Source organism: Streptomyces sp. NPDC012888 (genome assembly GCF_042900645.1).
Classification (GTDB): Bacteria; Actinomycetota; Actinomycetes; order Streptomycetales; family Streptomycetaceae; genus Streptomyces.
The window spans coordinates 219849-277301 of the sequence record NZ_JBIBBM010000005.1; the positions used below are offsets into that span (position 1 = coordinate 219849).

43 protein-coding genes (1 of these 43 cut by a window edge) are annotated in these 57453 nt (G+C 75.1%); 14 read left to right on the forward strand and 29 right to left on the reverse strand.

Going from position 1 to position 57453, the window contains the following annotated elements; genetic code table 11:
- The 10 genes from ACFY61_RS11060 to ACFY61_RS11105 form a co-directional block, all read right to left on the reverse strand.
- On the reverse strand, window positions 1-519 hold the 5' end (the start) of the coding sequence (locus ACFY61_RS11060) for a TOMM precursor leader peptide-binding protein (protein WP_389469882.1). 1443 nt of this gene lie to the left of the window's left edge; only the first 519 of its 1962 coding nucleotides appear in the window; the start codon lies at window positions 517-519; its stop codon lies beyond the left edge, outside the window.
- On the reverse strand, window positions 516-1271 hold the full coding sequence (locus ACFY61_RS11065) for an ABC transporter permease (protein WP_389469883.1): 756 nt from the start codon (window positions 1269-1271) through the stop codon (window positions 516-518). The genes ACFY61_RS11060 and ACFY61_RS11065 overlap by 4 nt, the downstream gene beginning before the upstream one ends.
- Entirely contained in the window at window positions 1268-2239 is a 972-nt protein-coding gene (locus tag ACFY61_RS11070; protein ID WP_389469884.1) for an ABC transporter ATP-binding protein, read from the reverse strand. The genes ACFY61_RS11065 and ACFY61_RS11070 overlap by 4 nt, the downstream gene beginning before the upstream one ends.
- 103 nt (window positions 2240-2342) lie before the next feature.
- A complete protein-coding gene (locus ACFY61_RS11075) occupies window positions 2343-3443 on the reverse strand; it encodes a peptidase M50 (protein WP_389469886.1) in 1101 nt (366 codons plus the stop codon).
- On the reverse strand, window positions 3440-4537 hold the full coding sequence (locus ACFY61_RS11080; protein ID WP_389469888.1) for a lantibiotic dehydratase C-terminal domain-containing protein: 1098 nt from the start codon (window positions 4535-4537) through the stop codon (window positions 3440-3442). The genes ACFY61_RS11075 and ACFY61_RS11080 overlap by 4 nt, the downstream gene beginning before the upstream one ends.
- Entirely contained in the window at window positions 4525-7344 is a 2820-nt protein-coding gene (locus tag ACFY61_RS11085) for a lantibiotic dehydratase (RefSeq protein WP_389469890.1), read from the reverse strand. The genes ACFY61_RS11080 and ACFY61_RS11085 overlap by 13 nt, the downstream gene beginning before the upstream one ends.
- A 17-nt stretch (window positions 7345-7361) precedes the next feature.
- Entirely contained in the window at window positions 7362-8963 is a 1602-nt protein-coding gene (locus tag ACFY61_RS11090) for a SagB family peptide dehydrogenase (RefSeq protein ID WP_389469893.1), read from the reverse strand.
- A 47-nt stretch (window positions 8964-9010) separates the two neighbouring features.
- On the reverse strand, window positions 9011-10999 hold the full coding sequence (locus ACFY61_RS11095; RefSeq protein WP_389469894.1) for a TOMM precursor leader peptide-binding protein: 1989 nt from the start codon (window positions 10997-10999) through the stop codon (window positions 9011-9013).
- On the reverse strand, window positions 10989-13235 hold the full coding sequence (locus ACFY61_RS11100; RefSeq protein ID WP_389469895.1) for a TOMM precursor leader peptide-binding protein: 2247 nt from the start codon (window positions 13233-13235) through the stop codon (window positions 10989-10991). The genes ACFY61_RS11095 and ACFY61_RS11100 overlap by 11 nt, the downstream gene beginning before the upstream one ends.
- A 99-nt stretch (window positions 13236-13334) precedes the next feature.
- Window positions 13335-15245: a BTAD domain-containing putative transcriptional regulator gene (locus ACFY61_RS11105; RefSeq protein ID WP_389469897.1), complete on the reverse strand. Its 1911-nt coding sequence runs from the start codon at window positions 15243-15245 to the stop codon at window positions 13335-13337.
- Window positions 15246-15654: 409 nt separating this feature from the next.
- Between ACFY61_RS11105 and ACFY61_RS11110 the strand changes: the two genes are divergently transcribed.
- A complete protein-coding gene (locus tag ACFY61_RS11110; protein ID WP_389469898.1) occupies window positions 15655-16626 on the forward strand; it encodes a TAXI family TRAP transporter solute-binding subunit in 972 nt (323 codons plus the stop codon).
- 6 nt (window positions 16627-16632) lie between these two features.
- On the opposite strand, the gene ACFY61_RS11115 is transcribed toward ACFY61_RS11110, so the two are convergent.
- The 3 genes from ACFY61_RS11115 to ACFY61_RS11125 form a co-directional block, all read right to left on the reverse strand.
- On the reverse strand, window positions 16633-18030 hold the full coding sequence (locus ACFY61_RS11115) for an ATP-binding protein (protein ID WP_389469900.1): 1398 nt from the start codon (window positions 18028-18030) through the stop codon (window positions 16633-16635).
- The gene (locus ACFY61_RS11120; RefSeq protein WP_389469901.1) at window positions 18027-18731 is read right to left on the reverse strand and encodes a response regulator transcription factor; all 705 of its coding nucleotides are present in this window, start codon (window positions 18729-18731) and stop codon (window positions 18027-18029) included. Before ACFY61_RS11120 ends, ACFY61_RS11115 begins: the two co-directional genes overlap by 4 nt.
- Window positions 18732-19519: 788 nt before the next feature.
- Complete coding sequence (locus ACFY61_RS11125; protein ID WP_389469902.1) at window positions 19520-20914, reverse strand: MFS transporter; 1395 nt, start codon at window positions 20912-20914, stop codon at window positions 19520-19522.
- 281 nt (window positions 20915-21195) lie between these two features.
- On the opposite strand from ACFY61_RS11125, the gene ACFY61_RS11130 reads away from it, so the two are divergent.
- From ACFY61_RS11130 to ACFY61_RS11145, 4 genes are all read left to right on the forward strand, one after another.
- Entirely contained in the window at window positions 21196-22404 is a 1209-nt protein-coding gene (locus ACFY61_RS11130; RefSeq protein WP_389469904.1) for a caspase family protein, read from the forward strand.
- Window positions 22401-23696: a hypothetical protein gene (locus ACFY61_RS11135; protein ID WP_389469907.1), complete on the forward strand. Its 1296-nt coding sequence runs from the start codon at window positions 22401-22403 to the stop codon at window positions 23694-23696. The genes ACFY61_RS11130 and ACFY61_RS11135 overlap by 4 nt, the downstream gene beginning before the upstream one ends.
- Window positions 23693-24742, forward strand: coding sequence for a ComEC/Rec2 family competence protein (locus ACFY61_RS11140; protein WP_389469910.1), 1050 nt, complete (start codon window positions 23693-23695; stop codon window positions 24740-24742). The genes ACFY61_RS11135 and ACFY61_RS11140 overlap by 4 nt, the downstream gene beginning before the upstream one ends.
- Before the next feature lie 131 nt (window positions 24743-24873).
- Window positions 24874-25314, forward strand: coding sequence for a DUF4383 domain-containing protein (locus ACFY61_RS11145; RefSeq protein WP_389469911.1), 441 nt, complete (start codon window positions 24874-24876; stop codon window positions 25312-25314).
- A 374-nt stretch (window positions 25315-25688) separates the two neighbouring features.
- Here the strand turns inward: ACFY61_RS11145 and ACFY61_RS11150 are convergent, their stop codons facing one another.
- On the reverse strand, window positions 25689-26108 hold the full coding sequence (locus ACFY61_RS11150) for a Fur family transcriptional regulator (RefSeq protein WP_389469912.1): 420 nt from the start codon (window positions 26106-26108) through the stop codon (window positions 25689-25691).
- Between the two features lie 238 nt (window positions 26109-26346).
- Here ACFY61_RS11150 and katG point away from each other — a divergent pair, with 238 nt between their 5' ends.
- Entirely contained in the window at window positions 26347-28572 is a 2226-nt protein-coding gene (katG, locus tag ACFY61_RS11155; RefSeq protein ID WP_389469915.1) for a catalase/peroxidase HPI, read from the forward strand.
- A 57-nt stretch (window positions 28573-28629) separates the two neighbouring features.
- Here katG and ACFY61_RS11160 read toward each other — a convergent pair whose 3' ends face one another.
- Window positions 28630-29253, reverse strand: a complete 624-nt coding sequence (locus ACFY61_RS11160) for a pyridoxamine 5'-phosphate oxidase family protein (protein WP_389469917.1) — start codon at window positions 29251-29253, stop codon at window positions 28630-28632.
- Between the two features lie 34 nt (window positions 29254-29287).
- Window positions 29288-30466 (reverse strand): globin domain-containing protein, encoded by a 1179-nt coding sequence (locus ACFY61_RS11165; RefSeq protein WP_389469919.1) that lies wholly within the window; start codon window positions 30464-30466, stop codon window positions 29288-29290.
- 478 nt (window positions 30467-30944) lie between these two features.
- On the opposite strand from ACFY61_RS11165, the gene ACFY61_RS11170 reads away from it, so the two are divergent.
- The 4 genes from ACFY61_RS11170 (at window position 30945) to ACFY61_RS11185 (ending at window position 35220) form a co-directional block, all read left to right on the forward strand.
- Window positions 30945-31934: a GlxA family transcriptional regulator gene (locus ACFY61_RS11170; protein WP_389469922.1), complete on the forward strand. Its 990-nt coding sequence runs from the start codon at window positions 30945-30947 to the stop codon at window positions 31932-31934.
- Window positions 31935-32061: 127 nt separating this feature from the next.
- Window positions 32062-32691: an isochorismatase family protein gene (locus ACFY61_RS11175; protein WP_389469924.1), complete on the forward strand. Its 630-nt coding sequence runs from the start codon at window positions 32062-32064 to the stop codon at window positions 32689-32691.
- Between the two features lie 64 nt (window positions 32692-32755).
- Window positions 32756-34747, forward strand: a complete 1992-nt coding sequence (recQ, locus tag ACFY61_RS11180) for a DNA helicase RecQ (RefSeq protein WP_389469926.1) — start codon at window positions 32756-32758, stop codon at window positions 34745-34747.
- A gap of 65 nt (window positions 34748-34812) precedes the next feature.
- The gene (locus ACFY61_RS11185; RefSeq protein WP_389469928.1) at window positions 34813-35220 is read left to right on the forward strand and encodes a VOC family protein; all 408 of its coding nucleotides are present in this window, start codon (window positions 34813-34815) and stop codon (window positions 35218-35220) included.
- 28 nt (window positions 35221-35248) lie between these two features.
- Here ACFY61_RS11185 and ACFY61_RS11190 read toward each other — a convergent pair whose 3' ends face one another.
- Together ACFY61_RS11190 and ACFY61_RS11195 are read right to left on the reverse strand one after the other, a co-directional pair.
- Window positions 35249-35500, reverse strand: a complete 252-nt coding sequence (locus ACFY61_RS11190; RefSeq protein WP_389469931.1) for an EF-hand domain-containing protein — start codon at window positions 35498-35500, stop codon at window positions 35249-35251.
- A gap of 170 nt (window positions 35501-35670) precedes the next feature.
- The gene (locus ACFY61_RS11195; RefSeq protein ID WP_389469934.1) at window positions 35671-37140 is read right to left on the reverse strand and encodes an amino acid permease; all 1470 of its coding nucleotides are present in this window, start codon (window positions 37138-37140) and stop codon (window positions 35671-35673) included.
- A gap of 446 nt (window positions 37141-37586) precedes the next feature.
- Here ACFY61_RS11195 and ACFY61_RS11200 point away from each other — a divergent pair, with 446 nt between their 5' ends.
- Both ACFY61_RS11200 and ACFY61_RS11205 read left to right on the forward strand, forming a co-directional pair.
- Window positions 37587-38153 (forward strand): PadR family transcriptional regulator, encoded by a 567-nt coding sequence (locus ACFY61_RS11200; protein ID WP_389469937.1) that lies wholly within the window; start codon window positions 37587-37589, stop codon window positions 38151-38153.
- A 79-nt stretch (window positions 38154-38232) separates the two neighbouring features.
- Window positions 38233-39957, forward strand: coding sequence for an acyl-CoA dehydrogenase family protein (locus tag ACFY61_RS11205; RefSeq protein ID WP_389469940.1), 1725 nt, complete (start codon window positions 38233-38235; stop codon window positions 39955-39957).
- A 46-nt stretch (window positions 39958-40003) separates the two neighbouring features.
- On the opposite strand, the gene ACFY61_RS11210 is transcribed toward ACFY61_RS11205, so the two are convergent.
- The 11 genes from ACFY61_RS11210 to ACFY61_RS11260 form a co-directional block, all read right to left on the reverse strand.
- Window positions 40004-40795, reverse strand: a complete 792-nt coding sequence (locus tag ACFY61_RS11210; protein WP_389469942.1) for a CAP domain-containing protein — start codon at window positions 40793-40795, stop codon at window positions 40004-40006.
- A gap of 410 nt (window positions 40796-41205) precedes the next feature.
- Window positions 41206-41772 carry a toxin gene (locus ACFY61_RS11215; protein ID WP_389469946.1) on the reverse strand — a complete coding sequence of 189 codons (567 nt, stop codon included), beginning with the start codon at window positions 41770-41772 and terminating at the stop codon, window positions 41206-41208.
- Window positions 41769-42224 (reverse strand): helix-turn-helix domain-containing protein, encoded by a 456-nt coding sequence (locus tag ACFY61_RS11220; protein ID WP_389469948.1) that lies wholly within the window; start codon window positions 42222-42224, stop codon window positions 41769-41771. The genes ACFY61_RS11215 and ACFY61_RS11220 overlap by 4 nt, the downstream gene beginning before the upstream one ends.
- Window positions 42225-42544: 320 nt before the next feature.
- Window positions 42545-43693 (reverse strand): MAB_1171c family putative transporter, encoded by a 1149-nt coding sequence (locus ACFY61_RS11225; RefSeq protein WP_389469949.1) that lies wholly within the window; start codon window positions 43691-43693, stop codon window positions 42545-42547.
- 165 nt (window positions 43694-43858) lie between these two features.
- Entirely contained in the window at window positions 43859-45058 is a 1200-nt protein-coding gene (locus ACFY61_RS11230; RefSeq protein ID WP_389469951.1) for a hypothetical protein, read from the reverse strand.
- Between the two features lie 226 nt (window positions 45059-45284).
- The gene (locus ACFY61_RS11235) at window positions 45285-46367 is read right to left on the reverse strand and encodes a PI-PLC domain-containing protein (protein ID WP_389469954.1); all 1083 of its coding nucleotides are present in this window, start codon (window positions 46365-46367) and stop codon (window positions 45285-45287) included.
- A gap of 71 nt (window positions 46368-46438) precedes the next feature.
- Window positions 46439-47599 (reverse strand): substrate-binding domain-containing protein, encoded by a 1161-nt coding sequence (locus ACFY61_RS11240; RefSeq protein ID WP_389469956.1) that lies wholly within the window; start codon window positions 47597-47599, stop codon window positions 46439-46441.
- Window positions 47600-47617: 18 nt separating this feature from the next.
- Entirely contained in the window at window positions 47618-48610 is a 993-nt protein-coding gene (locus ACFY61_RS11245; protein ID WP_389469959.1) for an ABC transporter permease, read from the reverse strand.
- The gene (locus tag ACFY61_RS11250; RefSeq protein WP_389470423.1) at window positions 48607-50091 is read right to left on the reverse strand and encodes a sugar ABC transporter ATP-binding protein; all 1485 of its coding nucleotides are present in this window, start codon (window positions 50089-50091) and stop codon (window positions 48607-48609) included. The genes ACFY61_RS11245 and ACFY61_RS11250 overlap by 4 nt, the downstream gene beginning before the upstream one ends.
- A gap of 128 nt (window positions 50092-50219) precedes the next feature.
- Window positions 50220-53015 (reverse strand): SpoIIE family protein phosphatase, encoded by a 2796-nt coding sequence (locus ACFY61_RS11255; RefSeq protein WP_389469961.1) that lies wholly within the window; start codon window positions 53013-53015, stop codon window positions 50220-50222.
- Between the two features lie 123 nt (window positions 53016-53138).
- A complete protein-coding gene (locus ACFY61_RS11260; protein WP_389469964.1) occupies window positions 53139-54074 on the reverse strand; it encodes a cyclase family protein in 936 nt (311 codons plus the stop codon).
- 143 nt (window positions 54075-54217) lie between these two features.
- Here ACFY61_RS11260 and ACFY61_RS11265 point away from each other — a divergent pair, with 143 nt between their 5' ends.
- Window positions 54218-55390 (forward strand): PP2C family protein-serine/threonine phosphatase, encoded by a 1173-nt coding sequence (locus tag ACFY61_RS11265; protein WP_389469967.1) that lies wholly within the window; start codon window positions 54218-54220, stop codon window positions 55388-55390.
- Between the two features lie 368 nt (window positions 55391-55758).
- Window positions 55759-57444, forward strand: coding sequence for a N,N-dimethylformamidase beta subunit family domain-containing protein (locus ACFY61_RS11270; RefSeq protein ID WP_389469969.1), 1686 nt, complete (start codon window positions 55759-55761; stop codon window positions 57442-57444).
- Window positions 57445-57453 lie beyond the last annotated feature (9 nt).

A 57453-nucleotide genomic window follows, 5' to 3' on the forward strand; every position in this document is an offset into this window, starting at 1 on the left:
GCGCACCCGGAGCGTCCTCAGGTCCAGGCGGCTCACCTGCGGCAGGGCCCGGTCCGCGGCGGTGTCCCCGGGCGGGCGCACGGCACCGGCGGTGACCGCGTCGTACAGGCCGCGGACGGCGTCCACCACGTGTGCGGGCAGCCGGGGCCAGTCCGCGGCGACCGGGGTCAGCGGCCCGGTGCCGGTCTCCAGCGCGTCGCGTTCGGAGCGGCTGCGCAGCCGCTGCCAGCGCATGGCCAGGCAGCGGCCGCAGGCCGGGGCGGTTCCGTCGCCGCCCCACGGGCCGACGAGGACGGCCTGCGCGGTCAGGTGGACCCGGGCGCCGGCCCGGACCCCGGCGTGGGGGTCGCCGGCCTGCGCGCGGAGGGCGTCGTGCACGCCGACGGTGACCACCGCCGGGCCGGTGCCGGCGGCCCGGCCGGCGGCGAGGGCGGCGGCCAGGCCGGCCCGGGCCGCCTCCATCGGGACGGTGGGCAGCGGGCGCCCGGCGGGGGGCGCGGCGGGGGCGGCGGTCGTCATGTCCGGTTGCTCCAGCGGAAGGTCCTGAGCCCGATCAGGCCGAAGACCACGGCGAACCCGGCCAGGGCCGCGCAGCCGGCCCAGATGGTGCCGGGCGATCCGGTCCCGGTCAGCGAGCCGGCCGCCGCGTCGTTGAGGTAGCGCAGCGGCAGCACCCGGGACACCTGCCGCAGCCAGTCCGGCATCATGTCCAGCGGCAGGAACGAACCGGACAGGAACGCCATCGGCACCATCAGGCAGTTGGCGATCGCCGCCACCGCCTCCGGGGTGTTCGCGTACGTCCCGACGATAACCCCGATCGCCATGAACGCGGTGATGCCCAGCACCAGCGCCGGGAGCACCAGCGGCCAGCGGCCGTCGAGTTCGAGGCCGAAGCCCGGCAGCATCGCCACCGCCACGAACACCGCCGACTGCACCACGCCGATCACCAGCGCCAGCACGTACCGGGAGGCCAGCACGGTGGTCAGCGGGGTCGGGCTGAGCCGGATCAGCCGCAGCAGGTCGTCGCGGCGCCACTGCATCAGCGTGAACGCGATGCCGAACACGGCCGCGTTGGCCACGCCCCAGGACATCACGCCCGGCGCGATGTAGGAGATGTACGGCCGGCCCGACTCCTCCACGTCCTGCCCGCTGAAGATCAGCCCGAACACGACGAGGAACAGCAGCGGGAAGGCGAAGGTGAAGAACAGGGTGGCCTTGTCCCGGACCTGTGCCCGGTAGCCGGCGGCCGTCAGGGCCGTGTACGCGCTCATGCCTGGAACTCCATCGGGGTGTCGGTCGGGTCGGCGGCCCGTTCGCGGGCCGCGCCGGTGAGTTCGAGGTAGACGTCCTCCAGGCTCGCGGTGCGGGTCAGCACCCCGTCCAGGCCCACGAGTTCGTCCACCGCCGCCAGGACCCGCCCGGGCACGGCCGTCTCCAGCACGAGCGATCCGCCCTGCTCCTCGGCCCGGTCCACCCCGGGCAGGGCCGCTGCCCGCGCGAGCTCGATCCGGCCGGCCGGCACGAACAGCCGGCAGGGAGCCCCGGCCGCACGTACCAGCTCGTCGGGGGCGTCGAGCGCGGTGATCCGGCCGTCCACCATGATCGCGACCCGGTCGCAGAGCGCCTCCGCCTCGTCGAGGTGGTGGGTGGTGTAGACGATGGTCCGGCCCTCGCGCTTGAGGCCCCGGAGCACCTCCCACAGGTCCCGGCGGGCCTGCGGGTCGAGGGCGGCGGTCGGCTCGTCCAGGAAGATCAACTCGGGGCCGTGGACCAGCGCCGAGGCGATGGCCAGCCGCTGCCGCTGGCCGCCGGAGAGGTTCTCCACCAGGACGTCCCGCTGACCGGTCAGCCCGACCGAGGCGAGCGTGGCGTCGGCGGCGGACCGGTCCGCACGGTACAGCCCGGCGACGGTCACCAGGTGCTCGCGGGCGGTCTGCCGGACGAAGAACGCCGAGCTCTGGGTCTGCACGCCCATCCGGGGCAGCAGGGAGGTGTCCCTCGGCCAGGGGCTGCGGCCCAGCACCGTCACGGTGCCGGAGTCGGCCCGCCGCAGCCCCTCCATGATCTCCACGAGGGTGGTCTTGCCGGCGCCGTTGGGGCCGAGCAGCCCGAAGAACTCGCCGGGACGGACGTCCAGGGACACCCCGGCGACGGCCGCGCGGTCGCCGTAGCGTTTGTGGACGTCCCGTACGGAGAGGGCGGGCGCGGCCTCGGGCGGCCGGGTGCTGTCAGTGGTCATGGGCGGTGCGTCCTCGGTGTGGTGGCGGGCGGGGGAGAGGGAGGGGACAAGGAGGGGGAGGGTCGGGTGGGGCTGCGGGCGGAAAGGGGCCGGCCGGGCCCGCTCAGCGGGTCACGGCGTACCACCCCGCCCAGGCCAGCCCGGCGACCAGCAGCAGGACGGCCGCGGCCGAGCCCAGCGTGTAGCCGAGGTAGATCCGGCGGGCCCGCGCCGGGTAGCCGGCGGCCGCGGCCGGATCCCGCAGCCGCAGCCGGACGTACGCGGCGCCGGCCGGGGCCAGCCGGGTCACCCGCAGCACGTGGCAGAGCAGCGCGTACCCGTCCAGCGGCGGCACCGGAACCAGGTTCACCAGGGCCTGCGCGCTGCCGAGGAGCAGCAGCGCGGACAGCGCCCGGGACGTGCCCCCGCCGGCCGGCAGCAGCAGCCAGGCCGCCCAGAAGGGCAGCAGGAACAGCAGGTTGGCGAAGGCGCCCGCCGCGGCCACGGCCGCCTGGTCGCGGCGGCGGGGCAGGTGGCGGTAGTTGTCCACCCGGCAGTACATGATCGCCACGGGCAGCCGCCAGCGCAGCCCGATCTCACCGACCGTGCCGCCCGCGTGCCGGGCGGCGATCCCGTGCGCGAACTCGTGCAGCGCGGTGCTCAGCCACAGCAGCGTGGCCACGGCGAGCACCGCCGCCGGCTCGCGCAGCACCCGGCCCAGGTCGTCGGCGAGCCGCCCGAACCGCGCGGCCAGCAGCACCTCCATCACCGCGCAGACGGCCATCAGCAGCACCACCGGCGCGGGCCGGAGCAGCGGCCGCAGCACCCGGTGCAGCCGGGCCGTCGCCGCGTCGGCGTCCGCGACCAGCCGGACGCTGCCCCGCAGCCAGGACCCCTGCCAGGGCTTCGCCGGACGTTCCGCCGGGGTGGGCGGCGGCCCGCCCGCGAGCAGCCGCCGCGCACCGAGCAGACCGAGCAGCTGCTGCCAGTTGCGCTCGTCCAGCCGCCGCCCGAAGGCCCGCCCGTACGCCTCGCCGATCTCCGCGAGGCTGCGGGAGCCGTCCAGCCGGGACACCAGGAAGTGTTCCCTCGGGCCGATCTCGAACGCCGCGCCCGACACCGGGTCCTTGACCAGGTGCACCGTCGCCGGTCCGTTGAGCAGCGGCGGTGACAGCAGCACCTCCGGGCGCAGCGCCGGCCGGTGGTCCAGCGCCGGGCCGGTCACGGCGCCACCGCCCCGGCCGCGGCGGACTCCCCGGCCGCGGTGGACGCCTCCGCCCCCGGCCGCTCGCGCAGCACCCGTCCCAGCAGGTGCGCCAGGTAGGCCTCGTCGCGGATCGTCACGTGCAGCCGGTTGTTGGTCATGTGCAGGTACGGGGACAGCAGCCGGGGCAGGGCCTCCGCCGGGTCGGTCACCCGCTCGTCCCGGGTGCCGTCCCAGGACCGGAACACCAGCTCCCCGGCCACGGCAAGGGCCTCCGCCCGGTCCCGCAGCTCCCGGCAGTGCGCGGCCCAGCCGGCCAGGAACGCCGGCAGCCGGCCGGTCTCCCCGGACGCCAGCGCCGACCGGACCGCCTCGAACCGGCGGTACAGCCCCGGGGCGGTCCCGGCGTAGTCGCGGTCGTACTCGTCCGACCCGATGAACCCGGTGCCCGGGAACGCCCGGTGCCAGAAGGCGTAGTACGAGTCCAGGTAGTCCGCCAGCTCCTCGCGGCCGGGCAGGAACACCCCGGCCATCACCATCATCAGCTGGGCGGAGGTCCCCAGCAGGACGGTCCGCAGGTGCAGGTTCATCCGGCCCAGCGCGTCCGTCACCAGGTCGCTGGAGTGCGCGAAGTGCCACTCGGCCAGCTCCACCCCGGCCGGGCCGCCGTACTTGCCGTACTCCGGCTCGTAGGGCACCCAGGAGAACGAGTTGTTGGGGCGCAGGTTCATCCGCCCGTCCGGGCCCGCGAACGCCGCCCGGTCCCCGTCCGGGAACTCGATGTCGAACAGCGTGTTGTAGAACTCGTTGAGGAAGCCGGAGTCCACCTGGTACAGCGCCGGCCGCGCCCTGAGGAAGGCCCCGACCGCCTCCTCGGTACGCCGCCGCACCTCCTCCTCCGCCTCCGGCGAGGAAGGCCGCAGCCGCAGGCGGACGTGCGGGCCCTCCAGCCAGTAGTTGATGAAGAAGTGCCCCGCGATCAGCCCTTCCCCGGTCAGCTCCGCGACCAGCGGGCGGACGCAGTCCAGCAGCAGTGGCCGCGGGTTGGCCGCGTAGAAGACGTGCACGGCCTGCCAGTCGCCGCGCCGCGGCACGGGGGTGGTCAGCTCGGACATCGGACGTCGCCCTCCTGTTCCGGAATGCTCGTGGGGGTGGTCGCGGAGCCGGTCCCGGCGACCGGGCCGGTGAAGGTCTCCACGGCGAGTTCGGCCACGTGCCCGCCGCGCCCGGACCGCACGTGGGGCCCGGCCGGGTCGGGCAGCGGCTCGCGGAAGACGACCCGGTCGGTGCCGTCCCGCAGCAGGGCCTCGAACGCGCCCAGGGACAGCAGGCTCCCGAAGTCGACGTACTGCGGCTTCGCACCGCCCCCCGCGCCCGCGCCCACGGCGGACACGGTGGCGAAGGCCCTCTCGGGCAGGCCGTGTTCACGCCGCCACCGCTGCCAGTCCAGGAAGTCCTGCGCGTCGCGGGCACCGCGCGCCGGCAGCGCGTCCGCGGTCGTCGTCCAGCTGCGGCGGCTGAGCACCAGGTCGCCGTGGACCACCCGGGGGCGGCTGGTGACCCGCCCCCGCGGGGCGCCCTCGGGGACGCCCGCCCACACGTCCAGCGGGGACATCGAGGAGGGGGACAGCAGCAGCAGGGTGCGGGGCACGGCGGGCAGCGCCAGCGGGACCAGGTAGCCCAGGTAGACGGGCACCACCTCGCGGCCCAGGCGCCGCGACCGGAGCAGCACCCGGCCGGAGCCCGGATCGTGCTCCGCGTACAGGTCGTCCAGGTGCAGCTGCCGGTCCGGCGGCAGGGTCCCGGTCTCGCCGGGGCAGACGATCTCGTAGTCGGTGAGCCGGCCGTGCAGGTTGAGGTTGGTGGTGACGGGACCGCCGGTGACCTCGGCCAGCACCGCGCCGCGGGGAGCCGCGGCGCCGTTCGCCGCCCGCAGCCGCGGGGACAGCGCCCCGGGCCCCCCGGGCTCGTCGTACACATGGGTGAACCGGCTGAACGGGAACGACAGACCGCCGTAGGCGCGGTTGAGCACGGTGCGCGGCTCCCCGCTCACCGGGTCGGTGCCGAACTGGAGGTGGTGGCAGCGGGGTGCGAAACCGGCGGGCAGCGGCGCGAGTTCCGCCGCGACCGCCTCGATGTCCGCCTCCGTCAACCGCAGTTCGGACTCCCGCTCCTCGTCCGCGTAGCCGGCCCAGGCCTCCCGCACCCGCGCGGTGAACACCCGCCGGGCCGCGTCCAGCGCGCGGATCCCGTCCAGGCCCAGCCAGTTCTCCTCCGGCACGTACTCCCCGCGCTCGTCGTAGGGGCGGCGCCGGGCCGTGAAGGACAGGTACTGGTCGAAGAAGTCCTCGTGGAAATCGTGCACCAGACCGAGGAGGTCCTCGCAGCGTCCGCCCCGCCCGTACCGCGCCGTGAAGAACCCCTCGAAGGTGATCCGCTGGGCCAGCGTCAGGTCGAAGGCCGGCAGGATCCGCTCCACCGCGCGCAGCGCCCCGAGACCCGGCACCGGGACCGGCAGGTCCCGGCCGGCGCTGACGTCCTCGTACACCAGGGTCTGCGGCACCCCGGACCGGTCGGCGCCGAGCTCCTCCCAGACCGTGCCCAGCGCCGCCCGCAGGGCGGCGAGGAGCCCGCGCCGCTCGTCCCGGCCGGCCGCCGGGTAGCGGTCGAGCAGCCCGGCGGGTTCCTCCAGCAGCCCGGCCAGCCGGTCGGCCCACGGGACGCCGAGCCCGGACAGCGCCTCGTGGAAGGAGCGCAGCGGGTCCGGGCTGTGCACCTCGGTGTCCAGGCAGGGCACCCGCACCAGCTCCAGCCGGCGCAGCGCCTCGACGTACGCCTCGCACTCGGCGGGCTCCGCCCCGTGCTCGGCGGCCAGCCAGTCGGCCAGCTCGTGGTGGCGCAGCTCGCCGCGCTCCGCGAACAGGGCCAGCAGCCGGTCCAGGGTGCCGCTGCGGCGCAGGAAGAACAGCCGGTCCGTGGCCGCGTCGAAGGTCACCGCGGCCGAGTCGTCGCCGGCGGTCACCGAACGGCGCACGTAGCGGACCCGGTCGCCGGCCGGCACCCACCCGGAGGCCGGCCGCAGCGGCAGGTCGCGGCGCCGCACCGGATCGGCCGCGATCAGCTCGGCGATCCGGGCGAGCACCACCACGTTCAGCCGGACGTGACCGGTCCAGGCGTCGGCCACCCGCACCTCCGGCGGACCGCCCCCCTCCGCCGGCCCGGTGAACCGGCCGGTGGCCAGCGCCGTGAACGTGCTGAACGGGCTTGTCTTGCAGGCCGTGCGGTACACGTACGACAGCACCGCCCGCTCCGCCTTCCGGGCCCGGCCGCGCGGTTCGGCGCCCTCCGCGGCGGCCCGCACCAGCGGACCCAGGCGGCTCTCCAGCACCGGGGAGGCCAGCAGCAGCCCCAGCCGCAGCCGGTCGTCCTCCAGGAGCCCCGCCAGAGCCCTCCGCCCCGCGGCGAGGTCGGCGGCGAGCAGGGGCCCGCCCTCCGCGAGGAGCCCGCACAGCTCACGGTGGCGCTCCAGCCAGTCCGCCAGTGCGGCCGCGCCGTCCGGGTCGGTGGCGGCGAGGGCGGCCAGGGCCTCGTCCGCCCGGTCCGGCGGCCGGTTGTTGTGGATCCGGCGGCGCAGGGCCAGCAGCGCCCGGCGGGCGGCGGCACCGGGTCCGTCGGGCGCCGGGTCGGTGGCGGCCACCGCCCGGTGCAGCGCGTCGCCGAGCGGACCGGCGTCCGCCCGCAGCCCGGCCTCCGCGGCGAGCACCCGGGCGGCCCAGTCGGCGGCGCCGGGGCAGCGCAGTGCGCCGACCGCGTCGGCCGGCAGCCCGGCCACCCGGAGCACCAGGTGCTCGCCGAGCCGCCAGCCGGTGCCTGCGGGGCCGGCCGCGTCCCCCGTCAGGGGTGTGGTCCTGGTCGTGGTCATCGTCCGGTGCCCTCTCCTCAGGCGATCTCGTGCCGGAAGTCGGCGGGCCGGGGCCGCTCGTGGCCCAGCAGCATGATCAGCAGCGGTGCCTCGTCCGTGCCGTCCGTCCCCAGGTGCTCGGTGTACGCGACGTTGTCGAAGCCCAGCGCCACGCCGGCGCCGAGGCCGAGCGCGGCGGCGGTGGTGTAGAAGGTCTGCGCGACCGCGCCGGCGGTGCCGCCGACCAGGCGGTAGCCGCGGTCGCCGACCGCGTCGAGGACCGCCGTCGTCCGGACGGCCGGCACCAGCACCGCCCCCGCCTGCTCCAGGTTGTAGTTGGAGAGGAAGTAGTTCCGCTGCAGGAACGGCCCCGGCGGCCCGTCCACCACGAGGCGCAGCGCGTGCGCGTCGGGGTCGTAGGCGTAGCTGCCGGGGGCGATCCCCGTGACGTGGTTGACGAAGGCGTACAGGGACACCAGCCGCGGGCCGTCGGGCCGTTCGGCCTCGGAGCCCAGGGAGGTGGCCGCGCAGTCCGCCAGTGCCGCCGCCAGCTCCTCAGCGGCGACCGGACGGCTGGCGTCGAACCGGCCGAAGCTGCTCCGCCGGGCCCGCAGGGCGGCCGCGGTGCCCAGCCGCCGGGCGCTCGGGGCGGGCAGCGGCACGGGCTCCCCGCCCCGTACCGGGGCCGCGGCGGCGGCGTCCAGGGCGCCGGGGGCGGGCCGGTCGGCGGCCCGGCCCAGGGTGGCGCGGTGGACGCGGCGCAGGGTCTCGAACTCCAGCACCCGGCGGGAGCGTTCCACGTCCCGGTGCCGGACCCGCGGCTCCTCGGCGCGGGCGTCCGCGCCGCCGCCGTCCGCCGGGGCGGGTACGGGCGCCCCGGGCGCGGGGGCGGTGGCACCGGGGCCCAGCGACACGACCGCGAACACCCCCTCTTCCCGATCAGGGGTGCCCAGCAGCCGGGCCAGCCGCTCCTCGTCGAACCAGAGCAGCGGGGACAGGCCCAGGCCCCGCTCGGCCGCCCAGAGCCGCCACGTCTGCACCAGCGTGCCCACGTCCATGCTCACCGCGTGGAAGGAGAAGCTGTTGTACTTGAACGCGTTCTGCCAGTACTTGACGCCCAGCAGCAGGTACCCGGCGTCCGGGCCGCCCGGCGCGGCGGGGCCGCCGAGCGCCGCCCGCACCTCGCCCGTCACGTCGCCGGCCAGGAGCCGGCGCAGGGCGTGGTGGTGCGGGGCGTAGTGGTACAGCCCCGGGGTGACCGGGGCGCCGGCGCCCGCCGCCCAGTACACGCTCACCGGGTACAGGCCGCCGCCGGAGGCGGTGCCCCGGGACCAGTTCGCGTGCGTGTAGTGCGGCAGCGCGGCCAGGTCGGTGTTGGCCTGCACACCGAGCCGCCGCCCGGTCAGCCCGTAGCTGTCCTGGAGCAGCCCGCCCAGCACCGGCAGGCCGAACCCGGCGGCGGCGGAACCGGCCGGGGTGCCGTCCGGCGGGGTCGCCGGGGGCAGCGGGAGCAGCTCGGTGCCCGGGTAGTACTTGGCCTTGCGCGGACGGTCGGCCCAGTCGGGGACGAAGTCGACGGGCTCCATCGGTATCCGGCCGCGGTGCATGATGTCGTGCGCGTAGGTATGGGCGTAGCCCACGGGTCCTCCTGCGGGGGGTCGTCGGTACGGCGTGCGGAGCCGGCCGGTCACGGGAAGGGGTGCGGAGCCGGGTTGAACCCGCGCGGATCCAGGTCGTGTTCCCGCAGCCCGGCCGCGCGCAGCGCGGTCCGCAGCCGGGGCATGCCGAGCGCCCGCTGCCGGGAGTGGCCGAAGTCGATCGGCAGCAGACCGGGCACCAGCACGCTGACCGTGTGCAGGCCCAGCCGCCGCTGTTCGGGCATGGTCTGGTCGACGAGGACCACGTCGAAGCCGTGGCCGGCCACCGCCGCGACGCACCGCTGAAGGTCCTCGCGCACGTCATCGGAGACCGGCCGGCCCCGTTCGTCCGGCCAGGCCAGCTCGGAGACCGCCCGCATCCGGCCCTGCGGGGCCCGCAGCAGGAAGTCGGCCCACCGGCCCATCTCCGGCACCCCGTACACCAGCGGATGGTCGTGCAGGGCGGTCACCAGGCCGAAGTCCTCGGCCATGGCCCGCAGTCGCGGTTCGTCCCGCACGGTGCGGCCGGTGAGGTTGACCGCGTCGGTGGCGATCTCGCACAGCGCCGAGTCCAGGGCCGACTCGGGGTCCAGGCCGGCGCCGGCACCGAAGCACATCCGCCCCGGCCCCCCGTCGAACCGCTCGGCTACCGCCGTCACCACCGGTACCGGGAAGGTGATCCGGGTGTCGAAGAACCGCGCCCGGTAACCGTAGAGGGCGAGCCGGTCCACCATGGCCCGGGTGGCCGGGCGGCCGCTCGTGGACACGTCGATCTCGGGCAGCGGCTGCCGCCCGTACCAGGTGAGCAGGAAGGCGTCCCGCTCCACGGCCTCCATCAGCCCGAAGTACGCCGCCTCCGCCAGACTGCCGCCCGAGGCGCAGCCGTTGGAGCTCTCCTGCACGAACCGGTTCTCCAGGCCGGGCGCGTGGTAGTACGTCAGCACCTCGGGCACCAGGCGCGGCGCCCCGTCCCGCAGCGACCAGCCCCACACCCAGGGGATGACCCGGTCCGGTGCGAACGGGCGCACCCGCGGGTTCGCCGCGTGGAACTCCGCGCTGTACAGCCCGACTTCGCGGGGATCGACGGCGGTGCCCGGTTCCCGCGCCTGCAGCGAGTCCAGCGAGGCGCGCACGGCGACGGTCCGGGACCGGGCCCGCATGCCGGCGTACCGCTCCAGCCCCTCCAGCACGCCCACCCGGGCACTGCGGTCGAAGGAGTCGGTGTGCCCGCCCCAGAACGTCTCGCGCAGGTACTCCCCGGAGCGCATGGAGAAGCAGCCGATGGTCGCGGAGGTGGAGGTGGAGGACACGTCCTGCACAAGGGACGGGCCGAGCGCCCCGCACAGCGGGTTGGCGAAGGCCGCCACGTCGATCCCGTACGACTCCAGCGGCCGGGTGCGGAACACGCCGGGCCGGTACTTGGGGGCGGGCGGCAGCTCGGGGGCGGCCGGCGCGTCGACCACGGGTTCCGCGCAGCGCGGGCACTCGGGGTCAGGCACCAGCGGGTACCGGCGGACGGTGCAGGCGGCCAGGTCGAGCAGCAGCACCTCCGGGAACGGCGCGGGACCGGCCGGGGCGGGCCTCCGCCCGGCCTCGGCCGTGACCAGCGCGGCCAGCAGCTCCGCGGTGAACGGCAGGGCGTAGGGCCACTCCCCGGCCGGGCGGGTGCCGCCGCCCAGCTCCAGCGCGTCCCGCAGGGCCACCGACCGGACGGCCTGCCAGCGCCGCTCCAGGCAGCACGGGCATGTGCCGGCCCCGCCGACCACGGCGTGCCGGCCGTACAGCCACACCGGCACGGGCGGCCGTCCGGCTCCGGGGCCGCCTGGGGGTTCCGGGGCGGGGGCGGGGTCCGGTCCGGCCGCGGCGGTGAACGCGTCGCGGACCCCGAGGGCGCTGACGGCGGCCGGGGGGCCGTCCAGGGCGCGGAGCGCGACCGCCAGCAGGCCGGCGAAGCGGGCGGCCGCGACCGGGCCCAGGGCGGCCGCCGGGTCGGTACCGGGGCCGGCCGCCGGGGCGGTCGCGGGGGCCTCAGGAGCCATCACGGGACTCCCGCGCCGGGCGCGCCGGGGTGAGCAGCACCCGCACCGTGTGGATCCCGGCGGACGCGAGGTCGGCCGTGCCCGTGCGGACCGCGTACGCGTCCCGCCCGGCGGCGCGCAGCCGCTCCAGGACCTCCGGCCAGCCGACCGCGCCCTCGCCGTCCTCGGCGCCGGGCGCCGTGCCGCTCGCCCGCAGGGCGCGCGGGTCGAGATCGCGCAGCAGCGGGTCGCCGGTGTCGGCCGCCGTCCCGCCCGCCGCGGGGTCCCGCTCGTACTGCACCGCGCCGAGCAGGTCCCGCAGCGCGGCCGAGGCCGCCGTCCGGCGGTCGGGGTCGCTGCCCACCGCCCACCGGGCTCCCGACCGGGCGAGCAGGACGTGCACCCCGCTGTGTCCGGCCTCGCCGAGGTCCAGCAGCTCCACCGGGAGCTCCAGCCGGTCCGCGGAGCGCAGCAGGAAGGTCAGTTCCGGGTCGCCGCCCCCGGTGAGCGGGACGCGTGCCGCGGCGGTGCCGCGCAGCGTGCGCAGCAGCGCGTCGTAGGCCAGCGCCGAGAGCAGGCCGGCGGCCGCCGCGTCCGCCGTGGCCGGGCCCGCGCCGGCCCCGGCCGAGGTGCGCTCGAACAGCCGGGCCGCGTTGTGCGGCCCGAACGGCCGGACCGCGCCCGCGGGCACCAGCACCGGCTCCTTGGTCAGCAGGGAGACGCCCCGCTCCCACGCCTGAGGACGGCCCTCGGCCCCGGTGGCCGTGGCCGGGAGCGCGGCGGTCTCGCCGGGGTCCCCCGTCACCAGGCCGCGCACCGGGACCACGTGCTCGGCGTACACCAGCGCCGCCCGGTCCAGGGCCCGCATCCGCGCACCGGCGACGTGGTGGACGTCGAAGGCGGCGACCGACCGGCGCGCGCCGGGGGCCGTCCCGAACTCGACCACGCTCAGCTTCAGCGGGATCTGGGTCAGCGGCTCGTCCGCGTACCGGGTGAACACCCCGGCGTGCGGGCGGACCAGTACCGAGCGCCGGTCCAGCTCCTCCACCAGGGCGTCCGCGTCCCGCGCGGTGTCGACGGTGGGCAGGGCGGGCGCCGCCGAGAGCCCGGCCGAGGCCAGGTCCACCGGCTCGGGGGACCCGGTCGCGGCCTCCGCCCGGCCGGGGGCGCACAGCGGGCAGGCGGGGTGCGCGGCCAGCGGTTCGGCGGCCACGTCGAGGGACTCCAGGTCCTGGACCAGGATCTGCTCCGCGGTCTCGGCGGGCAGCGCCCCGGACACCGCGCGGAACACCTCGTAGCCGAGCAGGTTGCCGGTCATCCCGGCCAGCGGTCCGGCCGGCGGGGGCGCCACCGGCCCGGCGGGCGCGGTGTCCGGAGCGCCGGCCGGCAGGGCCAGCGCGCTCCACAGGGCGGCCGCCGCACCGGCGGCCCCTTCCGTGCCGCCCGCCCCCAGCCGCAGGGCCGCGCAGCCCCAGCAGCCGGTCGAGCCGGGCCGGGACAGCGGGCCGGTGATGCCCTTGCCGCCGAACGTCCAGGCGGGCAGGAGCGTCCGGCCCCCGGGCACCCCGTCGCGCAGCAGCGGCAGGATCCGGGCCGGGGCGGCGGGGCCGCCGGTCACCACGACCACGTCCCAGCCGTCGAGCGCCGCCCAGTCCAGCGGGCCGGGGCCGGCGGGCAGCCGGGTCAGCTCGGCGGGGCAGCCGTCGGCCGTGGCTTCCGCCGCCTCCGCCTCCGCCCCGGCGGTGTCCAGCCCGGGCAGTACGCCGATGGCCGCGCAGCCGTTGCGGACCAGGCTGAGCACGCACCAGCGGGCCGTCTCGTCCTCGCCGAGCACCGCGACGCGGGCGTTGCGGAAGCGGGCGAACCGGGCCGCGGCGTCGTCGGCGTAGTGCTCGGCGTAGGCGATCTGCGGGGCGTACCGGCGGAGTTCGTCGGGGGAGAGGCCGCCGTCCGGCGCGGCGTCCGGGGCGGGTTCGGTGACCGGACGGGCGAAGTCCCGCTCGTAGAGGGTCTTCACGAGTTCGGCGACCATGCCGCGCTGGGCCTCGCCGAGGCCCTCGCACAGCTCGCGGACGGTGTGACCGCCGTCCAGGTGCGGCACGATCAGCGTGGCGAACCGGTAGGCGGACTTGGCGTTGAGCCGGAACCCGCCGTCGGAGTTGTGGAACAGCACGCCGTCCGGCGTCTGCGTGTACAGGACGTCCCGGCGTATCCGGGGCCGGGTCCCGGCGACGGCCTCGAAGGTGGAGCTGGTCATGGGGCACCCCCGTGCGGTGTGGGTGTGAGGTGGTGGAAGAGGTGTGGGGCGAGCTGGGGTGTGGCGCGGTGCGTTCGGGTGGTGGGCTGGGGCGGGGTGTCAGGCGGTCGGCGCGGAGGCCGTCTCCGCTCGCCGACGCGCGTAGCGCCGGACGAGGTCGTGCATGCGGTAGGAGGCGGGGGGCCCGTCCTCCAGCAGCCCGGCGTCGACCAGTTGTTCGAGTTCGCCCTCGGTGGAGGCCGGTCCGGACGCGGGGCCGGTGTCCGTACGGTGGCCGCCCCACCGGAGGAAGGCCTCCCGTGGTCCGTCCGGCAGGGCGGCGACGGCCTGGCCGAGGACCTCGGCGACGGACATCCGGGGGTCCTCGGGCAGCGCCAGCCGGCCCACCGGGTCCGCCGCGATCCAGGCGGCGCAGTCCGCGACGGACAGGCCGGGCCGGGTCAGCAGCCGTCCGGCGGCGATGCGCAGAGCGAGCGGGAAGTCGCCGCAGACGGCGGCGAGTTCGCGGGCGGCCTCCGGCTCGTCGGCGATCCGGCCGGTGCCCGCCAGCTCGGCGAGCAGGGCGACGGACTCGTCCCGGCCGAGCACGTCGAGGCGGTGCACCGCGCCACCGTGGGTGGCGACCACCGCGGCCAGACCGCGCCGGCTGGTGATCACCAGCCGGGTGTCCCCGCCGGCCGCGGCGGGCAGCAGCGGCAGGACCTGCCCGGCCCCGGCCGCGTCGTCCAGCAGGAGCAGCCGCCGGCCGGCGCCCGGTTCGGGGATCAGCTTGCGGGCCTCCTCCTCGGTGACCGGGGTGCCTTCCGGACGGGCCAGCGGTACGACGGTCACGCCGCCGGGGAAGGTCTCGCGGGTGTCGTACGCGCAGCGCAGGGCGAGGGCGGACTTGCCGATCCCGGGGGCGCCGGAGACCACGATCAGCCGGGGCCCGTCCGGCGCGGCCAACTGCGCGGCCAACGCCGCCCGTACCCCGTCCCGGCCGGTGAAACCGACCGGCGGCGGCACGACTTCGCCGGCGGCCGTGGCCGGCGTGGGGACGGTGCGGGGCCCGGCGGCGGCACCGCCCGCGCCGTGACCGGCCGTGCCGTGACCGGCGGTGCCATGACCGGCGGCGGGCGGGGCCGCTGCGGACAGCGCCGACAGCGCGGGCATCGCGGTCACCGTCGTCACCGCGGGCACCGCGGTCACCGGTGACGCGGCGGGGGCGGCGACCGTGCCGGCGGCGGCCGGCGGCAGAGCCGGGGCGGACGCCCCGCCCAGCTCCTCGGCCCGCAGGATCGCCAGCTCCAGCCGGCGCAGCCCGGCCCCCGGGTCCACGCCCAGCTCCTCGCGGAGCCGTGCGCGCACCGCGCGGAGCTCGGCGAGCGCCTCGGCCTGCCGCCCGGTCCGGTAGAGCGCCTCGATCAGCTGCTCGGTGAAACGTTCCCGCACCGGGTGGCGCCGCGAGGTGGCCGGCTCGTACAGGTCCACCAGCACCTGGTGGCAGTTGCCCGCGGCCAGCTCCAGGTCGCAGACCCGCTCCAGCACCCGCAGCCGCTCCTGCTCCAGGGCCGGCACGGCGTCCCGCTGGAGCAGCCGTGAGGCCACGTTGGACAGCGGCTGCCCCCGCCACAGCGAGAGCGCCTCCCGCAGCCGGTACAGCTCCTCGCCCGGCCCGTGCGCGGTGCCGGCGCCGGCCGCGCTCCGGGCGAGGGCGCGGAAGGCCACCAGGTCCGAGCTGCGCGCGTCCACGCGCATGCGGTAACCGCCGGGCACCGCCTCGATGGTCGTGGCGGATATCCCGTACTCGGCGAACAGCCGGCGCAGCCGCAGCACGCAGGTCTGGAGCGCACCCCTGGCGGTGCCCGGAGGCTCCTCGTCCCAGACCGCGTCGAGCAGGTAGGAGGTGGACACCAGGGCGTCCGGGTGCAGCAGCAGGGCGGCGAGCAGACTGGTCGGTTTCGATGGCTTGAGAACGACGGTTTCGGGGCCGTGCGCAATGCTCAGGGGCCCCAGGAGCTGGAATCGCAAATTCGTCCCCCGGGCACGTCTGGGGGGCAGGCCGGGGGGTCAATCCGGCCATGGTCATGCCCCCCGTTGGGCGGTGAATGACTGGCACGTTACAGAACGGATCTTCCGAAAGTCGAGCCGGGGATTGGGATTTCCGTACAGCCCGGGACTTTGGTGCCGACTGTGTCACCTCCGCGTGACCTGGTGTTACCGACAGTCCGTCAACAACGTTGATCATTTGACGAATTGCCCTGCCGCACACCGCGGACACTTTCCGCCGGACCGCCGGCCGGGAGGAATTCGGCCAATGTTCAACCAAAGCGATCAGGCCAATTGGCGGAATTCCAACATCGTTTGCGCGGTGCGGCGGAACGGCCCGCTTCCGGCCCCGGGCCACGCGAATGCCGACGGGCCGCCTATCCTCGCCCCCGTGACCCAGAACGCCCCGGGCCGCCGCCCGGTCCTGCGCGCCGCCCTCGGCCTGCTCGCCGGCGCCGCACCGGCCGGGTGCGCCCGCGACCACGGCCCGCCGCCGCGGCTGCGGCTCGCGACCGGGCCGGAGGGCGGCCCGTACAACGCCTTCGGCAACGCCCTGGCGCAGGCCGCCGCGGCCGGCGGACGCCCGCTGGAGATCGTCCCGGTCGCCACCTCGGCCAGCGTCGACAACCTGCTCAGGCTGCGCGACGGCTCCGTAGAGCTGGCCCTCGCCATGGCCGACACGGCCGAGGACGCCGTCGTGGGGCGGGGCCCGTTCGACCGGCCCGTCCCGGTGGCCGCCCTGGCCCGCGTCTACGTCAACTACACCCACCTCGCCGTGCCGGCCGACGGCCCGGTCCGCTCGGTGGCGGACCTCGCCGGGCGCCCGGTCGCGACGGGCGCCGAGGGGTCCGGCGTCCAGGTCGTCGCCGGGCGGGTCCTGCGGGCGGCCGGGACGGACACCGGACCCGCACCGGCCCGCCCGCACCACCTCGGCCTCGCCGAGTCGGTCACCGCCCTGCGCGGCGGCAGGGTCGACGCGCTGTTCTGGGCCGGCGGCGTCCCCACCCCCGCGCTGGCCCGGCTGTCCCGCGAACGGCCGCTGCGCTTCCTGCCGTTGGACGGGTACGCGGGCGCGCTGCGGGAACGCCACGGCCCGGTGTACAGCGAGGTCGTGCTGCCGCCCGGCGCGTACGGGCTGACCGAGCCGGTGGGGACGATCGGGGTGGGCAACTACCTGCTGGCCCGCGCGGACGTCCCGGCCGCGGCCGTGCGCGGGCTCACCGGCGTGGTGTTCGACCGGTGGCGCGAGCTGCTCTCGGAGGTGACCGCGGGGGCCAGGCTGGAACCCCGCTTCGCGATCGCCACCGGCCGGGTTCCGCTCCACCCGGGCGCCGCCGCCCACTACCGGTCGGTGTACGGCTGAACCGGGTCAGGCGGGCGGCAGCCGCAGCTCGACGGCCAGGCCGCTCGGGGTGTTGGCCGAGACGTCCAGCCGGCCGCCGCCGGCCCGCGCGATCTCGTCGGCTATGGCCAGCCCCAGCCCGCTGCCCCGCACGTTCTGGTGCCCGGGGGCGCGCGCGAACCTCCGCAGCAGCAGCGGGTGCTGGTCCTCGGGCACGCCCGGGCCGTCGTCGGCCACCCGCACCACCACGGCCTCCCCGTCCCCGGCGTACCAGGTCCGCACCTCCACCCGGCCGCCGGCCGGCACGAACTTCGCGGCGTTGTCGAGCAGGGCGTCCAGGATCCGGCCCGCCGCGTCCGGCAGCCCGCGCGCCCGCAGCCCCTCCGGCGGGCCGCTGACCGACAGCTCCAGCCCGGCCGCGCCGAACACCGGGGACCAGGCCCGGACCCGCTCCCGTACCGCGCGCGCCACGTCCTGCTCCTGCGGCTCCGCCGTGCCGGACTCCACCCGGGCCAGCGCCAGCAGCCCGTCGAGCAACTCCTCCAGGCGTTCCGCCTCGTCCAGGGCCCGGGCGTGCTCCACCCGGCCGGGGCCGGGCAGCACGTGCGGTTCCACGTTCTCCAGCTGGAGCACCAGGGTGGCGAGGGGGTTGCGCAGCTGGTGCGAGGCGTCGGCGACGAACTCCCGCTGCCGCCCGATGGATTCCGCCACCGCCTCCGCCATCGTGTTGAAGTGCCGCCGGAGCCGCCGCAGTTCGGGCGGCCCGCCGCCGTCCGAGACGACGCGTGCCCGCAGGCTGCCGGCGGCCAGCCGCTCCACCGCGCCGTCCAGTTCGCGGACCGGGCGCAGCAGCCAGCGGGCGATGCCCGCCGCCACCAGCGCCGCCGCCGCGAGGGCGGCGACCGCGCCGGCCGCGATGAGGGCCCAGCGGACCGCGACGTCCCGGCGGGCCGCCCGGGTGGGCACGGCCAGCAGCACCGCGCCGCCGACCCGTTCGTCGCGGCCCACCGGCTCGGCGAGCACGACGGTGCCGGGCCCCCACGGGCGCAGCGGCGGCAACCGGTCGGTGGAACGCCCGGTCAGCGCCCGGTCCCGCAGGCCGCCCTCCCCGGCGCGCGCCGCCGACGCGGCAGCGGCGGCCGGGCCCGTGCCGGCCCGGACCACGGTCGCCCCGGCCGTGTCGACCACGACCACCGCGGCCCCGTACAGCTGGGCGTACCGGGCGGTCTCGGCGGTCAGTTCGGCACGGTCGGCGGGGGTGCGCACCCGGTCGGCCAGGTCGGCGAAGCGGACGGCCTCCGAGCGCCGCTGGAGCAGCAGCTGCGCCGCGCGGCCCCGGGCGTAGGCGTCGGCCAGCGGGACGCACAGCAGCAGCGTGGCGACCACGGTGAACGCCATCAGCACGGCGAGCAGCCTGCGCGTCACCGCAGGCCGTCCGGGGCGCCGGGCGGCGGCGCCGGGCGGCCGAGCTGGTAGCCGAAGCCCCGCACGGTCCGCACCAGGCCGGCCCGGCCGGTCTTCGCCCGCAGCCCGGCCACGTGCACGTCGAGGGAACGGGAGGCGGCGAGGAAGGCGTCGCCCCACACCCGGTCGAGGATCTCCTCCCGGGAGTGCACCTCGTCGGGCCGGGCGGCCAGTACGGCGAGCACGTCGAACTCGCGTCGGGTGAGCCGCACTTCGGCTCCGGCGACGCGGACGGTACGGCCGGCCAGGTCCACCTCGACGTCCCCGGTCCGGACGACGGGGCGGCCGCCGCCGTGCTCCGCGGGGGCGGCGGCCGTGCGGCGGCGGACGGAGTCGATGCGGGCCATCAGCTCGGCCATGCGGAACGGTTTGACGACGTAGTCGTCGGCGCCGGCCCGGAGCCCCTGCACGATGTCCCGCTCCTCGCACCGCGCGGTCACCACGATCAGCGGGGCGTCGCAGACCGTACGGAGCCGGCGCAGCAGCTCCAGTCCGTCGAGGTCGGGCAGGCCCAGGTCGAGCAGGACGAACTCGGCCTCGTGGACCAGCCGCAGGGCCTCCAGGGCGCGGCCGACGCGGCGGACGGTGTGGCCGCGGAGGGCCAGGGCGGTGCCGAGCGCCCGTGCCATCCGGTCGTCGTCCTCGACGAGCAGCGCGTGCATGTCCCCTCCGTCCGTGGCCGCCCGCCACCCTACGACTTCCGCCCGAGCCCAGCGGCCCCACCCAGCCCCGTGCGGCGCTGCCCCACCCCCGCAGCGGGGCCGGAATGGCCTGGCCCGGGCGCTGGCCGCGCGGCCGGGTCCCGGCGGACCTTCCAGCCCGAGCGGCGTTTGAGCGGGCCCGGCGGGTGCTCCGCCCGGCCTCGTGGGGCGCTGCCCCACACCCCGCGCCTCAATCGCCGGCGAGGCTGGAGTGGCCCGGCGAGAGCGTTGCCCGCGCGGCCGGCTCCGGGCGGACCTTCCAGCCCGAGCGGCGTTTGAGCGGGCCCGGCGGGTGCTCCGCCCGGCCTCGTGGGGCGCCGCCCCACACCCCGCGCCTCAAACGCCGGCGGGGCTGGAATGGTCCGGCGGGGCCGGATTGCCCGGCGGGGCTGGCCCGGCTTCGCACCCCGGCCGGTGCGCACCCATCAAGCCCGAGCGGCGTTTGAGCGGGCCCGACGGGGGCTCCGCCCGGCCTCGTGGGGCGCTGCCCCACACCCCGCGCCTCAATCGCCGGCGGGGCTGGAATGGCGCGGCGTTTGAGCGGGCCCGACGGGGGCTCCGCCCGGCCTCGTGGGGCGCCGCCCCACACCCCGCGCCTCAAACGCCGGCGAGGCTGGACGAGCCGGCGGGGCTGGGCGCGCCGGGCTGGATGGCCCGGCCTTCGCGGGCCGGGACGTGACGGCGGAGGCTCCGCCCGGCCGCGCGGGGCGCCGCCCCGCACCCCGCGCCCCACACGCCGCCGGGGCGAGTCAGCGGGGGAGCGGGGCCCGGGCCGCGGCCGGGGCGGGGTGGACGGCCGCGGCGTCGGCCTCCGCTTCGGCGCGGCTGAGCGCCGCCCGGCGCGTGTCCGGCATCAGCACGTACGTCACCAGCGACACCAGCGCGCACCCGGACACGTACCAGAAGAACCACGTCTCGTGGCCGCTGCTCTTGAACCACAGCGCCACGTACTCCGCGGTCCCGCCGAACAGCGCGTTGGCGATCGCGTACGGCAGGGCCACCCCCAGCGCGCGCACCCGCGTCGGGAACAGTTCCGCCTTCACCGCCGCGTTGATCGACGTGTACCCGGTGACGATCACCAGGGCCAGCAGCGACAGCCCCAGCGCGGACCAGTACGAGGAGGCCGACCCCAGGGCGGTCATCAGCGGGTACGTCCCCAGGGTGCAGCCCACCGCGAAGGTGATCAGCAGCGGGCGGCGCCCGATCCGGTCGGACAGCATCCCGGCGAACGGCTGGAGCACGGCGAACAGCGCCAGGGCGGTGAAGCTGACCAGCGTGGCCGTCTTCTTCTCCATGCCCGCGCTGCCGACCAGGTACTTGGTCAGGTACGTGGTGTACGTGTAGTAGGCCACCGTGCCGCCCAGCGTGAGCGCCATGACCAGGCCGGCCTGCCGCCGGTGCTGCCACAGGACCTTCAGCGTGCCGCGCGCCCCGTCGTCCTCCTCCCCCTCCCCGCCCTCCGACTGCTCCCGGAAGGCGTCGGTCTCCTGCAGGCGGCGCCGCAGCCAGAACACGACGACCGCGAACAGCGCCCCCAGCACGAAGGGCACGCGCCAGCCCCAGCTCTCCAACTGGGCCGTGGTCAGCGTGTGCTGCATGGTGATCAGGATGCCGAGGCCGAGGAGCTGGCCGCAGGTCATCGACACGTACTGGAAGGACGAGCCGAGCCCGCGCCGGTCGCGGGCCGAGGCCTCGGTCAGGTACGTCGCGCTGGCCGCGTACTCGCCGCCGATGCTCATGCCCTGGAGCAGCCGCGCGAACAGCAGGACCCCGGCGCCGAGGTAGCCGGCCTGGCCGTAAGTCGGGGCGACGGCGATCAGCAGGGCGGCCACCGACATCATGGTGACGGTGAGCGTCAGGGCGCTCTTGCGGCCGTGCCGGTCGGCGGCGCGGCCCAGCACCCAGCCGCCGACGGGCCGCATCAGGAACCCCACCGCGAAGATCCCCGCCGTGTTCATCAGCTGGGTGGTCGGGTTGTCGCCGGGGAAGAAGGAGTCGGCGAAGTAGATGGCGAAGCTGGCGTAGACGAACCAGTCGTACCACTCGACGAGGTTGCCGAGCGACCCGCCGACGAGGGCGAGCCGGCGCCTGCGGCGCTCCTCCCCGGGCGACGGGGGCGCGGGCGCGGCGGCGTACGAGGACATGGCGGCTCCGTGTGGGGAGGTCCCGGTTCCGGGACGGACGGGGGAACTCCCCGAGCATGGGACCGCCGTGCGCACCGGGAGAAGCTCCGCCGCGCAGATCTAACGTTCCGATAAGGAAGAAGGCTTCTCCCGGGGCGCCGACCCCCCGACGGCCGTGGGCCGCCCCGGCCGCCGGCGTCCCGAGCGCCATGTCCCGGAGGACGTATGGCTCATTCATTCCTATAATGGGATGGATCAGAGCGTTCGGGAGGGGCCGAGGAGCGCGCCGGGGCGGAGGTTCCATGCCCGGTTTCACGGTTCACCTGGACGAGGACGCAGGCCCCGCCGCCACGCACGCGCTCGTCATCGGGGTCGGCGCCTACACCCACCTGCACGGCGGCCCGTCGCCCACCGACCACCCCGGCGCCGTGGGGATGCGCCAGTTGTCCTCACCGCCGCTGTCGGCCCGCGCGTTCGCCGCCTGGATGATCGACGGGTACCACGACGCGGCCCGCCCGCTCGGCAGTCTGGCGCTGCTGCTGAGCGAGAACGGGCCGGGGCCCGAACCAGGGCCCGGGCCCGGGTCCGTCACCTTCGTGCACCCCCTCACCCGTGCCGAACACCCGGTGGCGGCGGCGACCATCGACAACATCGTCGACGCCGTCGTCGGATGGAAGGACCGCGGCGACCACGACGAGGCCCGGCTGGTCTTCTACTTCTGTGGCCACGGGGTCTCGCTCGGGCTCGACACCTCCCTCCTGGCGGCCGACATGTTCGCCGACCGCAACAGCCCCCTCGAAGGCGCCCTCAACTTCGAAGCCCTCAAGCGCGGACTCAACAACTGCCGGGCCGCGCAGCAGGTGTTCTTCGTGGACGCCTGCCGGGCCGGCTCCGACACCCTCATCAGCACGGCCGGCACCGACAGCCTCGGCCGGGTCCCGGTCGCCGGGAACGTACGGCCCGCGGGGTTCGTCCCCCGGGAACACGCCGTCGTGTACGCCACCCTCCACGGCGAGGAGTCCTTCGCCCGCGCCGGCCGGGTCAGCCTGTTCACCGACGCCCTGCTGCGCAGCTTCGACGGCGCCGGCAGCGAGAACGTCGAGGACGGCGTGTGGAAGGTCACCACCGGCACCCTCACCCACGCCATCGGCCACTTCATGCGCGAGCCCGCGTTCGCGGGCACCCTCGGACAGGCGGCGAGACCCGCCATGCCCGAGTCGATCGACTTCGACTTCCACGAACTCAGGGGCGACCCCGTCGTGCCCGTGTACATCGGCTGCGCCGACCCCCGGGACAACGCCCGCGCCGAGTTCGTGTGCCGGCATCCCGGCCAGGAGGAGCGCCGACGCCCGCCGCCGCCCCCCGGCGACGAACCCGACGTCCGTGAATGGGCCCTGTTCCTGCCGTTCGGGCGGTACCGGATCGAGGCCGTCCTCGGCCCTGGGGACGTGCGCAGCAGGGAACTCGACGCCCGCCCACCGCTGTTCCGTCTCCGATTGGCCCGGCCATGACCACCGCCCTCGCCGTCAGGGTCCTGCTCTCCTCCGCCGGGGAGACCAACGACGCGCTGATCGTCGGCGACGTCCACCCCGCCGACCGCGGCGGCGAGAGCCGGCGGGGCATCCTGATCCCCTGCGGGACCGGACCCGTACCCGCCCCGGTGCCGGTGCCCCCAGGCCGGTACCTGGTCTCGGCGACGCTGCCGTCAGGCCTGGTCCTGACCGAGGAGGCCGTGGCCGTGGAAGGCCGGGCCACCCCGGTCGACTTCGACCTGACCGACTCGCCCTACGGGACGCACGCCTGGCAGTACCTCATGGGCAACATCGAGCCGGAGCGCGTCTACCACGCCCCCGGCGCCGTCCCCCTCGCCCGTTCGGTGGCCTCCCGGTCGATGGTCGCCGCCGCGGCCGGGCCCGACGGGACCCTCCGGGGGACCGGCGCCGACCTGTCCGCGCTCGCCACCTGGATCGGCGACGCCGACCCAGCCTCCCTGTCGTACGCGTCCCTGCTCGCGCTGACCGCGGACCCCGCCGGGCCCGAAGCCGCGGCCGCGCGGATCGCCCGGGGCGAACCGCACCCGCTGCCGCGCCCCGACGCGCGCGGGGAGACCGTCACACCGCTCTACCGCTTCGGCCCGCACGGCCCCGTCCGGGAGCCCGTCCGGCCCGCCGTCGGGCAGCGGCAGTTCCTGCTCGTCCGGGCCACCGGATCCGTACGCCTGGTCACCCTCCCCCTGCCCTGGGGGGACGCCGAGGCCGAGGTCCTCGTCAACCTCCGGCAGAGTCCCACCGGCAGCGCCGTCGCCGTGGCCGTCCGCGATCCGGCGCTCGGCCCGGCCCTCGCGTACATGGCGCAGGGCGCCCTGGACACCGCGGCCCGCCTCTGCCCCGACCCGGCCCCCCTGGTCGCCTCCGCGCACCCCGAGCCGCTCGCCGCGGCCGCCGCGGGCTACGTCCTCGCCGGCACCGCCCACCCGGGCCGCGGGGCGGACCCGCCGCCGTGGCTGGACGCGCTCGCCGACGGCTTCCCCTGGCTGCCCGACGGCGCGGTCCTGCGGGCCGTCCACCGGCTGCGCCGGAACCCGCCCGACCTCCGGCCGGCCCGCGAGGAGCTGATCGCGGCCTTCGACCGCGGCGTCCCCGTCTACACCCTCGGACTCGCCTGGCTCGCCGAAGGGTTCTCCGCCTTCCCCGAAGACCCGGCCTGCGCACGCCGGCTCGACGCGGTGCACCGCCTGTCCTGGCTGGCCGACATGCGCGAACCGTTCCTCATCCTCGACCTGCGACAAGGGGGCGCGACATGATCCGGCTCAGGATGCTGCCCGCACAGGACGGCGACTGCCTGCTCCTGGAGTACGGCGACGGGGACTTCGTCCGGCGGATCCTCTTCGACGGCGGGCGGCGCGGAACCTACCGGCGCATCAGGCCGCTGCTCGCCGGACTCGACGGCCCGGTCGACGTACTCGTGGTGACCCACGTCGACCAGGACCACATCCTGGGCGTCCTGGCGCTCCTCGACGACCCCGAACGGCCCGTGGAGATCGGCGACGTCTGGTTCAACGGCTTCGACCACCTCCACGACCGGGAGGTCTTCGGCGCGGTCGACGGCGAACTGCTCACCAGCGCCCTGCTGGCCCAGGGCCTGTCCTGGAACGCGGCCTTCGACGGCCGCAGCATCGAGGTGGGCCGCCGGCCGGACTGGTTCGACGACGGATCCACCATGACGGTCCTGGCCCCGGACCGCGGCCTGCTGGAGTCGCTGATCGGCGAGTGGGCGGCCAAGTGCGCGGAAGCGGGACTGATGCCGGGCGTCGACCCCGTCGAGCGGGAACCGGTACCGGGCATCGAACGCTTCGGGGCGATCGACGTCGACGCGCTCGCCGGCACCCCGTTCGTCCCGGACGGATCCCCCACGAACCCCACCAGCATCGGCCTGCTCTTCGAGTTCGAGGGCACCCGGATCGTGTTCACCGGCGACGCGGACGACGGGCGGCTGGTCGACTCGATCCGGCCGCTGGCCGAGGCCGAGGGCGGGCGGCTGCGGATCGACGCCCTGAAGGTCGCCCACCACGGCAGCAAGAAGAACATCTCCAACGACCTGCTGGACCTCCTCGACTGCGGCCGCTACCTGATCTCCACCAACGGCAAGGTGCACGGCCACCCCGACGACGTGGCCATCGCCCGGATCCTCGCGCACGGCGGCCCCGCCAAGGACCTGGTCTTCAACTACCGCGACCGGGCCGCCGTCTGGGACGTTCCCGAGCTGAGGGAACGCTTCGGCTACCGCGTGCTCGCCCCCGCCCCGGCCGGCGACGACGGCTTCGTCACCCTCGACTTCGGCCCGCCCTGACCGGCCACCCGGCGCGACCGGCCGCGCACACCGGGCGACGAGGGTTCGACGGCCCGATTCCGGTTAGGCGCGTACCACGGCGGAGCCGCGCCGAGCCCCGCCCGCCGGGGCGCGCCCGAAGGAGAACAGCCATGACCCGAGCACATTCGGTGGCCGGCCGGGCCCCCGTCCAGCAGGCCGCTCTCCTCGTCGGCCTGGTCTTCCTGCTGGTCGGCGTACTCGGCTTCGTCCCGGGCGTCACCACGCACTACGACAGCATGGGGTTCGCCGAACACCACTCCGGCGCCATGCTGCTCGGCGTCTTCCAGGTGTCCGTCCTGCACAACATCGTCCACCTGCTGTTCGGTGCCGCCGGCATCGCCCTGTCCCGGACCGCCCCGGCAGCCCGGACCTACCTCCTCGCGGGCGGCGCCGTGTACCTGGTCCTGTGGATCTACGGCCTGCTCATCGACCACGACAGCGCGGCCAACTTCGTCCCGGTCAACACCGCCGACAACTGGCTCCACCTGGGCCTCGGCCTCACCATGATCGCCCTCGGCCTGCTGCTGACCCGACGACCCGCCCGGCACTGACCGGGCTCCGACCGGGCACTCCCGGGTACCGGCCCGGCACCCGGCCGAGCCTCCGCATGACGCCCCGGTCATCTCTCAGCTACCACCGGGGGCCCCCGAGCGGCGTTCGAGCGGGCCCGGGCGGAGCCGCAGGGCGACCTGGCGGAGCCGGGCCGCGCGTCAAGCCCGAGCGGCGTTTGAGCGGGGTCCGGTGGAGCCGAGCCGTACGGGCGACGCTTCGCTGGACCACTCGGGGCTCCGCCCCGATCCCCGCTCCTCAATCGCCGGAGGGGCTGGAAGTGGCCGCCCGCAGCCGGCCTGCAGGGCCGCACCCCGCCGGGCCGCGCCATGCAGCCCCGGGCGGCGCTTGAGCGGGCTCCGGTGGAGCCGAGGCGTCAGGCTGGGGCGGCGCACTCCGGGCAGAGGCCCCGGTAGGTCACCTCGACCTGCGAGACGGTGAACCCGAACCGCTCGGCCGCGGGCAGGTCGGCCAGCGGATCGCCGCCCGGGTGCACGTCCCGGATCGTCCCGCACCCCGAGCACACCAGGTGCTGGTGCGGGACGTGCGCGTTGGGGTCGTACCGCTTGGCCCGCCCGTCGGTCGACACCTCCATCACCTCGCCCAGCGCCACGAGTTCACCGAGGGTGTTGTAGACCGTCGCGCGCGACACCTCCGGCAGCCGGGCCGTGGCGCGCGCGAGCACCTCGTCCGCGGTCAGGTGGACGTGCTCGCCGTCGAGTACCTCGGCGACCACCCGCCGCTGCGCGGTCAGCCTCCAGCCGCGTCCGCGAAGCCGTTCCAGCAGGTCGCTCATGCCCACCACCCTAACCGTGCCCGTCCGTGCACCTCTGACCGTACGAATTCCGTTGTTCCGGTACCGCATTGACTTGGACTTGGTCCATCGTAGGATCGGTTCCGGTGACAACCAAGGGACAGGACGACAGCAGGGAAGCTCACATGAGGAAGATCCCCCACCGGGGACCGGTGACCTGACTGTTCCGCCACCCGCAGTTCCCGAGCGCAGTGATCCACCTGTATCCGGAGGGATTCCCATGCCTGAGAACCACGACGCGATCGTCACAGATCCGAAGCCGGAGGGTGCGGGCGGCTGCCCGGTCGCGCACGGACGCGCCGCCCATCCGACCCAGGGCGGCGGCAACCGCCAGTGGTGGCCCGAGCGGCTCAACCTCAAGATCCTCGCCAAGAACCCCGCGGTGGCCAACCCGCTCGGCGAGGGGTTCGACTACGCCGCGGCGTTCGAGGCCCTCGACCTCCCCGCGGTGAAACGCGACATCGCCGAGGTCCTGACCACCTCCCAGGACTGGTGGCCCGCCGACTTCGGCCACTACGGCCCGTTCATGGTCCGCATGGCCTGGCACAGCGCCGGCACCTACCGGATCAGCGACGGCCGCGGTGGCGCCGGCGCCGGCCAGCAGCGCTTCGCGCCGCTCAACAGCTGGCCGGACAACGCCAACCTCGACAAGGCCCGCCGCCTGCTGTGGCCGGTCAAGAAGAAGTACGGCCAGAGCCTCTCCTGGGCCGACCTCATGATCCTGGCCGGCAACGTCGCCCTGGAGTCCATGGGCTTCGAGACCTTCGGCTTCGCCGGCGGCCGCGCCGACGTCTGGGAGCCCGACGAGGACGTCTACTGGGGCCCCGAGACCACCTGGCTCGACGACCGGCGCTACAGCGGCGACCGCGAGCTGGAAGACCCCCTCGGCGCCGTCCAGATGGGCCTCATCTACGTCAACCCCGAGGGCCCCAACGGCAACCCCGACCCGCTCGCCGCGGCCCGCGACATCCGCGAGACCTTCCGCCGGATGGCGATGAACGACGAGGAGACCGTCGCCCTGATCGCGGGCGGCCACACCTTCGGCAAGACCCACGGCGCGGGCCCGGCCGACCACGTCGGCGACGACCCCGAGGCCGCCCCGATCGAGGCCCAGGGCCTCGGCTGGGCCAACAGCTACGGCACCGGCAAGGGCGCCGACACCATCACCTCCGGCCTGGAGGTCACCTGGACCACCACGCCCACCCGGTGGGGCAACGGCTTCTTCAAGAACCTCTTCGAGTACGAGTACGAGCTCACCACGAGCCCGGCCGGCGCCCACCAGTGGGTGGCCAAGGACGCCGAGGCGGTCGTCCCCGACGCCTACGACCCGGCGAAGAAGCACCTCCCGACGATGCTCACCACCGACCTGGCGCTCCGCTTCGACCCGGCCTACGAGCAGATCTCGCGGCGCTTCCACGAGAACCCCGACCAGTTCGCCGACGCCTTCGCCCGCGCCTGGTTCAAGCTGACCCACCGCGACATGGGCCCGGTCGTGCGCTACCTCGGCCCGGAGGTCCCCTCCGAGGAGCTGATCTGGCAGGACCCGCTGCCGGCCCGCACCCACGAACTCGTCGACGCCGCCGACGTCGCCGGCCTCAAGAGGCGGATCCTCGACTCCGGCCTGTCGGTGGCCGAGCTGGTCTCCACCGCCTGGGCGGCCGCCTCGTCCTTCCGCGGCAGCGACAAGCGCGGCGGTGCCAACGGCGGCCGCATCCGCCTCCAGCCGCAGAGCGGCTGGGAGGTCAACGAGCCCGAGCAGCTCGCCACCGTGCTGCGCGCCCTCGAAGGCATCCAGAAGGCCTTCAACACCGACCGGACCGACGGCAAGCAGGTCTCCCTCGCCGACCTGGTCGTCCTGGCCGGCGGCACCGGCGTCGAACAGGCAGCCAAGGCCGCCGGGTTCACGGTGGAGGTGCCCTTCCGGCCCGGCCGCGTCGACGCCTCCCAGGAGCAGACCGACGTCGAGTCCTTCGCCGCGCTGGAGCCGGCCGCGGACGGCTTCCGCAACTACCTCGGCAAGGGCAACCGCCTCCCGGCCGAGTACCTGCTGCTGGACAAGGCGAACCTGCTCACCCTGAGCGCGCCCGAGCTCACCGTCCTCGTCGGCGGTCTGCGCGTCCTCGGCGCGAACCACCGGCAGTCGCCGCTCGGCGTGTTCACCGACACCCCCGGCACCCTGACCAACGACTTCTTCGTCAACCTGCTCGACCTGGGCACGACGTGGGAGGCGACCTCGCAGGACGCGAACACCTTCGAGGGCCGCGACGCCGCCACCGGCGAGGTCAGGTGGACCGGCAGCCGCGCCGACCTGGTCTTCGGCTCCAACTCCGAGCTCCGCGCCCTCGCCGAGGTCTACGCGAGCGACGACGCCAAGGAGAAGTTCGTGACGGACTTCGTCGCGGCCTGGACCAAGGTGATGGAGCTGGACCGCTTCGACCTGGCGTGACCTCCTCCGGTCCGGTCCCCCGCGCGGGGGACCGGACCGCCCGCCCGGCCGGGCACCCTAGGCGGGTGCCCGGCCGGCGGCGTGCCGGGGAGCGGGCCCGGTGAAGTACTCCGCGTCCTTGGGCCGGGCCGGGTCGTGCTCGTACGGCCGGGAGGCCGGCTCCAGGTGCGGGATGTACTTGGAGCAGTGGATGTACGCCTCCTCCACGCTCAGCTGCACCCACAACTCCGGGGCCCGCCCGGGCGCGGTGCCCGCCGGCAGCCCCGGGTGGAGCGAGCGCAGGCCCGCGTCCGCGTACAGCCGGGCCACACCGTTGACGTGCAGACCCACCCGGTGCTCGGAGAAGTCCACGAACAACAGCCCCAGATGGGGGTTCTCGGCGATGTTGCCGGCACTGGCGAGCACGCCGTTCCCGTGGAACTCCGGGTAGGCCAGGGTGCGTTCGTCGATGACGTGGACGAACCCCGGCGGTCCGGCACGGAAACTGGCGTCGCACTCCCCGCGGGAGTCCGCGGTGGCCAGGAAGACCATGCTCTGGCGGCCGATGAACTCCCGCATCTCGGGCGTCAGGTAAGGGCGCACCTGCCGGTCGTAGAACCGGGCGGCGCGGTCGGCGGTGCCGAGGCTCCGCTGCAGGCGGTGCTCGCCGGCGGATCCGTAGGGCGGCGTGGGCTGGGTCACGGGGCTTCTCCAGGCGGGACGGGCTGCGCGCGGCTCAGGGGAGGGACAGGACGGGTGTCTCGAACGGGTCGTGGTGGATGCGGTCGGGCTGGGTGCCGCGCCGGGTGAGCGTCTCGGTCGCGGAGACGACCATCCGGGCCGGGCCGCTGAGGTACACGTCGTGCTGGTCCCAGGGCCCGAACTCGGCCAGCACGTCCGGCAGGCTGCCGCGCAGCCCGGGGATGGGCTCGTGGGAGACCGCGCCCCGGATCTTCAGCCAGTGGTGCCGCTGGGACATCCGGAGCATGTCGTCCACCCCGTACAGCTCGGCGCCGGTGCGGGCGCCGAGGAACAGGTCGACCTGGTGCCGGCCGCCGCGCAGGGCGATGTCCTCGACCAGCGCCCGGATCGGGGCGAGACCGGTGCCGCCGGCCACGAACAGCAGGTCGCTGTGGGCGGCGGCGTCCAGCACCATGTCACCCATCGGGGCGCCCAGGCGGACCACGTCTCCCACGGCCGCCCGGTCCACGAGCGCGGAGCTGACCGTGCCGCCGGGCACCGCCCGCACGTGCAGGGTGAGGGTGCCGTCCTCGCGGGGGGCGTTGGCGGGGGAGTAGTAGCGCCACTGCCCGGGCCACCACGGGGTCTCGACGCTCACGTACTGCCCGGCGGTGTAGGCGTAGGGCAGGTGGGGCCGCAACGTGATCTCGGCGATGCCGTTGCCGCGGGGGACGCGGTGGACCACCGTCGCCGGCCACACGGCGGGCCGTACCGCCGCGTCTTCCCGGGCGGCACCGATCATCACCTCGGAGACCACCCCGTACGCCTTCGCCCAGGCGGCCGCGATCTCCTCGGTCCAGGCGGGACCGGCGAAACGCGCGAGGGAGGCCAGGAGGCATTCGCCGACCGCGGGGAAGTGCGCGTCGAGGGTGCCGAACTTGCGGTGGTCGCGGCCGAGGTGACCGCAGAAGCGGACCAGCCCCCCGGGGTCGTCGACCAGGTCGACGATGCGCAGCAGCGCGCGCAGCAGCCGGCCCCGCTGGGCGTCCATCCCGGGCGGGAACATCGGGCGGACCTGGGGGTAGCGGGCGAAGAGGATCGCGTAGAAGTAGACCGTCATGTCCGCCGCCAGCGGTTCGACCACCGCGGCGGAGGCACGCACGAGCTCGATCTCGCGGGCCGTCAGGGGGCCCTCGGCCTGCTCGGGTTCGGACGGGGTGAGCCGGAACCTCAAGAGGACAGAGCTCCTCCGCAGGGTGTTCGGCGGGCGGGGTCTGCGGTGGACCTGAACGGCGGCATGGGACCTCGTCGTCTGGGGGAGGGAGGGGAGGGGCGCGGCAGCGGATCAAGCGGTTCCGGACCGTACTCGACGCCCGAGGTGACCCAGAAGTAGCAAACGGATCATCTCGCCGGGCCAACGGGTGCGGCGGGTCCGGTATTTCCGATAAGAGCCGGTATGAACCCTACGGTTCATTTCGGACGCGCGTTCCCATAGCCGCCCGAACCGGTGTGCGGACCCGGTCCGATGTGAAGGAATGTGAAGGGTCCCGTGGGGATCGGGTGGTGTCCACGGACCGGAACGCCCGCGGCCCGACCCGGCCCGACGTGGGCACGGAGGCGTGCCCGGACGCGCGCCCGGCCGCCCGTCCGCGTCCGGATGTGACAGGGAACCGTCATTGCCGCCACGCGCGGGCGGCGGTGAGGATGGGGCCATGCCCACCGCACACCGGGTCGTCATCGCGGTCTTCCCCGACGTCGACCTCCTCGACGTCACCGGCCCCGCCGAGGTCCTCGCCCTGGCCAACCGGCAGACCGGTCGCGCCGTCTACCAGGTCCGCCTCGCCGGGCCGGCTGCCGGCGGGGTCCGCACCTCGGCCGGGGTGCGCCTGCTCACCGACGTGGCCTTCGCGGACGTCGGCGCGGAGGTGGACACCCTGCTGGTGCCGGGCGCGGTCGACATGACCGCCGACGGCCCCGTCGCCCGCACCGACGGCGAGGTCGTCGCCTGGCTGAGGGAGACCGCCCCGCACGCCCGGCGGATCGCCTCGGTCTGCGCGGGCGCGCACATGCTGGCCGCGGCCGGCCTGCTGGACGGGAGGACGGCCACCACCCACTGGTCGACCGCCGCCCAGCTCGCCGCCGAGCACCCGGAGGTCACGGTCGACCCCGACCCGATCTTCGTCCGGTCCGACCGGGGCCGGCTGTGGACCGGGGCCGGCATCAGCGCCTGCCTCGACCTGTCCCTCGCCCTGGTGGCGGAGGACCTCGGCGAGCAGACCGCGCTGTCGGTGGCCCGGCAGCTGGTGATGTACCTCAGGCGGCAGGGCGGCCAGAGCCAGTTCTCGGTCCCGCTCAGCCGCCCCGCCACCGACCGGCGCGACATCGACGAGCTGCGGCTGTGGATCGCCGACCACCTCGACGGCGACCTGTCCGCGGCCGCCCTGGCCGCCCGGATGTGCCTCAGCGAACGGCACTTCGCCCGCGTCTTCAGGCAGGAGACCGGCACCAGCCCCGCCGCCTACGTGGAGGCGGCCCGCACCGAGGCCGCCCGGCGCCTTCTGGAGACCACCGACCGGCCGCTCGACCAGGTCGCGGCCGCCGCCGGACTCGGCTCGCCCGAGACCCTGCACCGCGCGTTCCGCCGGCAGCTCGCCACCACCCCGGCGGCCTACCGGCGCCGCTTCCGCACCCAGCCGGCCTGACCGGGCGGCCCCTACCCGTACGTCACCCGTACCCGTACGTCACCCCGTACCCGTACCCGTACCTGTACCCGTCCGCCCGGCGGACGGGTCCCACCGTCATGCCCTCCCGCACCCGAAAGGCACACCCATGAGCAGCACGACCACCCCCTCCGCCACCCTGCGCGACCTGATCGGTCTCGACGGCCGTCCGCCCCGGCTCGGCGAGTCCGCCCTCGTCCTGATCGACTTCCAGAACACCTACCGCGAGGGGCCGATGGCGCTGGAAGGCGCCGGCCAGGCCCTCGCGGCCGCCGCACGCCTGCTGGAGCGCGCCCGCGCGGCCGGCACCCCCGTCGTGCACGTGGTCAACGACGCGGGCGAGGGCTCCCTCTACGACGTCCGCGCCCGCAGCGGCGCGATCTGCGAGGAGGTCGCCCCGGCCGACGGCGAACCGGTGGTGGTGAAGAACTTCCCGGACGCCTTCCACGCCACCGGCCTGGAGGGGACGCTGGCCGGCCTCGGCTTCGGCCCCGGCAAGGGCCGCACCGACCTGGTCCTCGCCGGATTCATGACGCACATGTGCGTCACCTTCACCGCCCAGGGCGCCTTCAACCTCGGCTACCGGCCCACCGTGGTCGCCGACGCCACCGCCACCCGGTCCCTCACCGCCCCCGACGGCTCCGTCCTGCCCGCCGCGGCCCTGCAGACCACCGCCCTGACCACCGTCTCCGACCTCTTCGGCCTCGTCGTCCCCACCGCCGGGGCACTCCCGGCCTGACCTCTCGTCCACAGGCCGCGGCGGCCGGGCCCGGAGCGACGGCGGCTGCCGTTAGGCTTCTCGGATGGCCCTCCCGGACGCTTCCCCCGACATCTCCGATGCCCTGCAGGTGCTGCACCGCGTCTTCGGCTACGCCGCCTTCCGCGGCGAGCAGGAGCAGATCGTCGAGCAGGTCGTCGGCGGCGGCGACGCCCTCGTGCTCATGCCGACCGGCGGCGGCAAGTCGCTCTGCTACCAGATCCCGGCGCTGGTCAGGGAGGGCACCGGGGTGGTGGTCTCCCCGCTGATCGCGCTCATGCAGGACCAGGTGGACGCGCTCACCGCCCTCGGGGTCCGGGCCGGGTTCCTCAACTCCACGCAGGACCCGTACGAACGGCAGGCCGTCGAGCAGGCCTTCCTCGCCGACGAGCTGGACCTGCTCTACCTGGCCCCCGAGCGGCTGCGCACCGAGGGCACCCAGCGGCTCCTCGACCGGGGCAAGGTCTCGCTCTTCGCCATCGACGAGGCGCACTGCGTCGCCCAGTGGGGCCACGACTTCCGGCCCGACTACCTCGGGCTGTCCATGCTGCACGAGCGCTGGCCCAAGGTGCCGCGGATCGCACTGACCGCGACGGCCACCGAGGCCACCCACGCGGAGATCGCCGCGCGGCTCGGCCTGCAGGAGGCGCGCCACTTCGTCGCCAGCTTCGACCGGCCCAACATCCAGTACCGCATCGTCCCCAAGGACAACCCGCTCAGGCAGCTGCTGGAGCTGATCCGCGCCGAACACGACGGCGACGCCGGGGTCGTCTACTGCCTCTCCCGGTCCTCGGTGGAGAAGACCGCCGCCTTCCTGGTGGAGCAGGGCATCGACGCCGTGCCCTACCACGCCGGCATGGACGCCCGCGCCCGCGCCGCGAACCAGGCCCGGTTCCTGCGGGAGGACGGCGTCGTGGTGGTGGCCACCATCGCCTTCGGCATGGGGATCGACAAGCCCGACGTCCGCTTCGTGGCCCACCTCGACCTGCCCAAGTCCGTCGAGGGCTACTACCAGGAGACCGGCCGGGCCGGCCGGGACGGGGAGCCGGCCACCGCCTGGCTGGCCTACGGCCTCCAGGACGTGGTGCAGCAGCGCAAGCTGATCGACGGCTCCGAGGGCGACGAGGCGCACCGCCGTTCCCTGTCCATGCACCTGGACGCGATGCTCGCGCTGTGCGAGACGGTCGAGTGCCGCCGGGTGCGGCTGCTCGCCTACTTCGGCCAGTCCGCCGAGCCCTGCGGCAACTGCGACACCTGCCTGACCCCGGCCGAGTCCTGGGACGGGACGGTCGCGGCGCAGAAGCTGCTGTCCACGGTGTGGCGACTGGCCAAGGAACGCCGCCAGAAGTTCGGCGCCGGCCAGATCATCGACATCCTCCAGGGCAAGAAGACGGCCAAGGTCATCCAGTTCGACCACGACGCGCTGTCGGTCTTCGGCGTCGGTGCCGACCTCGGCACCGCCGAGTGGCGCGGGGTCATCCGCCAGCTTCTGGCGCTCCGGCTGCTGGCGGTCGAGGGCGAGTACGGCACGCTGGTGCTCACCGAGGAGAGCGGCGAGGTGCTGGGCGGGCGGCGCACCGTGTCGATGCGGCGGGAGAAGGCCCCCGCGGCCACCGGCCGCAAGACGTCCGGGACGCGCTCCGGCAAGGGCGCGCGCGTGCCGGCCGACCTGCCGGCGGAGGCCGTGCCGGTCTTCGAGGCGCTGCGCGCCTGGCGGGCCGCGACGGCCAAGGAGCAGGGCGTACCGGCCTACGTCGTCTTCCACGACGCGACGCTGCGGGAGATCGCGACGCGGCTGCCGGCGACGGAGGCGGAGCTCGGCACCATCGGCGGCGTCGGCGAGGCCAAGCTCGCCAAGTACGCCGAGGGCCTCCTCGCCGCCCTCGGCGCCTTCGCGGAGCCCGGCGCCCCGGCCCCGGCCCCCGCTCCTGCCGCCGGCGCGTCCGTACCGGCGGCGCGCGCCGAGGAGCCGCCGCCGTGGGACGAGCCGCCCTTCGACGAGGAGGAGGTCGACCCGCCGTGGGACGACTGGCGGTGACCGGGCCGGCGCGGGTCCCTGGGACATGATGGGGGCCTGACGCGGACGACTCCCGGGAGCGACCCATGGCTGTTGCGCCACCCCAGAAGATCACGACCTTCCTGATGTTCGAGGGGCGGGCGGAGGAGGCGATGACCTTCTACACCTCGCTCTTCGAGGACGGCCGGATCATCGACGTCACCCGCTACGGCCCGGACGGGCCGGGCCCCGAGGGCACGGTGGTGCACGCGACGTTCCAGCTCGCCGGGCAGCGGTTCATGTGCATCGACAGTCCGGCGAAGCACGAGTTCGGGTTCACCCCGGCGGTCTCGCTCTTCGTCGACTGCGCGGACGAGGCCGAGATCGACCGGCTGTACGCGGCGCTGGGGGAGGGCGGGGCGGAGCTCATGGCTCTGGGGGACCACGGCTTCAGCCGCCGGTTCGGCTGGGTGAACGACCGCTTCGGCGTCTCCTGGCAACTGAACCTCCCCTGACCGACTGCCCGCACCGGGGCGGGCGGGGTCACCAGCCGAAGCGGCGGTCCACTACCGTGGCGAACTCCTCGAACGTCAGGACACGGTCCCCGTTCTGGTCCGCCGCGTCGAACAGCGCCGACGCCTCCTCGTCCGCCCCCACCCCCCACGGCGGGATGACCCCCCGCGCGACGAGCGTCGGGCCCTTGGCCCGCAGGGCGCCGATGACCTCGGCCCGGGTCAGGGAGCCGTCCCGGTCGAGGTCGAGCGCGTCGAAGAGAGTGCGTGCCTTGTCGCTCATCACGTGTCCTTTTCCCGTGCCGTGCTCTGCCGTGCCGTCGCCGCCGGCGAACCGGCCCGTCCGTGGTGGAGGACGCCGGCCAGGACCACCGGGTTGCCCCGGCCGGCCGGATACGCCGACGGGGGCGTACCGGCCGCCGGACCGGTACGCCCCCGTCGGGGCAGGAGGGGTCAGGAGCGACCCGCGGGCTCCGGCTTCCGCTCGGCCGCGGCCGCCGTCCGCGCCGCGATCTGCGGGTTGCGGGCCTTGAGCACCGCCCAGCCCACCGCCAGGCAGACCGCCCAGCCGGCACCCACGTACAGGGAGACGCGGCTGTCGGGGTCGATGCCGATCATCACGGTGACCAGCAGCAGGAAGGCCACGGCGATCCAGCTGCACACCGTGCCGCCGGGAGCGGGGAAGGAGGACGCGGGCAGCTTGCCGGCGACCACCGCGCGGCGGTACAGGATGTGGCTGATCAGGATCATCATCCAGGTCCAGATGCCGGCCGCGGTCGCCACGGACATGACGTAGCCGAAGGCCTTCTCCGGGACCACGTAGTTCAGCACCACGCCGATGCCCATCAGGGCGGCGGAGAGGGTGATGGCGACCGCCGGGGTCTTGGTGGAGCTCAGCTTGCCGAGCAGCTTGGGCGCCTCGGAGTTGGCGGAGAGGTCGCGCAGCATGCGGCCGGTGGAGTACATGCCGGAGTTGCAGGACGACAGGGCCGCGGTGAGGACCACGAAGTTGACGATGGCCGCACCCGCCGGGATGCCGATCTTGGCGAAGGCCGCCACGAAGGGGCTGACGCCCGGCTGGAACTCGGTCCACTTGACGACCATCAGGATCACGCTGAGGGCGCCGACGTAGAAGACGATGATGCGCCACGGCAGGGTGTTGATCGCCTTGGGCAGGGTCTTCTCCGGGTTCTCCGACTCGCCCGCGGTCACGCCGACGAGCTCGACGGCGAGGTAGGCGAACATGACGCCCTGCAGGGTCATCAGGCTGGAGCCGATGCCCTTGGGGAAGATGCCGTCGAAGGCCCACAGGTTCGACACGGCCGCGGTGTCACCGGCCTGGCTGAAGCCGAAGGTGACGACGCCGATGCCGATCACGATCATGCCGATCAGGGCCGTGACCTTGACCATCGAGAACCAGAACTCGATCTCGCCGAAGATCTTCACCGAGATCAGGTTGGCGACGTACAGCACCACCAGGAAGATCAGGGCGGTCGTCCACTGCGGCACGCTCGGGAACCAGTAGTTCATGTAGATCGCCGCGGCGGTCAGCTCGGCCATGCCGGTGACCACCCACATGAGCCAGTACGTCCAGCCGGTCACGAACCCGAAGAACGGGCCGAGGAACTCGCGGGCGTACTCCGCGAAGGAACCCGACACGGGCCGGTACAGGAGCAGCTCGCCCAGCGCCCGCATGATGAAGAAGACGATCACGCCGGCGAGGGCGTACATGAGGATGAGGCTGGGCCCGGCCTTCGCGATGTTCGCGCCCGCGCCCAGGAAGAGGCCGACGCCGATGGCGCCGCCGATGGCGATCATCTGGACCTGGCGGCTGCCGAGCCCGCGCTCGTAGCCCTCCTCGGGCGTTCCGCCCTGGGCTCCGTTGCCGTCGCCCTTGTTCATGTCGACCTGCGTCGAGGTCATGTGTGGTGCGCCTTTCCGCTCCATGCCGACCCGCGCCGCGCTCGGCTGCGGATCGGGTTCCGATCCCCCGGATGCTGATGGAGTTGCTGCCGGCGATCGGCCGGCCCCAGCGCCCCTGCGGACATGGGTGGTGTCCGGCAGGCGGTCGTGAAGATGTACCACGCCTCGCGCCGCGGTTCCGTGGCGAACATCACCGGCAATTCGGTCAATCGCCCGTGACAGGCCCAAAGACCCTTGTGTCATGACCCGATCGTTATGTGGATCTGAGCATCCGCTGAGCGAACGCGGAATGACATCGGGGCAACGCGTGCCACCACCGGTACCCGTACGTCCCGACGCGGTCGCGCCCGGTCACGGCCGGGCCCGCGGGCCGGCTCGGGGTGAGCCGCGTCTCACCGTCCCCCGGCCGCTTGTCTATGCAACGAGTTGCATAGCAAGATCCTGGCATGGCTCTTGAGCACGCGATCCTCGTCTCCCTGCTGGAGAAGCCCGGGTCCGGCTACGAACTGGCCCGGCGGTTCGAACGCTCCATCGGCTACTTCTGGACCGCCACCCACCAGCAGATCTACCGCGTCCTCAAGCGGATGGAGGCCGACGGCATGCTCGCCGTGCGCGAGGTGCCGCAGCAGGGCCGGCCGGACAAGAAGGAGTACTCCGTCGCCGCCGCCGGCCGCGAGGCCCTCTCCCGCTGGCTGCACGAGCCGGTCGAACCCGAGAGCCTCCGCCACGACCTCGCGGTGAAGATCCGCGGCGCGGCCTTCGACGACCCCGCCGCGCTCGTACGCGAGGTGGAACGGCACCGCAAGGTGCACGGCGACCGGCTCGCCCACTACCTCGCCGGGGAACTGCGCGACTTCACCGGCCCCCGCGCACCCTCGCCCCTCGACGCGGGCCGAGAACTCCAGCACGCCGTGCTGCGCGGCGGCATCGCCTACGAGCGGATGTCCATCGCCTGGCTCGACGACGTACTCCTCACCCTCCGCCGGCTCGTCGCGGCCCCACCGGACGCCTGAGCCGCACCCCGACCGGTCCGGGCGCACCCGCACCCGCGCCGGCACCCCTCGACCCCCGAACCCCGGAAGGCGGACCTCCATGGCCGACGCCCTGCTGTTCAACCCGCGCACGTACGACCCCGCGCACTTCGACCCCGAGACCCGCAGGCTGCTGCGCGCCACCGTCGACTGGTTCGAGAGCCGCGGCAAGCGCCGGCTGATCGAGGACTACCGCGACCGCGCCTGGCTGGCCGACTTCCTCGCGTTCGCCGCGAAGGAAGGCCTCTTCGCCACCTTCCTCACCCCGGCGACCGCCGCGGGGGAGGGGGAGGCCGACAAGCGCTGGGACACCGCCCGGATCGCGGCCCTCAACGAGATATTCGGCTTCTACGGCCTCGACTACTGGTACGCCTGGCAGGTGACCATCCTCGGTCTCGGGCCGGTCTGGCAGAGCGACAACGCCGCCGCCCGCGCCCGCGCCGCCGAACTCCTCGCCGACGGCGAGGTGTTCGCCTTCGGCCTGTCGGAGAAGACCCACGGCGCCGACATCTACTCCACCGACATGCTGCTGGAGCCGGACGGCGCCGGCGGGTTCCGCGCCACCGGCTCCAAGTACTACATCGGCAACGGCAACGCCGCCGGACTCGTCTCCGTCTTCGGCCGCCGCACCGACATGGAGGGGCCGGACGCGTACGTCTTCTTCGCCGCCGACAGCCGCCACCCGGCCTACCACCTGGTCAAGAACGTCGTCGACTCCTCCAAGTACGTCAGCGAGTTCCGGCTGGAGGACTACCCCGTCGCCGCCGAGGACGTCCTGCACACCGGCCGCGCCGCCTTCGACGCCGCCCTCAACACCGTGAACGTGGGCAAGTTCAACCTCTGCACCGCCTCGATCGGCATCTGCGAGCACGCGATGTACGAGGCCGTGACCCACGCCCACAACCGGATCCTGTACGGCCGCCCCGTCACCGCCTTCCCGCACGTGCGCCGCGAACTGGCCGACGCCTACGTCCGCCTGATCGGCATGAAGCTGTTCAGCGACCGCGCCGTCGACTACTTCCGCTCGGCCGGCCCCGACGACCGCCGCTACCTCCTCTTCAACCCGATGACGAAGATGAAGGTGACCACGGAGGGCGAGAAGGTCATCGACCTCATGTGGGACGTCATCGCCGCCAAGGGCTTCGAGAAGGACAACTACTTCGCCCAGGCCGCCGTCGAGATCCGCGGACTGCCCAAGCTGGAGGGCACGGTCCACGTCAACCTGGCGCTGATCCTCAAGTTCATGCGCAACCACCTGCTGGACCCGGCGGAGTACGCCCCCGTCCCGACCCGGCTCGACGCCGCCGACGACGCCTTCCTGTTCCGGCAGGGCCCGGCCCGCGGCCTGGGCTCCGTGCGCTTCCACGACTGGCGCCCCGCCTTCGACGCGTACGCCGAGGTGCCCAACGTCGCGCGCTTCCGCGAACAGGCCGACGCCCTCTGCGCGTTCGTGGCCACCATGGCCCCCGACGAGCGGCAGGCCCGGGACCTGGACTTCCTGCTCTCGGTCGGTCAGCTCTTCGCCCTGGTCGTCCACGGGCAGCTGATCCTGGAGCAGGCCCGTCTCACCGGCCTGGACCGGGACGTCCTCGACGAGCTGTTCTCCGTCCTCGTCCGCGACTTCTCCGGGCACGCCGTAGAACTGCACGGCAAGGACTCCGCCACCCCGGAGCAGCAGGAATGGGCGCTCGCGGCGGTCCGCCGTCCCGTCGTCGACGAGGACCGCGCCGCCCGCGTCTGGGCCCGCGTGGAGGCACTCTCCGGCGCGTACGAGATGGCACCGTAGTCAGCGCAGGCCCGGCCCGGCGGCGGTCCGCCGCCGGGCGCACGGGTCAGCGGGCCGCGCCGAAGTTCTGCGTCCAGTAGTTGCCCGGCTGGGCGAGGCCCACGCCGATCTCCTTGAAGGAGCAGTTGAGGATGTTCCGCCGGTGGCCGGGGCTGTTCATCCAGCCCGCCATGACCTGCTCGGGCGTGCCGTACCCGTAGGCGACGTTCTCGCCGTACGTGGACCAGGCGTAGCCGGCCCGGGTGATGCGCGTGCCCGGGTCGGAGCCGTCGGAGCCGGTGTGCGACATGTTGCCGTGGGCCGCCATGTCCTTGCTGTGGCCCTGCGCGGCAGCCGTCAGCTTCGCGTTGACGGTGAGGGCCGGGCAGCCGGCCTTGGCGCGCTCCACGTTGACGAGGGCCACGACCCGGGCGGTCGGACCGGAGGCCGTGGTGGGGGCCGGCGAGGTCGGCTTCGGCGCGGTGACCGGCGCGGACGGCACGGACGGCGCGGAGGCGGTCGGCCGGGGCGCGGGCCGGGTCACGGGCCGCGCCGGGGGTGGGGTCTGCTGCCGCGTGTGCGGGGTGGCGGCCGGCCGGCGGTCCTGCTCGCGGACGCCGTCCCGGCGCTCCGAGCGGTCGGTGTGCGCCGCCCGGTCGCCGAGGACCGGGAGCGCCGTCTCGGGGGCGGGGAGGTCGAGCGAGGGCGCCGGGGTCCACCGGTCGGCGGCCCGCACGGTCCGCGGCTCCTCCTGGAGGTCCAGACATGCCATGGCGGCGGTGGGTATGCCCATGACGCCCAGCGTGACGGCGGCGATCGTCGCCTTCTTGTAGTGCCTCTTCTTGCGGTGCTTCTGCATGGGTACCTCATTCGGTTTTCTGCGAAGCGCCCGGCGCCGGAGCTGCTCGAGCACCGGGCGGGCCGCCATTCTTAGAAGCCCCGCGAAGACCTGGCAAGTCCCGCCCCCGGCCCGCGCCGCGGCACGGCCGGACCGGCTTGAAATGCGCCGGCGCTCGTGCTGGGCACGCCGCCGCGACCCGTGCCCCGCCGCCGACGCGGCATCAGAAACGCGTTGTCCAGGCCCGTTGCCGCCGGCCGTTCCGCAGCCCGGGAACGCCATTCCGAGCAAGAGGGGGAATGTCGGTTCCGGTTGGACAAATCTCGACATTTCAGTGAGACCCCGGAGGCTGTGACGCTGTGGTGACCCTGGTGGTTGCTGTGAGGCATGTCACTCTTCGGGTGCGCTCCCCGGCCGCCGGCCGCGCCCGGTCAGAACAGGGTGCGTTCGACCCTGCCGAGCGCGCCGCTCCCGTCCGGTTCCGCTCCGGCGCCCGGCGCCGCGCCGGCCCGCCGCGCGGAGCCGCCCGTCCGCTGGGAGAGCAGGTAGGCGACGATCTCCGCCTCCTGTTCCTGTACGTCGTCATAGGTCGCGCGGAGCAGCATGTCGCGCACCAGCTGCGGATCGAGACTGGGGAACAGCAGGCGCGAGGCCGCCTCGTCCAGTCCGCCCGCTCCCCGGTGGCGGCAGATGATGTGGCCCAGCTCGTGCAGGACGATGTGCTCCTGGTGCGCGCTGGTGGTGTTGGCGTCGTAGAAGATCAGGTCCTCCTCGCGGGCCGCGACCCACATCCCGCACGGGTGCGACGCCGGCATCGGCACCGGCACCGGCACGATCGGCCGGCCTCGCGCCTCGCCGAGGTGGTGGCACAGCGCGGCGACGTCGGCAGTCTCCGGCAGGCCGAGCCCGTCCAGCCGCCGGGCGCCCGCCTCACGCAGCTTCCTCAGCCGGCTCCGGCGTTCGCGGTCGGCCCACCGCTCCTTCCAGAAGCTCCTCATTCGGAGTCGGAGGCGTCCGTGACGGGAGGAAGGCCCTGGAGCTGCCGGTACTGGTCCATGATGGCCGTGATGGCCCGGAGGTGGTCCTTCTTCATCCCGGCGGCCCGCATCGCCACCGCGCGGACCCCTGACTGCCGCAGCGCCTCGACGGCGGCGATCTCGTCCAGTACCGATCGGGCGACCTCGTCGTCGAAGAAGTAGGCCACCGAGACGCCGAAGAAGCGCGCCAGGGCGGCCAGCAGGTCGGGCGAGGGATTGGAGCGCTTGCCCGTCCGCAGCTGCGACAGGTACACGCCGCCCACCTTGAGTTCCGGGTTGGCCCGCTTGAGCTCCTCCGCGACCTCCGCGTTGGTCCAGTGCCTCCCCTTGGGCCGGGCCGTCCGGAACAGGTCGTCCAGGCGGACCGCCAGCAGGGGCCGTTCGTCGCAGGCCCCGGTCCCGGTCTCGCTCATGGTGGTCCTTCCTCCCGTCACCTCCTGCCGAATAGCCCCTGGCTATGCGGCAGTTTCACAGAATAGCGGTCAGTTGACAATTGGCCTGGACTCCGCCAACGTTGGGTCTCGCCGATAGCTGCCAGCTAACTCGACTCCCGGAAGTTCCGCGGGGGTTGACGAGTCGCGGCGGTGAAAGCGGACCGGCCCGGCCCTCGGGGGATGGGCCGGGCCGGTCCGGGCGGTACTGCCGCCCCGCCCCGCCCCGGCGGTGACGGCCGGGGGACGGGGAAGGGGGGACCCGCCCGGTTCGACGGGGGATGCAAACCGGGCGGGAGCTCTCAACTCGCGGTGCCGAGCTTACTGTAGGCCGCCGCGACCCGGGTGAGCCAGGCCACCTCCGCCGTGAAGTCGTCCGTGTCGCGGTCCTCGAAGCCGCCGCCGTCCTCGTCGTCGCGCGGCGCGGTGCCGGCCCGTTTCGCCGTCAACGCCCTCCTGAGCTGCAGCGCTTCCGCGTGCGCCTGCCGGGACTCCTCGTCCGCCGCGCCGCCGGACGGCCCGGCGGCGGCCCGCTCGGCGTACGGACGGAGGTCCCGCCATCCGTCACGTATCTCGACCACCCGCCGGTGCAGCCGGTAGTCCAGGTCCCGGACCGTGGCGCCGGGCGGCTCCAGGGCGATGCCCGGGGAGGCCTCGTACAGGTCCCGCCAGAGCGGGTAGAGGGCACGGTACGACCGGTAGTCGCGCACCCAGGCCGCCAGCCCCGCGGCCCGCGGACCCCAGGCCGGGTGGGTCAGCCCCAGCGACAGGATGACGATGCCCGCCGCGCTGAACACGTTGGACGCGAGCTTCCAGGCACCGATGTCGGCCCCGGCCGCCGCCGTGACGATGTTCACCGTCCGCGCCGCGCAGTACAGGAACAGCACCACCGCCGCCACGGACAGCACCCGCAGCGCCTGCCGCAGCGAGACGTTGTCCGTCATCCGCGCGTAAGGCCCGCACTGCCGGTGGATCGTGACGCAGGGCAGCGCCTGCGAGAGGACGAAGACCAGCAGGTAGGCGAGGACCAGCGGCCGGCCGCTGCCGGTGTCGAAGTCCGAGGCCGGCCGGCCCGGGCCGCCGGCGACCAGGAACAGCACCGTCAGCAGCACCTCCAGGGCGGCACCCGTCACCAGCCAGTACCGCGCCCCGCGCCTCGCCTCCTCCTCCGGCGCCGCCCACCGCAGCAGGATGATCTGCGCGCTCACGCAGAACGCCACCGCCGACAGGTGCATCAGCAGGATGGCCAGGTTTCCCACGCCCAGCAGCCGCGGGCCGCCCATGGCGACCGCGCCCATGGTGAAGGTCAGGCACTGGAGCAGCAGGGTGGCGATCAGCCAGCGGTAGGCGCTGTCGTGCCGGCCGCGCCGCACCTGGCCCAGCCGGTAGGCGAGGGCCGCGTACGACGAGAGCGCCGCGACGGCGAAACAGACTGTTCTGATGGTGTTCACGTTCGGCTTCCTGCTGCGGCGGTCCGGTCGGCGGTCCGGCCGCCCCCGAACCCGCCCCGGACGCGGCCGAGCCGAAACCGTACCGGCCGCACCGCCCGGCCCCGCGCGCGGGCCCGCCCAACTGTCCACCGGGCGAAGGACGTCCGGCGCCGCCGTCCCGCGCGGTCACAGGGTCCAGCGCAGCACCGCCCCCAGGCCGCCCGCCGGTCCCGGCATGCCCGCGGGCACCACCAGCACCTCGCTGCCGGCCGCCGCCGCGGACCTCAGCAGGGCGTCGTCCGCCCGCGCCGGCACCGGCTTGTCCACGCCCATCGCCTGGGCCTGGCCGCGCTGCACCGCCACCTCGTCCACCCCCGGGCCGATCCACACCTCCCGACCCGCGTCCGACCCCTCCGCGCCGAGCAGCAGCGTCGCCACCTGGTGGGTGCGTACGGCGTCCACCACGGCCGGCATGCCCTCGGCCGCCTCGCCCGGCCCGGTGTCCACCGTGGACTCGCGGTGCTCGCCGGGCCGGCCCCGCCCCATCCGGAACCGCTCCAGCGCCCGCTCCAGCCGCTCCCGGGCGAACCCCTCCCGCACCAGCGCCACCTCCCGGTCGAAAGCGGCCGCCGGGGCGCCGGGCGACCTGCCGCCGCCGTCCACCTCGACCGTCACCGACCGCATCCGCTCCGGCAGCCGGTGGTGGACGGCCCGCCGCTCACGCGCGTCCCCGGTCAGCACCACCAGCCCGGCGCCACTGCCCGGCCACTGCCGGACCAGCTCCGCCGCGACGGCGTCGGCCGTCTCGTTCCGGGCGTTCTCCACCCTGTTCCGGTAGTGCCACTCGTGCCGGTCCTCCGGCACGCTGCGGTGCCCGCGGCCCTCCGGCCCACCCCCGCGCACCTGCCCCAGCGACCGGCGGCCGTGGGTCTCGCGCAGCTCGAGATCGGCGCCGGCGCGGTCGACGTACGCCACCAGGCAGCCGGGCTCGTCACCCCGCAGACCGGCCAGCGGAGCGATGTGCGGAAGGACCGACCAGGTCGCCTCGGTGGCCGCCGGCGCCCTGGCCAGCGGCACGTCCAGCACCACCTCCGCGCCCGAGGCGAACAGGGCGCGGCCGGGAGGCGCCCCTTTGACGGGCTCCCCGGCGAGCCGGTTCGCCACGGCCCGGACGGTGTAGGGGTCGGCGCCCGCGTCGATCAGCCGGGACGCGACCGCGCGCTCACGGAGTTCCTGGATCGTCCGCGCGTCCTCGGTCGCGCGGGTGGTCTCGACGTAGACCGAGGCCCAGGGCCCTTGACGGGCGAAGAGCGGTTTCAGGAAGCCGAGTTCCATGACGTCCCCCAGGGGGTTCAGGACGGCTCGCGCGGGGGCGCGGGCACGCACCCCCCTCCAGGATGCCCCGTCCACCGGCCCCCTGCCCGCCGGGCGCCGCGCCCCCGGGATCCCGCGCCGGTACGGCGGCGAGGGGGAGGACGTCTCACCGCCCCTGACCTGGACCGCGGCCTCCTGGGGCACCGCCGCGCTGCAGCCGGTGTGCGGGGGCCCGGGCGCCTCGTCGGCACCTGCAGGAGGGACCGGGACCCCGCGGCCGGCCGGCCGGCGGTCCGGATCACGGGCCGGCGTTCAGTTCCGCGACGATCGAGGCGGGGGTGTGGCCGCTGCCGTCCGACAGGCGGTGGAAGTCGACGGAGACGAAGTTGGGTGCCCGGCCTCCGGCCGCGGGCCGGCACCGCTCGGAGATCCGGTCGCGCAGCTTCGCGCCGTTGTCGAGGGCCGCGGTCAGGACGGTCGGCACGTTGCGGTGGTGGCTCATCGTGAACAGCCGCCGGAAACCGGGCTCCTGGCGGTCCAGCGGCACGTCGGGCCAGCGGCTGACGCAGGACAGGTCGTCGCCGAGGTCGCCCAGGCTCCAGAAGTTGCTCACCGTCCACGACCGGTCGTACATGACGCCCAGGTGCTCGCGGTCGGAACGGTCGGAGAAGACCAGCAGCCGCTTGCCCGAGGTGACCAGATCGGCCACCCGGGGCCACCCGGCGTTCCGGACGTCCCACTCGTCGGGCCGGAACAGCAGCTCGGGCAGTCCCCGCACCCGGCCGAGGGACTGCCGCAGCTGCTCGGCGCTGACGTAGTCCTCCAGGAAGACCGTCACGACCTCCTGCGGGTGGGCGGCGAGGAAGTCGACGACGGTCTGCATGGTGCCGTGGAAGGACTGCCGGGGCAGGGCGTAGGTGGCGCCGGCGAAGGTCTTGCACCCGCCGTGGCACAGGTACACGTCACTGGGGTAACAGTCGCTGCCGAAGCTGATCACGCACAGCCAGGTGCTGCGTTCGTACCAGTGTGTGTCCAGGCTGAGGCCGCGGACGCCGGCCTCCAGCTGGCCGCGCACCGACTCGGACTGGTTCACCGAACTCCAGCGGGAGTCCTCGTAGTTGGTGAACGCGTTGTGCGTGGTGAGGAAGGTGGCCTCGTCGAGGCGGCGGTCGCCCCAGCGGGCGGCCGCCGCGGCGGCCGGGCCGGCACCCCCGGCCCCCGCGACGCTCCCGGGGGCCCGGGCCGCCGACGCGGCCGGGGCGGTGGCGGAGGCGGTGGCCGCCGTGCCGAGGCAGGCGAGCAGGGCGAGCAGGACCATGAGCACGAGGGGGCGCCGTGGCCGCACGCGCGAGCGGTGGCGAGCCATGTCCATGTCAATCATGTGCGGAGGTTAGCGCGCGGACCCGGCCGGCGGCGACGGTCGTGCGGGCCCTTCCGCCCACCGCCCATCGCTCACCGCCCGGCCCAGATCCTCCGGTACGCCTCCCGGTACCCCTTCGGGTCCCAGGACGTGGCCCCGGCGCTGTTGGCCGCCGTCACCACGTGGACGGGTGCGACGTAACCGCTGGCCGGCCGCCCGGCGAAGGCCCGGTTGAACTCGTCGACGATCTGCCAGCCCTGCTGGTTCAGCGGCTCGGGGACGGTGGCGGCCTGGTACCGGCGGCTCTCGATGCGCTGGAAGGCGGACGGGTCGCCGTCGCCCGCGCCGATGTTGTACGGAGGGCCCTGGCCGGGCCGCCCGGCGGCCCGCAGCGCCGGCGCGGCGTCCGCGAAGTACAGGTCGTTGATGGCCACGGAGTCGGTCCACCGGTCCCCGAACCGGGACAGCAGGGAGGACACCCGCTGCGGGGTGCGCTGACTGGCGTCCGGGATGGGGATGTTCTCCGTCGCCAGCAGCGTCACCCCGGGGCAGCCGGCCAGCCGCTCCTTGATCAGCTCGGACTTGTCACGGGCGAAGGGGATGGAGTCGTCGGTGAACACGACGACCCCGGCGCGGCCGCCGGAACGGGCGATGACCCAGTCCGCGCTGATCCGGGCCACCTCCTCCACCTCAGTGGTGACGTTCGTGAACAGCCGTGGAGCGGTGCTGGGGCCGGGCGCGCTGACGGCGTGCCAGCCGACCAGCGGAATGCCCGCGGCCGCGGCCCGCGCGGTCTGCTGTGCGGTGAGCCGCGGGTCGAAGCCGCCGATGACGATGCCCGACGGCCGGAGGGTGACCGCCTGGCTGAGGGCCGCCTGGATGCCCGCCGGGGTGCCGTCCCCGTCGATCACCCGTACCTTCCACCCGATCGCCTCCGCGGCCTCCCGCACGCCCTCGGCCGCTCCGGCGACACCCGGGTTGGTCATGGTCTGGGCGACGTACACCAAGGTCCTGCCGGGCACCGCGGCCGGCCCGGTCGTGGGGCCGTCCCAGCCGAGGTCGGTACGTTCCGCCCGCGCCACGGCCCGCTCCGCGGCGGCGGCGACCGCCGGGCAGCCGGCGGCACCGGGCGAACCCGCGGACGGGGCCGGGGGCCGCGCCGGCCCGCTCCCGCAGCCCGCGGCGAGGACTGCGGCCGCCGCCCACAGGGCCGCGGCGGAGGTGCGCCTGCGGCGCGTGCGGTCGGTGTACACGGTGTGCTCCTGACTGGGTTACGTTCCGGCACCGGCCGGCGGGCGCAGCCGGCGCCGCGCCGCGTAGCCGGCCAGCCCGACCGCGAGCAGCAGCGTGAGGCCGTTGAACAGAGGGGTGGCCCAGAACTGCGCGCCGAGCTGGCCGATGCCGGCGAGGCCGACGGCGAGCACACCGACGGCCACCAGGGTCCCGAGGGCGTTGGCGCGGCCCGGCCTGACCGTGGTGGAGCCGAGCAGCGCCCCGACGAACGCGGGCAGCAGGTACTCCAGGCCGACGCTCGGGTTGCCGATCTGCTGCTGCGCGGCCAGCAGGACCCCGGCGAAGCCCACGACCAGGCCCGAACCGGCGAAGGCGCAGACGGAGTACCTGCGGGTCCGGATGCCCAGCACGCCGGCGGCCCGCGGGTTGGAGCCGACGACGTACAGGTACCGGCCGAACGGCAGCCGCTCCAGCACCACCCAGAGGACGGCGACGGCGGCGAGGACGTAGAAGGCGGGAACCGGCAGTCCGAGGAAGGACCCGTCGTAGAGGGCGGTGAAGGCGGCCGGCAGGCCCTCCGGGCCGGGCACGATCCGGCCGCCGTCGGTCAGCCACCCGGTGAGGGCGTACATGATGCTGCCGGTGCCGAGGGTGGCGATCAGCGAGTCGATCCGGGCGAACTCCACGACCACCCCGTTCAGGGCGCCGACCAGTGCCCCGCCCAGGACCACCACGAGGCAGGCCACCTGCCAGGGCGTGCCCGTGTCGACGATCAGGTGCATCACCATGACGTGCGCCAGGCCCAGCCCGTACCCGACGGACAGGTCGAACTTGCCGGTGGCGACGGGGAGCGTGACGCCCAGCGCCAGGAGTGCGGGGACCGACTGGTTGGAGAGGATCGAGGAGACGTTCTCACGGGTGGGGAAGGTGTCCGGCAGCGCGAGCGAGAAGGCGAGGAAGAGCAGGACGGCGAGGGCCGGCAGCCCGTAGCCGCCGACGAGGTGGTGCCCGCGCGGGGACCGGCGGGTCACGCGGCGCCGTCCCCGGTGATCGCCGGCATGGCCGAGGCGGCGTGGGTGAGGGCGGCGGGCGTCAGCCCGGCCCCGGAGAGTTCGGCCGCCACGGACCCGCGGACGAACACCAGCGCCCGGTGGCAGAGGCCGGCGACCTCCTCGAAGTCGGTGGACACGAGCAGGATCCCCCGCCCTTCGGCGGCGGCCGCGTCGAGCAGCCGGTGGACCGCCGCCTTGGCGCCGACGTCCACGCTCGCGGTCGGCTCCTCCAGGACCAGCAGCGAGGAACGGCCGTGCAGCCACCGCCCGAGGACCACCCGCTGCTGGTGGCCGCCGGACAGGGTGGCGACGGGCACCTCGCTGTCGGGCGGCCGCACCCCGAACCGTTCGATCAGCTCGGCGGCCGCACGGCGCTCCCGTCGCGGGCCGAGCGGGCGCCACGCCGGCACACCGGCCGCCCGCGGGTTGGCGAAGAGGTTCTCCCGGACCGTCAGGTCGGCGGCGCAGCCCTCCGCCTGGCGGTCGGCGGCCACGAAGCCGACCCCCCGGCCGACGGCGGCGGCCACCGAGCGCGGCCGGTACGGCCGGCCGTGCAGCAGCGCCCGTCCGCCGGACATCGGCAGCGCGCCGGCGAGGGCCCGGCCCAGGTGCATGTGCCCGGCGCCGGTCAGCCCCACCATGCCGAGGATCTCCCCGGGCGCGAGCTCCAGGCTGACCGGTCCGGTGCGCCCGGTCGTGACGCCGTCGAGGCGCAGGACGGGCTGACGGCCGGCGGCGGGCGGTGCGGCCGGTCCGCGCCCTGCGGGTTCGCCGCCGGTGATGTCGCGGACCAGGCGGGCGGGGCCGTACCCGGCGAGCGGCCCGTGGGCGACCAGGCGGCCGTCGCGCAGCACCGCGAAGCCGTCCGCGACCCGGTACACCTCGTCGAGCCGGTGGCTGACGTACAGGATCCCGTGGCCCCGGTCGCGCAGGGCGTGCAGGACGTCGAAGAGGCGGGTGCAGTCGGCGGCGGGGAGGGTGGCGGTCGGCTCGTCCAGGACGAACAGGGCGGCCCGCCGGGCCAGGCCGCGGGCGATGGCCACCAGCGAAAGCTCGGCGGGGGCGAGACCGGCGACGGGGGCGTCGGGGTCGAGGTGCCCGGCGACGAGGTCCAGGGCGGCCCTGCTGCGTTCGCGGGTCAGCCGCCAGGAGATCAGGCCGTGGCGGCGCGGGTAGCCGGTGCCCAGGGCGATGTTCTCGGCGACCGTCATCCAGTCGACCAGCCCGAGGTCCTGGTGGATGAAGGACATCCGCGCCGAGGCCGCCTCGGACCCGAGCGGGTGGCCGGCCACGGTCACCTCGCCCCCGTCGGCGCGGACCACTCCGGCGAGGATCCTGATCAGGGTGGACTTCCCGGCGCCGTTGGGACCGAGCAGGGCGAGCACGCCGCCGCCGTACAGGTCCAGGTCGACCCCGTCCAGGGCGACGGTGCCGCCGAACCGCTTGCGGAGACCGCGCATCCGGACGAGGGGCTCCGCGTCGGGGCGCCGTGGCGGGCGGCTCGTCGGTGGGCCGGCCGGGCCGTGAACGTCATCCACGGACGGGATGCTAGTGCGCCAGGACGGTCATATCAGGTCATAACCGTGCTTTACGCCGCGTCGAGGGCGCATTCGGCCCAGATCACCTTGCCCTGCGGGGTGTAGCGGGTGCCCCAGGCCTGGGCCAGCTGGGCGACGAGGAACAGGCCGCGCCCGCCCTCGTCCGTGCTGGCCGCCCGCCGCAGGTGCGGGGCGGTGCTGCTGCCGTCGGACACCTCGCAGATCAGGGCGCGGTCGTGGATCAGCCGCACCTGGATCGGTTCGCCGCCGTAGCGGACGGCGTTGGTGACCAGCTCGCTCAGCACCAGCTCGGCGGCGAACGCGAGCTCGTCCAGCCCCCACTCGGCCAGCCGGCGCGTGACGGCGGCCCGGACCTCGCCGACCCGGGCGGGGTCGGCCGGCAGGTCCCAGACGGCCATCCGCCCGGGGGGCACCGTGCGGGTCCGGGCGACGAGCAGGGCGATGTCGTCGGCCGGGTGCTCCGGCGCCATGGCGTCCATGACCGCCCGGCAGGTCTCCTCGGGCGTGCGTTCCGGATGGGCGAGGGCGCGGGTGAGCCGGTCGAGGGCGAGGTCGATGTCGCGGTGGCGGTCCTCGACCAGCCCGTCGGTGTAGAGGACCAGCGTGCTGTCCTCGGGCAGTTCGACCTCGGCCGTCTCGAACGGCAGCCCGCCCAGGCCCAGCGGGGGGCCGGCCGGGACGTCGGGGAAGGTCACGCCGCCGTCGGGGTGGACCAGGGCGGGCGGGAGGTGCCCGGCCCGTGCCATGACGCACTGCCGCGTGGTGGGGTCGTACACGGCGTACAGGCAGGTGGCGCCGACGATGCCGCTGCCGCCGGCGGGGTCCTCGCCGCCCTCCTCCCGGTCCAGGCGGACCAGCATGTTGTCCAGGTGGGTGAGGAGCTCGTCGGGGGCGAGTTCCAGCTCGGCGAAGTTGCGCGCCGCGGTGCGCAGCCGGCCCATGGTGGCGGCGGCGTGGATGCCGTGGCCGACGACGTCGCCGACCAGGAGGGCGACGCGGGTGCCGGACAGCGGGATCACGTCGAACCAGTCGCCGCCGACGCCGGATTCGGCGGGCAGGTAGCGGTGGGCGACCTCGACCGCGCCCAGCTCGGGCAGGCCGCGCGGGAGCAGGCTGCGCTGGAGCGCGAGGGCAAGGGTGTGCTCCCGGGTGTAGCGGCGGGCGTTGTCGATGCACAGGGCGGCGCGCGCCGCGAGTTCCTGGGCCAGCCGGCTGTCGTCCTCCCCGAACGGCGCGGGGTCCTCGGAGCGGTAGAAGCTCACGATGCCCAGGAGGACGCCGCGGGCGAGGAGCGGTACGGCGATGAGGGAGTGCACGCCGTGCTCCAGGACCCTCCGGGAGCGGTCGGGGCTCTGCGCGATCCACCCCGCGGCGGACCGGAGTTCCGGTTCGAGGACGGCGTGCCCGGCGGCCAGGGCGCGCATGTGCGGGGTGTCGTCGTGGAAGTCCAGGCGCTCCCCGGCCGGGCAGAAGGGACAGTCGTCGCGGATCCCGTGGAGCACCGCCCGGTGGAGGTCGGTGCCGGGGGCGGTGGACTCGTCACCGCGGAGCACGGCCCCGGGCAGGTCGACGGTGACGTAGTCGGCCAGCCGGGGCACGGCCGTCTCGGCGAGCTCGCGCGCGGTGCGGGTCACGTCCAGGGTGGTGCCGATCCGGCTGCTGGCCTCCGCCAGCAGCTCCAGGCGGCGCCTCGCCTCCATGGCGTACTTCCCGACCTCCGGCTCGCCCACCAGGACCAGCCCGCGGACGGATCCGGACCCGGAGCCGGAGCCGGAGCGGGCACCGGCGTCGGCGGGGGAGGGGGAGGCGGTGGAGACCGGGGCGGCCGGGCCGGGGCGGGGTGGCAGGGGCAGGCGGTGGACCGGGGGGCCGCCCCCGCCGATGACGGCTTCGACGACCATGCCCTCCACCCCGGAGTCGCTGGTGACCGGGCGGCTCAGCAGGGTGGCCTCCCGGCCGTGGGGGAGGGCCACCCGGGCCGCGGCCCGCCGGGGGGTGGTGAGGAGCTCGGTCGCCCGCTCCTTCAGGATCGTCTGGTCCTGCGGGTGCAGTCCGACCGCGGCCAGTTCCACCAGCCGCTCCGTACCGTCCGGGCCCTCCGGCCCGCCCGGTACGGACGGGCCGACGTGCCATCCGTCCGCGGCCGCCCCGGCCGCCCGGGCGTGCCGCTCGGCGTCGAGGTAGGTGTCCAGCAGCGAGCGCTCGCGCTCCGAGCTCTGCTCCGTCATCCGCCGCTCGATGGCCTCGGCCGCCCGGCGGACCAGGACAGACAGGGCCGGGTGCTCGTAGGAGTACGGGTAGCCGAAGCACAGCACGCCCGCGATGCGCCCGCTGAGCTGGTCGCGGACGGGCGTGGCGCAGCAGGCGTTGGCCTGGCCGCGTTCGGCGAAGTGCTCGGCGCCGTACACCTGGACGAACCGCCGCTCGGTCAGTGCCAGGCCGATGCCGTTGGTCCCCGCGAACCGTTCGGCGAAGACGAAGCCGGGCACGCTCTGCACGGGGGGCAGGGTCCGCGCCAGTTCGGGTTCGCCGAAGCGGCGCTGGAGCACGGTCCCGTTCGCGTCGGCGAGGGCGATGTTCATCCGGCTGCCGGAGAACCGCGCCTGGAGCCGGTCGAGCACGGGCCCGGCAGCGCGGACGAGCCGCGAGTCCGGGTCGTAGTCGTCCCGGTGGGGCAGCTCCATCCCGTCCGGTGAGAGCCCGAGGAGCCGGCAGCGCAGCCACGAGTCCAGGATCGGAGCCCGTACGCCGGTCCCGGCGGGTTCGCCCCCCAGGAACCGCTCGCGGGAGAGCGCGGGGCCGATCCGGTCGCCCGTGACAGCCATCTGCATCACTCCCCTCGCCGGTGTGCCCCGTGCCCCGGCCGGCCCCGGGTGACCGCTCGGGCCCGTAGACCCGTAGATGAGTCGCATGGTGCGTTTTGAGTATATTCCCGGGGTTTTGCCGCTTCACAGGACCGCGACGGGATTGACCGGGGAGCCGGTCCCGCCGGGCACGTCGAGGGGAGCCGTCACGAGCATGAACTCGTACCGCCCGGCCCCCGCGCAGGCGGCGGACAGCGCTTCCAGGTCCAGGTTGTCCAGCAGGGGCACCCCCATGGCGGCGACCGCCAGGGCGTGCACGGGGGAGTGCACGCCCTCCACCGGAGAGGGGCGGACGTCGCTGTCCCCGTCCCCGCCGAGCAGGCAGATCCCCCGCCGGGCCAGCAGCGGCACCGCGTCCACGTGCAGGCCCGCGCTCGCCGCGCCGGCGTCCCACGGGCCCAGCTCGCGCCGGCGCCGGAACCGGCCGGTGCGCAGCAGCACCGCGCAGCCCTCGTCGACGTCCGCGCCCAGCGCCCGCTCGGCGGCGGCGACGTCCGCGGCGCGGACCGCCCGCCCCGGCTCCAGCCAGTCGACGCCCAGGACGGCGGGGAGGTCGAGGAGCACCCCCCGGGTGACCAGCGGGCCGAGGGCGGACACCGATCCGAAGCGGGCGCCGCCGGCGCCGACCACCTCGCGCGCCGGGTGCCCGCCGTAGAGCAGGCCGCGGTAGGCGACGTGCGACAGGGCGTCGAGGTGGCTGACGACCTTGCCGTGGTAGTCCGCGGCGAGGAAGTCCTTGTGGGTGGCCGGCTCAGGGGGCTCGACGTCGCCGAGGTCGGTCATGTGGTGCAGGGCGGGCCTGGTGTTGTCGGCGGCCGGCCGGGTGTTCCAGGGCAGGCCCAGCGGGACCGTCGTGCCGTCCCGGACCAGGGCGGCGGCCCGCCGTACGTGGTCCGGGGTGACCCGGTTCCAGGCGCCCCGGTCGGACGGGTCCCACCGGCCCCAGGTACGGACCTCGGTGAACAGGGCGTCGAACTCCTCGCGGGAGACCCGGGGACCGCCGGGCGGGCTGCTGGTCATGGAGCGATGCCTACCCGGTACCGGCGGCGCACCGGCCCCGGCTGGACCGACCGGGCGGCTCGGCGACCCGCGGCGGGCACGACCGGGCGGTCACCGGCGGCTTGACTGGCGGGCGGTAGCCCGGCCGGGGCAGGCTGGTAGCCATGAGGGCGTCCCTGCGCCCGCCCCCGGTACCGGGGGCCGGCGGGCACCACCAGGTCCTGTTCGTGCTCTGGCAGTGCGTGCCGTTCGCGCTCGCCCTCCTGGTGCTCGCCGTCGAGCTCTCCCCGGCGCACGTCGTCTACACCGGACCGCTGCTCGTCGCGACGCCCGCTCTGGCGGCGGTGACCATGGGCCCCGCGGGCACCCTCGCCGCGGCCGGCCTGGCCGTGGCCGTGAGCGTCACCACGGCCACCTACAACGGGGCCTGGGGCGGCCAGCAGGTCTACGCGAACTTCCTCGCCCTGTCCCTGGTGTCGGTGGCCGGCTACCTGACGAGCCGTGCCGTGCGCGTCCGCCAGGAGAACGAGCTCAACCAGGTGCGCCGGATCGCCGCGGCCGCCCAGGAGGTGCTGCTGCGGCCCGTGCCGGCCCGGCTCGGCCCGGTGCGCGCGGCCAGCATGTACCTGGCCGCGGAGGCCGGCGCCCAGATCGGCGGCGACCTGTACGACGCGGTGGAGACCCGGTACGGGGTTCGGCTGATCATCGGCGACGTCCGCGGGAAGGGCCTGCCCGCGGTACGGGCGGCCGCGGTCGTGCTGGGCGCCTTCCGGGAGGCGGTGCACTACGAGGACGACCTGGCCGAGGTGGTCGGCCACTGCGGAGCGGCCCTGCGGCGGGACGCCGCGGTCCGGGGCGCGCTGGGCCCCGGCGGGGACGACGCGCTGCTGGAGGGGTTCGTCACCGCCCTGGTGGCGCAGGTCCCCGCCGGTCACCGGGTCGAGCTGGTCAACCGGGGGCACCCGCCCCCGCTCCTGCTGCGCGGGGGCGTGGTCCGGGCCCTGGTCCCGGCCGTGCCACTGCCCCCGCTGGGGCTGGAGGAGTTCATCAGTGGTCCCCCGGGGCGGACGGAGAGCTATCCGTTCGCCCCCGGCGACCGGCTGCTGCTGCACACCGACGGCGTCATCGAGGCCCGTGACGCCGACGCGGTCTTCTTCGACCTGCCCGGCGCGATGGCCGCGATGGGGGACCACGGCCGGCAGGCGTTCCTGGAGTGGCTGAGGGAGGCGCTGGACCGGCACACGCGGGGGCGGCTGGCGGACGACGTGGCGGTCATCGTGGTGGACCGCGCCGAGGACCCGGGCGGCCACCCTCGGCCGGGTCCGCGCACCGGCTGACCGCGGCACACCCGGGCGGTCGGGCGCCAGACGCCCGACGACCTACGGGGCGGGCTCCCTGCGCCGGCATTGTCCGGATCAGGTGGTGGGGGTCGCCATCGGGTCGTGCGACCCTCCGGCCTCTCAGCCCTACCGCTGACGTCGGCCACGGCGGATCGACTTCCTCCGCCCCAGTCGGCTACTCCGGTCGGGCTCCCTCGCTCGCCTCGTAGGCCTATAAGGGGCTTTTCCGGTTATAGGGGGCTTAAACCCGATTGGCGGATTTTTTTCCGCAGGGCCGGACGGCGGGCTCCGCTTCCCGGTCCACGGGCCGCCGTCCCGTTAGAAAGGGGTCCACCTGACGGCGAGCGGCGGGCGGAGGCGGTGCAATGGTGCGTGACGGAGCCCCGGACGCGGCGGACCGGGCGGGCGCGGCCCCGGCCGGGGCGGCCTGGGCGGGGGCGGGGCCGGACCGCCGGCGCGTCCTCGGTCTGGCGGCGGCCTGCCTGGCGGCGCCCCGGTTCACGGCCGGCGAGGCGGCAGCGGCGGAGGCGTACCAGGCGGAGGCCCACCCGGCGGAGGCGTACGCGTCGGAGGCGGCGCACCCGGCGGGGCAGGGGCCCGTGCCGGACCGGCCCCTGGACGTCGCCGCGGAGAACGCGCGACCCGGTGACCCCGGCTGGCGCATCACCCGCCCCGGCGCCGTGCACGCCGTCGAGGGCTTCGCCGGCAGCGCCGGGGTCCTGCCCGGCGAACCGATCGCCCTGTACGTGTCCACCACCGCCGGGGCCTACACCGTCTCCGCCTACCGCATGGGCTGGTACGGGGGCGCCCGGGCCGGACTCGTGTGGCGGTCCGGCCCGCTGCCCGGCGTACGGCAGGGCGGCCCCCGCACCGACCCCGCGACCCGGATGGTCCACACCGACTGGAAGCCCTCCGTCCACCTGGACACCACGGGCTGGCCCGAGGGCTGCTACCTGCTGCGGCTGGACACCGCTGACGGCAGTGCCCAGCGGTACGTGCCGGTCACCCTCCGCTCCCGGTGCACCGCCGGCCGCCTGGTGGTGGTCAACTCGGTGGCGACCTGGCAGGCGTACAACCGCTGGGGCGGCGCCGACCTCTACAAGGGGACGACCGGCAAGAAGGGCTCGCGCTCGCTGGTCGTCTCCTTCGACCGCCCGTACGCAGGCGGCCGCGGCGCCGGCCAGTTCCTCGTCTACGAGGCCCCGCTGCTCGCCCTCGCCGAACGGACGGGGCTGCCGCTGGCCTACGCCACCGGCCTGGACGTGGCCCGTGACCCGGCGCTGCTGTGCGGGGCCGCCGGCGTGCTGTCGCTCGGCCACGACGAGTACTGGAGCCCGGAGCAGCGCCTGCACGTCACCCGGGCCCGGGACTCCGGCACGAACCTCGCCGTCCTCGGGGCGAACTGCTGCTACCGGCGCGTCCGGTTCGAGGAGTCGGACACCGGCGCGGACCGCAGGGTGGTCTGCTACAAGGAGGACTACGCCGACGACCCCGGCTTCCGCGCCGGGCTGCCGCCCACCAACGACTACCGCCGGGCCCCGCTGCCCCGCCCGGAGAGCGAACTGCTCGGGGTGATCTACGACGGCTACCCGGTCGACGCCCCGTACGTGGTGACCGAACCCGGCCACTGGCTGCTGGCCGGCACCGGCGTGCGTGCCGGGGACGCCTTCCCGCACCTGGTCGGCGTCGAGTTCGACCGCGTCGACACCCGGTATCCGACGCCCCGTCCGATCGAGGTCGTCGCACGGTCCCCGGTGGTGTGCAAGGGCCGCCGCAGCCACGCCGACTCCGCCTACCTGACGCTGCCCTCCGGTGCGGGCGTCTTCGCGACCGGCACGATGCGGTGGGTGGAGGCCCTGGACGCGACGGGGCCGGGCGGCGGGGCGAACCACGGACTGGACGGGCGGGCGGGCGCGTTCACCCGGACCGTCACGGAGAACCTGCTGCGGGCCTTCGCGCGGGGCCCGGCCGGCCTCGCCCGGCCCGCCACGGACAACCTCCCGGCACGTCCCACCGCGGCGGCCGGCACCACTCCGACGCCCGGCGTGTAACCCGCCGCT

What these genes read in the sequence shown, in the direction of transcription:
- recQ (WP_389469926.1), top strand. Translation starts at nt 32,756, where the DNA reads ATGGCCCTCCCGGACGCTTCCCCCGACATCTCCGATGCCCTGCAGGTG.
- ACFY61_RS11125 (WP_389469902.1), bottom strand. Translation starts at nt 20,914, where the DNA reads ATGTCCTCGTACGCCGCCGCGCCCGCGCCCCCGTCGCCCGGGGAGGAG.
- ACFY61_RS11100 (WP_389469895.1), bottom strand. Translation starts at nt 13,235, where the DNA reads ATGACCAGCTCCACCTTCGAGGCCGTCGCCGGGACCCGGCCCCGGATA.
- ACFY61_RS11210 (WP_389469942.1), bottom strand. Translation starts at nt 40,795, where the DNA reads ATGCAGAAGCACCGCAAGAAGAGGCACTACAAGAAGGCGACGATCGCC.
- ACFY61_RS11085 (WP_389469890.1), bottom strand. Translation starts at nt 7,344, where the DNA reads ATGACCACGACCAGGACCACACCCCTGACGGGGGACGCGGCCGGCCCC.
- ACFY61_RS11145 (WP_389469911.1), top strand. Translation starts at nt 24,874, where the DNA reads ATGACCCGAGCACATTCGGTGGCCGGCCGGGCCCCCGTCCAGCAGGCC.
- ACFY61_RS11170 (WP_389469922.1), top strand. Translation starts at nt 30,945, where the DNA reads ATGCCCACCGCACACCGGGTCGTCATCGCGGTCTTCCCCGACGTCGAC.
- ACFY61_RS11265 (WP_389469967.1), top strand. Translation starts at nt 54,218, where the DNA reads ATGAGGGCGTCCCTGCGCCCGCCCCCGGTACCGGGGGCCGGCGGGCAC.
- ACFY61_RS11175 (WP_389469924.1), top strand. Translation starts at nt 32,062, where the DNA reads ATGAGCAGCACGACCACCCCCTCCGCCACCCTGCGCGACCTGATCGGT.
- ACFY61_RS11130 (WP_389469904.1), top strand. Translation starts at nt 21,196, where the DNA reads ATGCCCGGTTTCACGGTTCACCTGGACGAGGACGCAGGCCCCGCCGCC.
- ACFY61_RS11065 (WP_389469883.1), bottom strand. Translation starts at nt 1,271, where the DNA reads ATGAGCGCGTACACGGCCCTGACGGCCGCCGGCTACCGGGCACAGGTC.
- ACFY61_RS11250 (WP_389470423.1), bottom strand. Translation starts at nt 50,091, where the DNA reads ATGCGCGGTCTCCGCAAGCGGTTCGGCGGCACCGTCGCCCTGGACGGG.
- katG (WP_389469915.1), top strand. Translation starts at nt 26,347, where the DNA reads ATGCCTGAGAACCACGACGCGATCGTCACAGATCCGAAGCCGGAGGGT.
- ACFY61_RS11080 (WP_389469888.1), bottom strand. Translation starts at nt 4,537, where the DNA reads ATGTCCGAGCTGACCACCCCCGTGCCGCGGCGCGGCGACTGGCAGGCC.
- ACFY61_RS11205 (WP_389469940.1), top strand. Translation starts at nt 38,233, where the DNA reads ATGGCCGACGCCCTGCTGTTCAACCCGCGCACGTACGACCCCGCGCAC.
- ACFY61_RS11140 (WP_389469910.1), top strand. Translation starts at nt 23,693, where the DNA reads ATGATCCGGCTCAGGATGCTGCCCGCACAGGACGGCGACTGCCTGCTC.
- ACFY61_RS11220 (WP_389469948.1), bottom strand. Translation starts at nt 42,224, where the DNA reads ATGAGCGAGACCGGGACCGGGGCCTGCGACGAACGGCCCCTGCTGGCG.
- ACFY61_RS11120 (WP_389469901.1), bottom strand. Translation starts at nt 18,731, where the DNA reads ATGCACGCGCTGCTCGTCGAGGACGACGACCGGATGGCACGGGCGCTC.
- ACFY61_RS11190 (WP_389469931.1), bottom strand. Translation starts at nt 35,500, where the DNA reads ATGAGCGACAAGGCACGCACTCTCTTCGACGCGCTCGACCTCGACCGG.
- ACFY61_RS11235 (WP_389469954.1), bottom strand. Translation starts at nt 46,367, where the DNA reads ATGATTGACATGGACATGGCTCGCCACCGCTCGCGCGTGCGGCCACGG.
- ACFY61_RS11070 (WP_389469884.1), bottom strand. Translation starts at nt 2,239, where the DNA reads ATGACCACTGACAGCACCCGGCCGCCCGAGGCCGCGCCCGCCCTCTCC.
- ACFY61_RS11270 (WP_389469969.1), top strand. Translation starts at nt 55,759, where the DNA reads ATGGTGCGTGACGGAGCCCCGGACGCGGCGGACCGGGCGGGCGCGGCC.
- ACFY61_RS11260 (WP_389469964.1), bottom strand. Translation starts at nt 54,074, where the DNA reads ATGACCAGCAGCCCGCCCGGCGGTCCCCGGGTCTCCCGCGAGGAGTTC.
- ACFY61_RS11200 (WP_389469937.1), top strand. Translation starts at nt 37,587, where the DNA reads ATGGCTCTTGAGCACGCGATCCTCGTCTCCCTGCTGGAGAAGCCCGGG.
- ACFY61_RS11195 (WP_389469934.1), bottom strand. Translation starts at nt 37,140, where the DNA reads ATGACCTCGACGCAGGTCGACATGAACAAGGGCGACGGCAACGGAGCC.
- ACFY61_RS11215 (WP_389469946.1), bottom strand. Translation starts at nt 41,772, where the DNA reads ATGAGGAGCTTCTGGAAGGAGCGGTGGGCCGACCGCGAACGCCGGAGC.
- ACFY61_RS11095 (WP_389469894.1), bottom strand. Translation starts at nt 10,999, where the DNA reads ATGGCTCCTGAGGCCCCCGCGACCGCCCCGGCGGCCGGCCCCGGTACC.
- ACFY61_RS11185 (WP_389469928.1), top strand. Translation starts at nt 34,813, where the DNA reads ATGGCTGTTGCGCCACCCCAGAAGATCACGACCTTCCTGATGTTCGAG.
- ACFY61_RS11150 (WP_389469912.1), bottom strand. Translation starts at nt 26,108, where the DNA reads ATGAGCGACCTGCTGGAACGGCTTCGCGGACGCGGCTGGAGGCTGACC.
- ACFY61_RS11135 (WP_389469907.1), top strand. Translation starts at nt 22,401, where the DNA reads ATGACCACCGCCCTCGCCGTCAGGGTCCTGCTCTCCTCCGCCGGGGAG.
- ACFY61_RS11255 (WP_389469961.1), bottom strand. Translation starts at nt 53,015, where the DNA reads ATGGCTGTCACGGGCGACCGGATCGGCCCCGCGCTCTCCCGCGAGCGG.